General features: G+C 27.5%; 54 protein-coding genes, 1 tRNA gene and 1 pseudogene (1 of these 56 running past the window's edge). 30 read left to right on the top strand and 26 right to left on the bottom strand.

All coding sequences use genetic code 11. From position 1 onward, the window contains the following. The 3 genes in view from Q0K19_RS03305 to Q0K19_RS03295 are tightly spaced (at most 40 nt apart) and all read right to left on the bottom strand, a layout consistent with a single transcriptional unit that may run on beyond the window. A protein-coding gene (locus Q0K19_RS03305) for a hypothetical protein (protein WP_048595222.1) crosses the window boundary here: on the bottom strand, positions 1–542 show its 5' portion. The gene continues 262 nt to the left of window position 1, outside the view; the window shows 542 of its 804 coding nt (coding positions 1–542); its start codon is at positions 540–542; its stop codon lies off the left edge, out of view. Between the two features lie 38 nt (positions 543–580). Then, positions 581–2,977, bottom strand: a complete 2,397-nt coding sequence (locus tag Q0K19_RS03300) for a GAF domain-containing sensor histidine kinase (protein ID WP_297245267.1) — start codon at positions 2,975–2,977, stop codon at positions 581–583. Between the two features lie 40 nt (positions 2,978–3,017). Next, positions 3,018–4,445 (bottom strand): alpha-amylase family glycosyl hydrolase, encoded by a 1,428-nt coding sequence (locus Q0K19_RS03295; RefSeq protein WP_297245265.1) that lies wholly within the window; start codon positions 4,443–4,445, stop codon positions 3,018–3,020. A 235-nt stretch (positions 4,446–4,680) separates the two neighbouring features. Here Q0K19_RS03295 and Q0K19_RS03290 point away from each other — a divergent pair, with 235 nt between their 5' ends. Both Q0K19_RS03290 and thiD read left to right on the top strand, forming a co-directional pair. Beyond that, positions 4,681–5,388, top strand: a complete 708-nt coding sequence (locus Q0K19_RS03290; protein WP_297245262.1) for a response regulator — start codon at positions 4,681–4,683, stop codon at positions 5,386–5,388. 35 nt (positions 5,389–5,423) lie between these two features. Continuing rightward, the gene (gene thiD / locus Q0K19_RS03285) at positions 5,424–6,233 is read left to right on the top strand and encodes a bifunctional hydroxymethylpyrimidine kinase/phosphomethylpyrimidine kinase (protein ID WP_297245260.1); all 810 of its coding nucleotides are present in this window, start codon (positions 5,424–5,426) and stop codon (positions 6,231–6,233) included. Between the two features lie 760 nt (positions 6,234–6,993). On the opposite strand, the gene Q0K19_RS03280 is transcribed toward thiD, so the two are convergent. The 4 genes from Q0K19_RS03280 to glyS form a co-directional block, all read right to left on the bottom strand. After that, positions 6,994–8,586 carry an alkaline phosphatase gene (locus Q0K19_RS03280; RefSeq protein ID WP_297245258.1) on the bottom strand — a complete coding sequence of 531 codons (1,593 nt, stop codon included), beginning with the start codon at positions 8,584–8,586 and terminating at the stop codon, positions 6,994–6,996. A 245-nt stretch (positions 8,587–8,831) separates the two neighbouring features. Then, complete coding sequence (locus tag Q0K19_RS03275; protein WP_297245256.1) at positions 8,832–9,575, bottom strand: hypothetical protein; 744 nt, start codon at positions 9,573–9,575, stop codon at positions 8,832–8,834. A gap of 1,074 nt (positions 9,576–10,649) precedes the next feature. Next, positions 10,650–11,801, bottom strand: a complete 1,152-nt coding sequence (locus Q0K19_RS03270; RefSeq protein WP_297245254.1) for a PD-(D/E)XK nuclease family protein — start codon at positions 11,799–11,801, stop codon at positions 10,650–10,652. A 178-nt stretch (positions 11,802–11,979) separates the two neighbouring features. Beyond that, the gene (glyS, locus tag Q0K19_RS03265; RefSeq protein WP_297245252.1) at positions 11,980–14,073 is read right to left on the bottom strand and encodes a glycine--tRNA ligase subunit beta; all 2,094 of its coding nucleotides are present in this window, start codon (positions 14,071–14,073) and stop codon (positions 11,980–11,982) included. A 240-nt stretch (positions 14,074–14,313) separates the two neighbouring features. On the opposite strand from glyS, the gene lpxC reads away from it, so the two are divergent. From lpxC to hemW, 3 genes are read left to right on the top strand one after another with little or no spacing between them, the layout of a single operon-like run. Further along, positions 14,314–15,603 carry a UDP-3-O-acyl-N-acetylglucosamine deacetylase gene (lpxC, locus tag Q0K19_RS03260; protein ID WP_297245250.1) on the top strand — a complete coding sequence of 430 codons (1,290 nt, stop codon included), beginning with the start codon at positions 14,314–14,316 and terminating at the stop codon, positions 15,601–15,603. 57 nt (positions 15,604–15,660) lie between these two features. Further along, positions 15,661–16,515 carry an RNA polymerase sigma factor RpoD/SigA gene (locus tag Q0K19_RS03255; protein WP_014487065.1) on the top strand — a complete coding sequence of 285 codons (855 nt, stop codon included), beginning with the start codon at positions 15,661–15,663 and terminating at the stop codon, positions 16,513–16,515. 6 nt (positions 16,516–16,521) lie between these two features. Then, entirely contained in the window at positions 16,522–17,661 is a 1,140-nt protein-coding gene (gene hemW, locus Q0K19_RS03250; RefSeq protein WP_297245247.1) for a radical SAM family heme chaperone HemW, read from the top strand. On the opposite strand, the gene Q0K19_RS03245 is transcribed toward hemW, so the two are convergent. After that, the gene (locus tag Q0K19_RS03245) at positions 17,653–17,952 is read right to left on the bottom strand and encodes a Trp family transcriptional regulator (RefSeq protein ID WP_041177206.1); all 300 of its coding nucleotides are present in this window, start codon (positions 17,950–17,952) and stop codon (positions 17,653–17,655) included. The two genes, hemW and Q0K19_RS03245, sit on opposite strands and share 9 nt — an antisense overlap. A gap of 163 nt (positions 17,953–18,115) precedes the next feature. On the opposite strand from Q0K19_RS03245, the gene Q0K19_RS03240 reads away from it, so the two are divergent. The 5 genes from Q0K19_RS03240 (at position 18,116) to Q0K19_RS03220 (ending at position 21,708) form a co-directional block, all read left to right on the top strand. Then, a complete protein-coding gene (locus Q0K19_RS03240; protein WP_297245244.1) occupies positions 18,116–18,694 on the top strand; it encodes an ankyrin repeat domain-containing protein in 579 nt (192 codons plus the stop codon). 134 nt (positions 18,695–18,828) lie between these two features. Further along, on the top strand, positions 18,829–19,956 hold the full coding sequence (gene dnaN / locus Q0K19_RS03235) for a DNA polymerase III subunit beta (RefSeq protein ID WP_297245243.1): 1,128 nt from the start codon (positions 18,829–18,831) through the stop codon (positions 19,954–19,956). Positions 19,957–19,982: 26 nt separating this feature from the next. Continuing rightward, a complete protein-coding gene (locus Q0K19_RS03230) occupies positions 19,983–20,216 on the top strand; it encodes a hypothetical protein (RefSeq protein WP_297245241.1) in 234 nt (77 codons plus the stop codon). Between the two features lie 77 nt (positions 20,217–20,293). Then, positions 20,294–20,695, top strand: a complete 402-nt coding sequence (locus Q0K19_RS03225; protein WP_335845836.1) for a retropepsin-like aspartic protease — start codon at positions 20,294–20,296, stop codon at positions 20,693–20,695. A 158-nt stretch (positions 20,696–20,853) separates the two neighbouring features. Then, a complete protein-coding gene (locus Q0K19_RS03220) occupies positions 20,854–21,708 on the top strand; it encodes a DUF368 domain-containing protein (RefSeq protein WP_297245238.1) in 855 nt (284 codons plus the stop codon). A 545-nt stretch (positions 21,709–22,253) separates the two neighbouring features. On the opposite strand, the gene Q0K19_RS03215 is transcribed toward Q0K19_RS03220, so the two are convergent. The 7 genes and pseudogenes from Q0K19_RS03215 to Q0K19_RS03185 all read right to left on the bottom strand — a co-directional run bounded on the left by Q0K19_RS03215 (position 22,254) and on the right by Q0K19_RS03185 (position 27,255). Further along, entirely contained in the window at positions 22,254–22,877 is a 624-nt protein-coding gene (locus Q0K19_RS03215; RefSeq protein WP_297245236.1) for a hypothetical protein, read from the bottom strand. Between the two features lie 18 nt (positions 22,878–22,895). Beyond that, complete coding sequence (locus Q0K19_RS03210; protein ID WP_297245234.1) at positions 22,896–23,411, bottom strand: YfbM family protein; 516 nt, start codon at positions 23,409–23,411, stop codon at positions 22,896–22,898. Between the two features lie 63 nt (positions 23,412–23,474). Further along, a pseudogene (locus Q0K19_RS03205) lies at positions 23,475–24,334 on the bottom strand (Rpn family recombination-promoting nuclease/putative transposase). Positions 24,335–24,412: 78 nt separating this feature from the next. After that, positions 24,413–24,676: a hypothetical protein gene (locus tag Q0K19_RS03200; RefSeq protein WP_297245232.1), complete on the bottom strand. Its 264-nt coding sequence runs from the start codon at positions 24,674–24,676 to the stop codon at positions 24,413–24,415. 62 nt (positions 24,677–24,738) lie between these two features. Next, complete coding sequence (ftsA, locus tag Q0K19_RS03195) at positions 24,739–25,986, bottom strand: cell division protein FtsA (protein ID WP_014487076.1); 1,248 nt, start codon at positions 25,984–25,986, stop codon at positions 24,739–24,741. Between the two features lie 108 nt (positions 25,987–26,094). Then, entirely contained in the window at positions 26,095–26,589 is a 495-nt protein-coding gene (locus tag Q0K19_RS03190; protein WP_297245229.1) for a hypothetical protein, read from the bottom strand. 3 nt (positions 26,590–26,592) lie between these two features. After that, on the bottom strand, positions 26,593–27,255 hold the full coding sequence (locus Q0K19_RS03185) for a hypothetical protein (RefSeq protein WP_297245227.1): 663 nt from the start codon (positions 27,253–27,255) through the stop codon (positions 26,593–26,595). 213 nt (positions 27,256–27,468) lie between these two features. On the opposite strand from Q0K19_RS03185, the gene Q0K19_RS03180 reads away from it, so the two are divergent. From Q0K19_RS03180 to Q0K19_RS03170, 3 genes are read left to right on the top strand one after another with little or no spacing between them, the layout of a single operon-like run. After that, on the top strand, positions 27,469–28,143 hold the full coding sequence (locus tag Q0K19_RS03180) for an ATP/GTP-binding protein (RefSeq protein ID WP_297245225.1): 675 nt from the start codon (positions 27,469–27,471) through the stop codon (positions 28,141–28,143). 21 nt (positions 28,144–28,164) lie between these two features. Then, positions 28,165–28,929: a hypothetical protein gene (locus tag Q0K19_RS03175; protein WP_297245223.1), complete on the top strand. Its 765-nt coding sequence runs from the start codon at positions 28,165–28,167 to the stop codon at positions 28,927–28,929. Between the two features lie 29 nt (positions 28,930–28,958). Next, positions 28,959–29,939 carry a glycosyltransferase family 9 protein gene (locus tag Q0K19_RS03170; protein WP_297245221.1) on the top strand — a complete coding sequence of 327 codons (981 nt, stop codon included), beginning with the start codon at positions 28,959–28,961 and terminating at the stop codon, positions 29,937–29,939. A 6-nt stretch (positions 29,940–29,945) separates the two neighbouring features. Here the strand turns inward: Q0K19_RS03170 and Q0K19_RS03165 are convergent, their stop codons facing one another. Then, entirely contained in the window at positions 29,946–30,956 is a 1,011-nt protein-coding gene (locus Q0K19_RS03165; RefSeq protein ID WP_297245219.1) for a hypothetical protein, read from the bottom strand. Between the two features lie 180 nt (positions 30,957–31,136). Here Q0K19_RS03165 and Q0K19_RS03160 point away from each other — a divergent pair, with 180 nt between their 5' ends. The 5 genes from Q0K19_RS03160 (at position 31,137) to nth (ending at position 35,478) form a co-directional block, all read left to right on the top strand. Continuing rightward, on the top strand, positions 31,137–32,090 hold the full coding sequence (locus Q0K19_RS03160; protein ID WP_297245217.1) for a flagellar filament outer layer protein FlaA: 954 nt from the start codon (positions 31,137–31,139) through the stop codon (positions 32,088–32,090). A gap of 130 nt (positions 32,091–32,220) precedes the next feature. After that, positions 32,221–32,784: an isochorismatase family protein gene (locus tag Q0K19_RS03155; RefSeq protein ID WP_297245215.1), complete on the top strand. Its 564-nt coding sequence runs from the start codon at positions 32,221–32,223 to the stop codon at positions 32,782–32,784. A 21-nt stretch (positions 32,785–32,805) separates the two neighbouring features. Further along, a complete protein-coding gene (tpiA, locus tag Q0K19_RS03150; protein ID WP_048595196.1) occupies positions 32,806–33,567 on the top strand; it encodes a triose-phosphate isomerase in 762 nt (253 codons plus the stop codon). A gap of 246 nt (positions 33,568–33,813) precedes the next feature. Further along, positions 33,814–34,737 carry a DUF4163 domain-containing protein gene (locus Q0K19_RS03145; protein ID WP_297245210.1) on the top strand — a complete coding sequence of 308 codons (924 nt, stop codon included), beginning with the start codon at positions 33,814–33,816 and terminating at the stop codon, positions 34,735–34,737. A gap of 39 nt (positions 34,738–34,776) precedes the next feature. Then, positions 34,777–35,478 (top strand): endonuclease III, encoded by a 702-nt coding sequence (nth, locus tag Q0K19_RS03140; protein WP_297245208.1) that lies wholly within the window; start codon positions 34,777–34,779, stop codon positions 35,476–35,478. 3 nt (positions 35,479–35,481) lie between these two features. Here the strand turns inward: nth and Q0K19_RS03135 are convergent, their stop codons facing one another. Together Q0K19_RS03135 and Q0K19_RS03130 are read right to left on the bottom strand one after the other, a co-directional pair. Continuing rightward, positions 35,482–36,411, bottom strand: coding sequence for a DMT family transporter (locus Q0K19_RS03135; RefSeq protein WP_297245206.1), 930 nt, complete (start codon positions 36,409–36,411; stop codon positions 35,482–35,484). A 12-nt stretch (positions 36,412–36,423) separates the two neighbouring features. Further along, positions 36,424–36,570 (bottom strand): hypothetical protein, encoded by a 147-nt coding sequence (locus Q0K19_RS03130; protein ID WP_297245204.1) that lies wholly within the window; start codon positions 36,568–36,570, stop codon positions 36,424–36,426. A 161-nt stretch (positions 36,571–36,731) separates the two neighbouring features. On the opposite strand from Q0K19_RS03130, the gene Q0K19_RS03125 reads away from it, so the two are divergent. Then, positions 36,732–37,124 (top strand): rhodanese-like domain-containing protein, encoded by a 393-nt coding sequence (locus tag Q0K19_RS03125; RefSeq protein WP_297245203.1) that lies wholly within the window; start codon positions 36,732–36,734, stop codon positions 37,122–37,124. A gap of 78 nt (positions 37,125–37,202) precedes the next feature. Here Q0K19_RS03125 and Q0K19_RS03120 read toward each other — a convergent pair whose 3' ends face one another. Both Q0K19_RS03120 and Q0K19_RS03115 read right to left on the bottom strand, forming a co-directional pair. Further along, on the bottom strand, positions 37,203–37,574 hold the full coding sequence (locus tag Q0K19_RS03120; RefSeq protein WP_297245201.1) for an STAS domain-containing protein: 372 nt from the start codon (positions 37,572–37,574) through the stop codon (positions 37,203–37,205). Between the two features lie 21 nt (positions 37,575–37,595). After that, positions 37,596–37,832 carry a DUF3467 domain-containing protein gene (locus tag Q0K19_RS03115; protein ID WP_297245199.1) on the bottom strand — a complete coding sequence of 79 codons (237 nt, stop codon included), beginning with the start codon at positions 37,830–37,832 and terminating at the stop codon, positions 37,596–37,598. 318 nt (positions 37,833–38,150) lie between these two features. On the opposite strand from Q0K19_RS03115, the gene Q0K19_RS03110 reads away from it, so the two are divergent. The 7 genes from Q0K19_RS03110 (at position 38,151) to Q0K19_RS03080 (ending at position 47,156) form a co-directional block, all read left to right on the top strand. Then, positions 38,151–38,873 (top strand): outer membrane lipoprotein carrier protein LolA, encoded by a 723-nt coding sequence (locus tag Q0K19_RS03110; protein ID WP_297245197.1) that lies wholly within the window; start codon positions 38,151–38,153, stop codon positions 38,871–38,873. A 14-nt stretch (positions 38,874–38,887) separates the two neighbouring features. Then, on the top strand, positions 38,888–40,270 hold the full coding sequence (locus Q0K19_RS03105) for a helix-turn-helix domain-containing protein (protein WP_297245195.1): 1,383 nt from the start codon (positions 38,888–38,890) through the stop codon (positions 40,268–40,270). A gap of 69 nt (positions 40,271–40,339) precedes the next feature. Then, positions 40,340–41,662, top strand: a complete 1,323-nt coding sequence (gene rimO / locus Q0K19_RS03100; protein WP_297245192.1) for a 30S ribosomal protein S12 methylthiotransferase RimO — start codon at positions 40,340–40,342, stop codon at positions 41,660–41,662. A 17-nt stretch (positions 41,663–41,679) separates the two neighbouring features. After that, positions 41,680–43,518, top strand: coding sequence for an ATP-dependent Clp protease ATP-binding subunit ClpX (gene clpX, locus Q0K19_RS03095; RefSeq protein ID WP_297245190.1), 1,839 nt, complete (start codon positions 41,680–41,682; stop codon positions 43,516–43,518). 83 nt (positions 43,519–43,601) lie between these two features. Next, on the top strand, positions 43,602–44,174 hold the full coding sequence (locus tag Q0K19_RS03090; protein WP_297245188.1) for an RNA polymerase sigma factor: 573 nt from the start codon (positions 43,602–43,604) through the stop codon (positions 44,172–44,174). Next, positions 44,171–44,500, top strand: a complete 330-nt coding sequence (locus Q0K19_RS03085) for a hypothetical protein (protein WP_297245185.1) — start codon at positions 44,171–44,173, stop codon at positions 44,498–44,500. The genes Q0K19_RS03090 and Q0K19_RS03085 overlap by 4 nt, the downstream gene beginning before the upstream one ends. A 169-nt stretch (positions 44,501–44,669) precedes the next feature. After that, on the top strand, positions 44,670–47,156 hold the full coding sequence (locus tag Q0K19_RS03080; protein ID WP_297245184.1) for an ATP-dependent Clp protease ATP-binding subunit: 2,487 nt from the start codon (positions 44,670–44,672) through the stop codon (positions 47,154–47,156). A gap of 92 nt (positions 47,157–47,248) precedes the next feature. Here the strand turns inward: Q0K19_RS03080 and Q0K19_RS03075 are convergent, their stop codons facing one another. The 5 genes from Q0K19_RS03075 to Q0K19_RS03055 form a co-directional block, all read right to left on the bottom strand. After that, on the bottom strand, positions 47,249–47,812 hold the full coding sequence (locus tag Q0K19_RS03075) for a DNA/RNA non-specific endonuclease (protein WP_297245181.1): 564 nt from the start codon (positions 47,810–47,812) through the stop codon (positions 47,249–47,251). A 426-nt stretch (positions 47,813–48,238) separates the two neighbouring features. Continuing rightward, positions 48,239–50,098, bottom strand: a complete 1,860-nt coding sequence (locus Q0K19_RS03070) for a hypothetical protein (RefSeq protein ID WP_297245179.1) — start codon at positions 50,096–50,098, stop codon at positions 48,239–48,241. 16 nt (positions 50,099–50,114) lie between these two features. Further along, positions 50,115–50,735 carry a hypothetical protein gene (locus tag Q0K19_RS03065; RefSeq protein ID WP_041177213.1) on the bottom strand — a complete coding sequence of 207 codons (621 nt, stop codon included), beginning with the start codon at positions 50,733–50,735 and terminating at the stop codon, positions 50,115–50,117. A 277-nt stretch (positions 50,736–51,012) separates the two neighbouring features. Then, positions 51,013–52,413, bottom strand: coding sequence for an NADPH-dependent glutamate synthase (gene gltA, locus Q0K19_RS03060; protein ID WP_041177214.1), 1,401 nt, complete (start codon positions 52,411–52,413; stop codon positions 51,013–51,015). Between the two features lie 266 nt (positions 52,414–52,679). Continuing rightward, positions 52,680–53,594, bottom strand: a complete 915-nt coding sequence (locus tag Q0K19_RS03055; protein WP_297245174.1) for a dihydrodipicolinate synthase family protein — start codon at positions 53,592–53,594, stop codon at positions 52,680–52,682. A gap of 417 nt (positions 53,595–54,011) precedes the next feature. On the opposite strand from Q0K19_RS03055, the gene rpmB reads away from it, so the two are divergent. Both rpmB and ispH read left to right on the top strand, forming a co-directional pair. After that, positions 54,012–54,203, top strand: a complete 192-nt coding sequence (gene rpmB, locus Q0K19_RS03050) for a 50S ribosomal protein L28 (protein WP_008727936.1) — start codon at positions 54,012–54,014, stop codon at positions 54,201–54,203. Positions 54,204–54,233: 30 nt separating this feature from the next. Next, positions 54,234–55,979: a 4-hydroxy-3-methylbut-2-enyl diphosphate reductase gene (ispH, locus tag Q0K19_RS03045; RefSeq protein WP_297245169.1), complete on the top strand. Its 1,746-nt coding sequence runs from the start codon at positions 54,234–54,236 to the stop codon at positions 55,977–55,979. 77 nt (positions 55,980–56,056) lie between these two features. Here ispH and Q0K19_RS03040 read toward each other — a convergent pair whose 3' ends face one another. Continuing rightward, positions 56,057–56,833 carry a DUF4912 domain-containing protein gene (locus Q0K19_RS03040; RefSeq protein WP_297245167.1) on the bottom strand — a complete coding sequence of 259 codons (777 nt, stop codon included), beginning with the start codon at positions 56,831–56,833 and terminating at the stop codon, positions 56,057–56,059. A 161-nt stretch (positions 56,834–56,994) separates the two neighbouring features. Between Q0K19_RS03040 and Q0K19_RS03035 the strand changes: the two genes are divergently transcribed. Both Q0K19_RS03035 and Q0K19_RS03030 read left to right on the top strand, forming a co-directional pair. After that, a complete protein-coding gene (locus Q0K19_RS03035; protein ID WP_297245165.1) occupies positions 56,995–57,528 on the top strand; it encodes a hypothetical protein in 534 nt (177 codons plus the stop codon). Positions 57,529–57,594: 66 nt separating this feature from the next. Further along, positions 57,595–57,667: transfer RNA gene (locus Q0K19_RS03030), tRNA-Asn, on the top strand. Positions 57,668–57,671 lie beyond the last annotated feature (4 nt).

Below are 57,671 nucleotides of genomic sequence, written 5' to 3'. Positions count from 1 at the left end.
CTTAATTCTTTAATATAAGTTTTGAAGTCTATCATATTTTTGCCTATAGTAGCAAATCTAGCTTCTATTTCTATGAAATTTTGAAGCCATTTAGAATTCTCACCGTAACAATATTTGAAATAGTCTATAACATATCCGAATGAGCAGATAAATTTATATTTCCATTCATCAGATAATTTTCCTTTGAAATATTCATGTATTTCTTCGTTTAAAGAGAGAGAATCATCTGTATGGTTTCCGAACACTTCTTCTAAAAGCATAATAGCCTTGTTAATGTATCTTCTTCCATCATTAAGCTGATTATCAGAACGAACATCTATGAATTCTATAGCTATATAACAAGTGGTTGCAATATAAGAAGATGCCTGAATATATAATACAGCCGCTTCTATTTTTTTAGCAGCTATTTCAAAACTATCTTCCAAAGTAAGCAAATCTTTTTCTACTTTTACTAGTTTTGATTCTATTCCTGCCAGCAAATTTTTATATTTATTTTGCATCCTAGTGCAATCAGCTTTTGCAGCTTCACTTATTTTAGCCATATTTTCATCTCCACTGAATTATTATCGGAAAATGATTTTTAATTATTTAAATTAACAGGTATGGAAACAAAAAAAGTTGTTATTTTAGACGGACTATTAACACTTTTTATTACCATACTTCCGCCATGTGCTTCCACTATTCTCTTAGAAATAGCAAGCCCTATACCAACTCCATGACTCTTTGTCGTAAAGAATGGAGTAAATACTTTTTCAGCTAATTCAGGTTCTATATATGAATTAGTATTTTCTACTATGATGTCTATGATAGATTCTCTGTATGCATTATCATCAAATATCACACTTATAATTGAATCTTCATCGCCTTCGTTTATAGCATCTATAGCATTGATTATGAGATTGAATATAACTTCATTCATTCTATCATAATCCCATTTTACAACATCTTCTTTAGTGATTTTTACAGCATAGAATTTAATATTTTTTCCGCTTTTCTTGATATATTCATTTGATAAAATAGTGAGATATTTAATCATATCGTCTATTTTTATATTGTCCACTTCCAGATTAATACTTTTTGCAAATGATAAATTTCTTCTCAAATAATTCTCTAAATTTTCAACCTCATTAGCTATTATTTGAGCATAGTTTTTTATATTTTCTTCTTTACTAACCTTTACAAGCCTATTAGCAAATCCTGCAATAGGTACTATGAAGTTTCTAAGGTTATGTGCCATAGAAGAACTCATCTCTCCTATAATAGCTAAACTTTTTAAATCTAATAAACTTTTTTCAGCAGCTTTTAAAGCATTGTTATTTTTTTCTATTTCATTATAAAGATATGAATACTCTAAAGCTACAGCAGCCTGCCTTCCGAACATTTTTAAATAATCTAAATCGTCTTCAGGTATAGGCTTTCCATTATAAGAATTATCAACTACTACCATACCTATACAATTTGTAGCATTCATTATAGGTATTATAGCAAAAGGACAGTATCCGAATATATCAGTATATTGTTTTATTTGTTCAACTTCAGGCTTATCAGTATTTGTTATATTTATACTGTTCTTATTATTAAATACATCAAAGAATAATTTACAGTTTTCATTATTTGGTATAACAGTATTTAAAAATTTCTGATTTAAATCCCAAGAATCTTCCATGCTTCTTTTGTCAAAAGAAAGCATTAATTTTTCTCTAAGGGCATATTTATCTAGTTTTTGCATATTGCTCCAAATCATAGCAGCTTCCTGAGCATTAGTAGGGGCAACGCACATTCTTCCTCTAAATACATTGAATTCTTTATCATAAAGAAAAGCAAATGCTCTGTTAAAAGCAAATACATCTCCTATTGTAGCTATTGTTAAAAGTAGGAATAATATATCCTCTGTTTTTGAGCGTTCCAATAAAATATTGCTTATATCATATAATGTATTCAAACGAGACATATGTTTCATATTTTTTTCGTTTGCTTTGCTTAATTCTACAATGTTATAATGTTCTGAAATCCTACTTGCTATATTAGCTAGAAGCGGATTAAATAAGTTAACATCATTTGAATCAAAATCTCCAAGAGGATTAACAGCATCCGGTATTTTATCTATAACAACTATATAGCCTATACAATTATTTTTAACAGGTATTCTATTGAATAGTACAGATCTATTTATAACACCTTTGAATCTTTCATAGTATTTATTGTTTGCCGCGTTATTTATAAAGAATACGCCTTTATCCCAAAATTCACTTATATAATCATCATTCTCGAATATTGAATAATCAAAATTCTCAGGAAATCCATAACTTGATCTTGTATATAAATCCCCATTTTCTCTTCTGAGTCTTATAAATGCTTTATTAGCTGTGAAAATATTTGCAATATCATTTGCTAATTGATTTAAATTATTTTCAAAATCATCAACATCGCTTAATTTCAAATATAATTCTCTAAGCAGCTTTAACTGTTTATCTCTTTCTTTATATGTTACACTTTGAAGTACATTATTAGCATATACAGCAAAGTGTCCTATAACATTTTTTATTTCATCAATTATAGAGTTGTAGAATTCTATTTTATTTTCTCTGTTTCTAAAAACCACAACTCCAATAGGATTTGCATAGAAAAATATCGGAAGTACGAACATAGATGAATAATTTGAAAATACTTCCATATTTGTATGATTGATATTTTCACCTACATAAATTTTTTGTTCATATAATACATCTTTACAATGATTGGCAGATATTGGAAAATCAACTTTACATACATAGTATCTGTCCATTCCATATACGCCTCTAAGTATAAGATAATCTCCTTTAGGAAAATACACTTCTCCGCAATCAAAACCGTAGTACTGACAAGTTTTTTCTAAGAATAAATCTACAACTCTATCTATTTCATTAGTGTTTTCAGCATAAAGCAGTCCCATAGATAAATCTGAAAAAAAACTGTCTATAGATTTTCTCTCTTCCATAAAATAAACTTCCTATAATTTTATACCAAATACATTTTCCTTATAAAGCGAATATTTTTAATTGATACGGTAATATATCAATAGTTTCTGTAATATTTTCTATTTTATTTTCAAATGATATATCTTCTTTTATTCCGTATTCTTTTGTATCTAATTGTCTAGTTTTAGAAGTTATATTAACTATAATTAAGAGCTTATCATTTTCATCTAAACTATATTTATAAAACTTTCTAAAAGGATCTTTTTCTTTTTTTTCTTTATAATTTCTTTCTTGCTCTTCATAATATTCATGATGCTCATGATATTCATAATGAGTATCGGTTTCTTTTTTTAATTTTTCTAGTTTCTTTTTTTCTTCTATATCAATAGAAACTATTTTACCGCAATTAGCAAGTATAGGATTGTTTTTTATATAATTAGTGATATCTTTTATGTATTCACTCAAATCATAATTTATATTTTCATAATCTTTTTCATTTCCGCCCACAACATTGCATCTTTTTAAGAATCCGAACTCATCACCTAAAGTTATCATCCACATATCGCATACTATTGCTGTAAACAAGAAAGTTTGTTTTACTTTCCAAATATTTCCATCATATTCTTCGATAAGTCTTCTAGTGTCATGATTACTTGGGAATGCTATTTGTTTGCATTTCTCTCTTGCTAAATCATATTGTTCTATAAACCATTCTCCTTCATAATCCCACCATTTAGCACTGCTGGCTACATAATCAAAACCTGCATTTATAAGTTTTTTAGTGTCTTCCATAGAGCAGCCTAAACTTTCAGCAAAAAATATAACTTCATTATTTATTTTTTTAGCATTATCTATTAAATATTTCCATAATTCTTTAGGAACTTTATACGCAGCATCGCATCTGAATCCGCTGAATCCTAAATCAAGATTATGTTTTATTAAATCATTCCAGTAATACCATATAGGATTTAATATTTCATTATTGATTATATCCTGATTATTTTCTTCTTCAGTATTATCTTTATTATCAGCGTTTTCTTCCTCATCTTTTTCATTGGGATCTCTTTTGTTATTGAACATAGCTAAATCGCCCCATTCAACCCATTTCCCATTATCCCAAGCTCCGGGAGATTGTAAAGCTCCATCTTTAGTTTTATACCATTCAAAATGTTCATTAGTCAAATTACAGTCTTTTGATGAATGATTAATAACCAAATCTATCATTACTTTTATATTTTTATTATTACAATAGGCAAGGAAATCTTTAATCTCTTTTTCAGCAATTTCTTGTTCAAAACTAGTAAAAAAAGCAGGGTTATATTGATAATAATATTTTGTAGCGTACAGACTTCCGCTGAATCCGGGATATGTTATAGGATTAATATACACCCATTCAAATCCCATATTTTTAATCCTATCAATATGGCTATACCAATTTTTTATATGCCCTAGAAGCGGCGGAAATAAATTATATCCCGATGTTTTCATCTCTTTATTATATATAATAAATAAAAAAAAACAACTTTTTACTATATTTTTGTTAATGAAATATAATAATATATTTTTATTAAATGTATAATATACTAAATGTAATATATTAATAACTACATTATAAAAATTATTTACTTATTAGAGTTTATGATTAAGTTTATATATATTATTGATTTTAATTTTTTCTATTATATAATGTAAAAACAATATAATTAATTTTCAGGTATATATTATGAGAGTATTAGTTTATGATTCATCTTTACAAATAAGGGACAGTTTTATCAGTATTCTTATTACGGCAGGATATGAAGTTGTTGCTGTGAAGGATAAAAACAACATTTTAAGTATGTTCGGTAAACTTCCTTTTTCTATTGCTATTATAGAGGTTGAGGAAAATGACACTGAAATGGAGAGTATACTTGAAAAAATTTATTTAGATGACAGATATCATGGAGTTCATGTTATAGTTCATGTTGCTGATCCTACCAGAGAGTTTTTCACTAAGATGATGAGAATTGGGGTTTCAGGATTTTTATTAAAGCCATTCAATGAAAAAGATTTTTTGAATAGATTTAATGTTTTAATAGATAAGGCTGGAGTTAAGCCTAAAAAACTAAAACATATAGTAATAAACAATTTGGATAATTTTAAATTGGTATTTAGACATGATGGTGTAAGGCAGATTCTTCATGGTATGATAATAGAAATGTCGCCTGTAGGCTTAAAATTTATTATGCCTCCTGAGGAAGCTAGTTTAGAAGTAGGGCATGTTATAAAAAATGCTTCTATGTCAATTAGTTCTTATAAAATAAGTTTTTCTATTAATATACTTGAGAAAATAGGAAATGAATATATAGGAGAGTTTGTTGATTTATCAGTATTTAATTCTAAATTAATATGTAAATTTATATATGATAAATATATAGAAAAATTAAAATAATCTTAATTCATAATAATTTATAGGAGTTTTTGATAATGGTAAAGGCTTTAACAATAGCAGGATTTGATGGTTCCGGAGGTGCCGGCATACAGGCAGATTTGAAAACTTTTTCTGCTTTGGGATGTTATGGAATGTGCGTGCTTACTGCATTACCTGTGCAGAATACTCAAGGTGTAAGAAGCTGTTATGAAATAGAATTAAAAGCTATAAAAGAGCAATTGGAATGCATATTTGATGATATTATACCTGATGCTATAAAGATAGGAATGCTTTTTAATAGCGATATAATAAAATTAGTTGCCGATTTTTTGAGTAATAATGCTAAGAATATACCTATAATAGTTGATCCTGTAATGGTGGCAAAGAGCGGAGACAGACTTCTTCTTGAAGAGGCTGTAGAGAGCTTAAAAAAATATATACTTCCTATTTCTACTGTTGTAACTCCGAATATACCTGAAGCTGAGGATTTAACTTCAAAAAAAATAAAAACCGATGATGATATGATAGATGCCGCTAATGATATACTCAATATGGGGGCAAAAAATGTTATGCTTAAAGGCGGACATTTAGAAGGCGAATTGTCAAGGGATTTATTTATTAATAAAGAGAGCAAAGAGTTTTTAGATGCTTTAAGAATAGATACTAAAAATACACATGGTACAGGATGCACACTTTCAGCAGCAATATGCAGTTATATAGCACATGGCAAAACTCCTCTTGAGGCTTCAAAATTAGGAAAACAGTATTTATTCAATGCATTACAGGCTGCCAAAGTTGACAGTGTAGGTAAAGGTCATGGCCCTGTTCATCATTTTTATGAGGCATGGAAACATCTTAGTATATAATTTTTTATTGTATATTGTACAATATAATGCTTTTTTAATAAAAATTGCTAGCATCTATTAAGTTTATTTAACATAGATATTTTGCGAGCAATTTTTATTTATGATAATTAAAATTATTTAAATATATAATTTATTTAATTAAATACTTAAACAATTATATTTTGTCAATTTTTACTTTTTTGTAAATGTAATTTTTGTTTATTAATAGTATAAAATATTATTAAGTTTTATTTGAAAAATAAGGTAAAACCAAGATTTGTGTCAAAAATGCAGTCCTTTTGCTTCTTTGGGTCACCACCGAGTAGGTGCCTAATCGGCAAGAGAAGTAGGGGTTTGGGGACTAGTCCCCGAAAATAATAACAATATAAAAACAAATTTTGACAAACTTAAAAATTTTCAGTATATACCTAAACAAATACAGTTTGTCAAAAATATAAATTTATTTTTGTTTTTATATCTGGGGCTTTGCCCCATACCCCAGTTCTTTTATTGGTATAAAAGAACCAAAAGAACTGCATTTTTAGTATAAATATAGTTATACCATACATTTAATACATATATTTTTAATATAAAGTTCTAGTAATTGCGTTTTTTGCAACTTTTTTATGCGGCAAAAAAGTTGATAATAATTATATAATGTGCAGTGGTCGTCAAAATGAAATCATTTCAGTATATACTAGAATGCCTTTTAATAAAAATTGTTAAAAATAAAAAGCGAAGCTGCAAAAAACAGCTCCGCTTATAAATATAAAAAATAAAATTACTTATTTAATATATCTAATACCTCAGCAGGGAAATACCATTTAGACTCATTATAAACTACAACTCCCTCTAAAGTTTTTTTCTCTCCGTCTACAGTAATTATATTTCTGTTTTTCATCATTTGAGCAGTTTTATCTTTCATACGTATAGTAAGAATTTGACCATCAGATGTTAGCTCAGCACCTGCTTTTTTTATTTCATCTTCACTCATAAATAATTTTTTGGAAGCTTCATCTAAATTTATTCCCATAGCTTTAGCAATATTTTTAGCTATATCAGTATTATCTATAAGACCTATAATTCTTTTATTATTAGGTAAATAGGTATATAGAGGAACATCTTCTCCAGTATGTCCATGAGAAGTGAATCCTAAATATGCTCTTTTTGCTAATATTGGTCCTATAGCATAATGTAAATCATCACCTGTTTTTCCTGTAAGAGAATTTACTTCTGCTGCTGTCATATCATTAATAGAATAATATTTAGACATAGTTTCTCTTATATCTTCACCAGCTTCTATTTTTCTTGCTATATATTCAGAAGAACGTGAAGCTTTTTTTATAGGATCTATAAAGCTTTCTAATTGTATTTGTTGATAATTTGAAGAGGTATCATAATTTCCCATAGAAAAACCATTGTTTCCATGATCTGTTACAGCTATAACCATAGTATTATTATCTTTTTTAGCAAAATCCAATGCAACTTTTACAGCAGCATCATAAGCTAAAGTATCAGATACTAATCCCACAGGATCATTAGCATGAGCAGCCCAATCCACTTTTGAAGCTTCTACCATCAAAAAGAATCCATTTTTATTTTTAGAAAGTATCTCTATAGCCTTTGAAGTCATTTGAGCCAATGAAGGCTGAGATGTTTCCTTTCTGTCTATATCATACGCCAAATCTGCATCTGCAAAAAGTCCTACAACTCTATCGCCTGTAAAAGAATTTAATTCATCAGAAGTTCTGATTATAGAATAACCTAAATTAGTAATTTCAGATATTAAATCCTTTCCGTCTTTTCTTTCTTCTTTAGTAAAAAACTTATATCCGCCTCCAAGTATAACATCTATGTCCTGAAATATTTGCTGTTCGCTTAAATCATCATAGTCTTTTCTAGTGATATCATGAGCCGAAAATGCTGCTGGAGTTGCATGCATAATTTCTGCAGTAGCGATAATTCCTGTAGCTTTATCAAGAAGCTGTGCCGCCTCTAATACATTTGCTATAGGACTTCTGGCTTCTGTAGGTATTGATGAATTAGGAAGTATAGCCTCATCTGGAAGAAGACCTATAAACTGCTTATAAGATGTTTTATATCCAGTAGCTATAGCTGTACCAGCAGGTGCGGAATCAGCTATAGGAGAATCAGCATTATAAGTTCTTACTGCTCCGCTTAACATTTCATCTATGGCTAATGATCCTCCGCCATTAATCCATCTTGAATATGTAATTACATCAGCACTCTGTCCATCAGCAATTAAAATTATAACATTTTTTGCTTTTATAGAATTTTCTGAATTAGTGGAATCTGGCTGACCGCATCCTATAAAAAATGCAGCTAAAAGAATAATAGGTAATAATCGAATCATAGATTTTTCTCCAATCTTTATAATTTGGTAAAAATCTGATATCAAATTTTTCCAAACTACATAGTATAATAAAATAAAAATCAACTATAAAAAATATTTTATATATTTTTATTAAAAATTAAAAAATTATATATTATCATTTTAAACTATATAATTTTTTAATTCAATACCGCAATAATTTTAAATTATATTTTTATAAAAAAAGAGGCTTATAATAAAGCCTCTTATAAATACATATTTAATTTTTATTTAACTTCTTTTAAAGTACCTTTCAAAGTTAAAGTATCATTTTCAAAAGTACCCTGCAAATCACCCTGCCAATAAGGTATGCCGTCTTTAGCTTTATCAGTAACCATTTGAATATCAGCAAAATTCATATCATTAGAAATTTGAGAAGTACTTACTTTGTTATTATCTGAACCATAACCTATTTTGAATATTCCATTAGTATCAGATTTTAATTCATAAACCCAAGGATAAACAGTAGGGCCTCCTGCATGAGCATATCTTATAGTTATTACTCCTGTTTCATCTTTAGTAACGCCTGTTCCTGTGATGATAGGGCCGTTAGTTCCATTCAATACTTTTTGAGATGTTCCTGTTCCAGTCATACCGTCAAAATTATAAGTTTTAGCAGGTGAAACTCCGTAAAGTACGAAGAATCCGAATCCTCTTTCTATTTTATTATTTGCATATTGCTTATTCTCGTATCTGTATGAATCCCAAGATTTAGTAGCTCCTGCAGGTGTTGAAGCTCCTGTAGCAGCATCCACTTTAGCATCAATATTGCCGTAAGTTCCTGAAACTTTTAAATATGAGTTTTGCATTAAATTATTATCATCATTAGCTTTTTCACCGAATACAGCCTGAAAGTCTATATCCATAGTTCCTGCTTCAGATGTTACGGTTTGATTTGATATTGTATCTGTTTTAGAACATGAAAATATTAAAACAGATATAAATAATACTATAAGTATAATTTTTTTCATTTTTTCTCCTTTTTTGTGTTAATCATATAATAAAATATATATAGAATATTACAATATTATATATATACTAAAATGTAAATTTTTTTTATATATTTACCCATGATATGTACGTCAAAAAAGGTTTTATAATACTATTAATACGAATTATGTTGTTTTATATGTAAGAAAAATAGACTATTGTAATTTTATATTGATGATATTATTCTACAATATATTTTAATGATACTATTCTATATACTTTGAAACGAGCTAGTTATTTTTTATTAACAGATATTGATGAACGATATTATTATGTGCAGCTAAATTTGTGTATGAGAAATTAGTATATACCTAAACAAATACAGTTTGTCAAAAATATAAATTTATTTTTGTTTTTATATCTGGGGCTTTGCCCCATACCCCAGTTCTTTTATTGGTATAAAAGAACCAAAAGAACTGCATTTTTAGTATAAATTTAGGCTATATCCTATATTTAATAGGCATGTTTTTAATATAAAGTTCTAGCAATTGCGTTTTTTGCAACTTTTTTGTGCGGCAAAAAAGTTGATAATAATTATATAATGTGCAGTGGTCGGCAAAATGAAATCATTTCAGTATATACCAAAACAAATATATTTTGTCAAAAATAATTTTTTTAAATTTTAAATATTTGCAGGGCTTTGACCTGCACCCCACTTCTTTTGCCGACGCTCTGCGTGCCGTAGGTAAGGCACCTACTCGGTGTTGCCACAGGCGAATCCCGCTCCAAGCGAGAAGCTATATCCTCGACAGGCTCGGATACGCTTCTCGAAAGGCTATATTTTAGCTTAAATTAATAATCTATCTTACATACAAAACAATTTTAGTATGATTTAGTACTAATTTTATACTTGCATTTTTTGCAACTTTGACGAAGTCCGCAGAGCGTATGCGGCGGGAAAAAGTTGAATAAAAAAATGACAAACTTAAAAATTTTTAGTATTTATTAAAATAAAAATTAATATCTTGTTTTGATATATTTTATAAAAATATAAAATAAAAAGCACTCTCATATTGAAATGAAAGTGCTTTTATAAATATTAAATATTATTAATTTTAATTATTATTAGCAAAATCAGTGAATTCTTGTTTTAGCTTCTTCACTAAATCAAATAATTTATTTTCATCATCTGCTATATTATATGTTAAACATCTGTCTTTATGTTTTTTTATTTCTTCTTCATTTAAATATTTTGATAATATATTATATATGATATCTGCACATTTATTTTTATCGTCATATACAGACAAATATATCTCTCCAGATACATAAGTATATATAACTATAGAAAAAGCGTTATTTCTTTTTAATTCAATATAATGAGCACAACTATAGTAGCCTCCATTTTTATCATAACCCCAATCATCCATACCTGTTTTTGATATTATATAATCATTTTTTATTTTAGCTAAATTATTATACATTTCTCCTATATAATTAATTTTCTGAAATATTTGATTGTCTTCTTTGTATTTATTTAATATTTCATTAAAAAAATTTAATTCTGTTTCTGACATATCTCCTTCTCCTGTTCTTTTTAAAATTTCTATATAATGATTCATAAAAAATAATTTATCATCTTTTAAATTATCTCTTGATTTTTCAAAACAAGTTACCAAATCTTTATCTGTAGCATCAAAACTTATTATTTTTATATATTTGTCTTTTACTTTATTTTTTATTTCATCATCAAATCCAAAAGTATGTTCTTCTGGTTCTTTATATTTTGACGGTGCAATATAAACTATTTTTTCAACTTCATATTCTCCGCATACTTTTTTATAATAATTTGCTAATTGTTCTTGCTGATCTTTAGCCCAATTAATTTTATTTTCTATAATTATTATTTTTTTATTACCAATTATTGAAATATCTATATAATTTTTTTCATATTCAGGAATTTCAGCATTTGAATAATCATCTTTATTTTCTATACCAATCAAATCAAGAAAATTATAGAAAAAATCTTCATAATTATTTAAAAAGAATTTTAGTAATTCTGAATGTAATTTTTCTTTATTCCATTTATCAGTTATTACATCAAATAAATTAAATTCTAATTGATTATTTCTTTTATTTAAAACATCGTAATATTTATTTATATTTTTTACATCAAGATTAGATATTATATCAATAACATTTTTATTATAATAGTTCATCAGCGAATAAAAATGATCTATAGTATTTATTAATTCTTTATTATTCAATTAATAATTTCCATTGTGATATTACTTAATTTTTTATAATCATATTTAATTATTATGTATTTATTATACAATATAAAAATATATATATCAATAATAGATTAATGGAAACAGACATTTTATATATAAAAAGGGGATTTTTTTATCAATGAACCCCCTTTATTTATAGTAATTATTTTTATTATTTTACCAAACTAGAGAAATCAAGCATATTCTTGAAAATCTTATCTACTGAAGAAAGTAAAGCTATACGGTTATTTTTGATTTTTTCATCATCTACATTTACCATAATATCTTTAAAGAATTTATCTAATGGTTCATAAAGACTAGCTAATAAAGCAAATGTTTTTTCATATTCTCTATTTTCCATAAGTTTATTAACTTCATTTAATTTTTCTTTATATGTATTGTATAGAGATTTTTCAGCTTCTTCTTTTAATAATGATTCATCTAAATTAACATCTTTAGCTGATTTAATCATATTCTTAATTCTTTTAAATACCAATAAAAGATTTGAGAATAACTCTTCATTTTTCTTTCTGAATGCATCAATAGCTTCTATTTTTAAGTAAGCATCATACATATCATCTATACCAGTAGAAAGAACGCCTGCAACAGAGTCTTTAGCAAAATCAATATCATTTTCAAAACGAGATTTAAAGAATTCAAATATATCTTTTACTAAATCTTCGCTCTTATTATTTTTAGCATCTTTAGGCATAGAGTTGATAGAATCCTCTATTAACTTTTTAAGATTAACATGCTTTTTAGATTTTGTAAGTATATTAATAATACCTAAAGCCTGTCTTCTTAAAGCATTAGGGTCTTGAGAACCTGTTGGTATATCTCCTACATAGAAACCAGCTGCTATATTATCCATTTTATCAAGTATAGCTATAGCCTTACCTGTATCATTAGAAGGTATTTCATCAGCAGCAAATAAAGGTCTATATTGTTCATTAATAGCTAAAGCAACATCATCATTAAGATTCATAGATTTAGCAAAATATCCGCCCATTATACCTTGAAGCTCTGGGAAATTGTATACCATATTACTTACTAAATCTGATTTCATGTATTTAATAGCTTTAACTATATTTTCTTTATCTTTTTCATAGCCTAAAAGTTTTATTAAAAGTTCTGAGTTTTTCTCAAGTCTTTTTACTTTATCAGCAACGCTTCCAAGCTCTTTTCTAAACATTAGCATTTCGAGTCTTTCATTCATCTCGTCCATGCCTTTTTTGATATCTTCTTGGTATAAGAATCTTCCGTCTGAAAGTCTTGCTGTTAATACTCTTATATTTCCTGCTATTATCTGTGGAGTTTTAGGCTGATTTGCTGTTATTACAAATAAATTAGTTAAAGTACCGTCTTTTTTGCATAATGGGAAGTATTTTTGATGTTCAATCATTTCACTAGTTAAAACTTCTTTAGGAACTTCTAAGAATTTAGAATCGAATTCGGCAGTGAGTAAGTAAGGCTCTTCTACCAAATCCACAACTATTTCAGATACTTTTTTCTTTGAAACAGCTTCATATCCATGTTCTTTTTCAATATTTTCTAATTGATTTATAATGTTTTCTAATCTTTTTTCTCTTGAAACTATAACATGCTTTTCAGCTAATGTTTTTTCATAATCTTTAGGATTATTAATTTCTTTAAATTCAGGTGAAAGAAGTCTATGACCTGTTACTTTATTATTAGTTTCTATTCCTGCAACTGAAGTTTTAATGATTTCATTTCCGAATAAGGCAAGTACATTTCTTATAGGGCGTACAAAAGCAAAATCTTTGTTTCCCCATCTCATTTTCTTTTTAAAATCTATACTTGAAATAATGCTTTCTAGTTTTTCTTCAAATAGTTTTTTAGTTTCTATACCTTTTTTCTCTTTTTTTACAAATATATATTTTTTTCCATTTACTTCTTTTATATATGGCTTATCAAATGATTCATTTTCATCTATATTTTTTATTGAATTAGCATCTATATTATGAGATTTTAAAAATCCTTCTCCTGCTTTTGTAGGAGCTCCGTCTTTAAAAGCACTTTCAAATAAAGGGCCTCTAAACTCTATAACTTCATCTTTTGATTTTTCTTCTATATTTTCTGCTAAAATTGCCAATCTTCTTGGGGTAGTGTATGAATTAACAGAACTGAAATTAATACCATTATTTTTTAATGTATTTTCTATTATTTTTTTAAAACTTACACTGGCAGGATAGGCAAAATCTGCAGGTATTTCTTCTACTAATATTTCAATAAGCAAATCTTTCACTTTAATATTCCTTAAAATAATAATTATTAATGTCCTATATTGTACATTTATAGTATAAAAAAAACAATATTTTTTGCATATTAATTTTCAATTTTGTTAACTAATTGTTTATTTGTAAGGTTATATTAATAAAGAATTAGAATATTTAAAGAAAATAACCATTATTTTACGATAATATTATAATAAGATATTGATTTTATATCATTAATTTACTATATTTATAAATTGGAAGACTTTAATATGCAAACAGTAACAACTAAACAAAATATATTAATAATAGACGATGAAGAAGACATACTGACTACCTGTCAGAATATTTTAGAAGATGAAGGCTATGGAGTAGATATAGCTAAGAATTATAAAGAAGCAGAAGATATACTTAATAGTAAGAATGTAAATTTAGTATTTTTAGATGTATGGCTGCCTGATGTAGACGGACTTGACATACTTGCTAATATAAAAGAGAAATACACTAATACTACTGTTATAATGATGAGCGGGCATGCTGGTGTTGAAACAGCAGTAAGAGCTACTAAGATGGGAGCTTATGACTTTTTAGAAAAGCCAATAAGCATATCAAAACTTCTTTCAAGCTGCGAAGAGGTGTTCAAAGAAACTACAAATAAAACAGAATTTATAAATAATGAAGAAACTGAATCTCATTATCATAATAATGTAGGATATAAGGTTAAACAGAGAACTATAGCTAAAAGTATTGTTGTAAGCGGTTTTGCTTTAATGGAAGGAAGAAAAACAGCTTTAACATTAGTTCCTGCAGAAGTTAATACAGGTATAGTTTTTATTGATATTAATACAAATACTCATATAAAACTATCCCATAATAATATACTTTCTAAAGATAAATCAGGAGCGGTTAATTCTACAGCATTAATATCCGGAAACAGATATATAAAGACTACAGAGCATTTTTTAGCGGCTCTTCATATGATGGGCATTACTAATTTAATAGTAAAATGCGATGGAGAAGTACCTAATGTAGACGGTTCTGCTTTAGTATTCTGCGATGCTTTGAAAGAGGCTGGTTTTGTAGAGCAGGATGATTATATAGAGCCTATAGTTATAGATCAGACTTTGACTTATGGTACTGTTAATGATAATGAAACTTATATAATACTTTCACCTTATGACGGTCTTGAAGTTAGCCTTCGTATAGATTTTGCAGGCAGTATAGGCGTACAGGAATATACATATAAATTTGAAAATTTTGATCAGTTTACCGAAGAAGTTGGAAGAGCTAGATCATTTAATACTATAGATAATATTGATTATGCACAAAAAATGGGAATGGCTGGAAGCGGTATGATAGGAAGTCATATACTCCTTTGTGACGGAAAAGTAATAAATACTAAACTTCATTTTGATAATGAGTTTGTAAGACATAAAATTTTGGACATAATTGGGGATTTATATATCTTAGGAAGACCTATAAGAGGCAAAGTTGTAGCTAATAAGTCTTCGCATTCTTTCAATCATTCCGTTGTACATGATCTTGCAAATAGATATTTATGAATTTGATTTAATGATTAAAAATGATATAATTAATAACTAATTTAAGAGTATGAGAATATGTCAGAAAGCAGGTTAAGAACTAATACGGAAGAACAGAATAACATATCATTATATTTTGCAGATGCTAAAAAAGAAAAGCTTTTAACTAGAGAAGAAGAAATAGAACTCACAAAAAGATTAAAAGAAGGAGATGCAGAGGCAAGATCCAAACTGATTAGAAGCAATTTGAGATTTGTTATTACAATAGCAAAACAATATAAAAACAGCGGACTTTTATTAGAAGATTTAATAAGTGAGGGAAATTTAGGGCTTATAATAGCAGCTGATAGATTTGATCCGGATAAAGGCTATCACTTTATATCCTATGCTGTATATTGGATAAGACAAAGTATTTTAAGGGCCATAAATGAGAAATCGAGACTCATAAGACTGCCTTTGAATAAAGCTATGGACTTAGTAGATTTAGAGAGAGCTGTGCATCAATACTATTATAAAAGCGGTTATACTCCGGATGTTAATGAACTTGCCGCAATATTAAATAAAGATCCTAATGATATACTTCATATTATGTCTATGAGTACAGAACATGTTTCTCTTGAAGGCGAATATAATTATGACGGTATGAAAGATAGGCTCATTGATACTATAGAAGATAAAACTTCAAAAAATGTTGAAGAAACTGCTATAAATAAAGAGCTTATGGAAGAATTAAAAACTGCTATTGAAAGTTTATCAGATATAGAAAAACAGATTATCAATGCAAGATATGGAATAGATCAGGAGAGAAAAACTCTTAAAGAAGTAGGGGAGATGTTTTCTTTCACTAAAGAGCGTATAAGGCAGATAGAGAAAAAAGCATTAAGAAAAATGCATTCTCAGAAATACAGTTCATTAAAAGATTTCTTAAAATAATAAAAAATGTCAGGGCTTTATATACATATCCCTTTTTGTACATATAAATGCAGTTACTGTAATTTCTATTCTATAGTCAATAAGAATTATATAGAAATATATAAAAAATATACAGAAAGCTTAATATCTGAATTAAAATTAAGAATATCAGACTATAAATCAGAAATAGAAACTATATATTTCGGAGGAGGTACTCCTTCTGTATTGGGTTCTGATTTATTAAAATATTTATTAGATAATATATTAAATATTGTATACATCCATAATAAATATTTAACAAATACTGACTTAATCAGAGAAATAACTATTGAATCTAATATAAATGATATAAATGCTGAATATATTAAATTCTTAGAGAATATACCAAATATAAGACTTTCTTTAGGTATACAGACATTCAATGAAAAAAGCTTAGCCATTATAAATAGGCATACCGATAAAAAAGATATTATAAATGCTCTTAAACTAATAAATAAATCATCTTTAGAAAACATATCTCTTGATTTTATATGCGGACTTCCTCTAAATGGTGAAAATCAAATAAGAGATGATATATTATTTTCATTAGATTTGCTTCCTAAAACTAAACATTTTTCACTTTATTATTTAGAATTAACTGATTCACTTCAAAGAAAATGGGAAGATTTACTGCCTAATGAAGAAGAATCTGTCATATATTATAAAAAAGCTTCTGATACATTGGAAGGACTTGGATTTAAAAGGTATGAAGTTTCAAATTATTCGCTTACAAATTATAATTCTATTCACAATAGTAATTATTGGCTTTTGAAAGATTATATAGGTATAGGTGTATCAGCTGTAGGGTGCTATAATGATAATAGATACAGTAATATTAAAATACTTAAAGATTATTTTGATTTTATTGATAAGAATCATCTTCCTATAAAAGAAAATGAATATTTATACATAGATACTAGAAAAAAAGAATTTATATTCCTTTCACTAAGAACAGTAAAAGGAATAAATATTCATAAATATAAGAATTACTTTAATGAAGAATTTTATGATAAATATTATCATATTATAAATAATAATAATAAATATTTTAACATATCTAATAATTATTTATCTATAAAAAAGTCCTATTTTGATTATGTTGATGAGATTAGTTTATTGTTACTTTGATTTACTTAATGATTCTTGAAAGTTTTTATCGTTTATAAGATATTTATCGACTATTATTGCTAAAGCACTGTCTTCTTTTTTTAATTCCTTTGCTCCTCTTGTTATTGAACAAAGACTTGCATTTAAATGTTTGGCTATTTCATATTGAGGCATTTTCTTTCTTAATAGGGTGACTATCCTCAATCTTTGCTGTATCATGTCTTGTTCATCTTTAGTGAAGAGTTCTGTGAGAAGCTTCTTAATAAATTCTTCATTGTTTTCAGTTGCTAGAATATGTGCTAATAGTTCCATTTTATGTCTCCTTAAAATTATTACTATTTAGAATACTACTATATTAAGTATAGGATAAATATTAATTTTTTCAAGTAAATTTATTATTATATATAATAATATATTTTATTTATTACAAGTATATATAAATTACTGTTTATTAATTAACAATTAAGGCAGATTTATGAAAAAGTCTAATAAGAATAATAAAAAAAATAATAAAAATACTAAAAAGATTTCTACTAGAGAAAATACTAAAAATAATTTGTTTATTATTTTATTTGCCATATTTGTTTTATTTGCTGTATTTATATACAATTATTATAATAAAAGAATTAATCCGGTATCAAATATAAATGAAGTTGATTCTCAAGGGCTTACAATAGTAATGAAAGCATTACTTAATGAGAATAATCAATTAAATATTAATGATATAAAAAGACTTATAAGAGATAATAGGAAAAATATAGATTATAGAATTAGAGATGCTGAGAGTAAAACTCTTTTAATGTATGCTGTATTTAACGGAGATACTGAAATAATAAAAGATATAGCTAAATACGGCAATCAATTAGATGAAATAGATAATAATGGAAGAACGGCATTGCATTGGGCAGTTTATTATAATAAATATGATGCTGTTGTTGCTTTGATAGAGCTTGGGGCAAAAGATTATATAAAAGATGATTATTCTCTTACTCCTATAGATATAGCACAGTATGAGGGGTATGAGGATATATATCAATATTTATCAAATTTATAATTTGTGTTATTAGATTAAAATATATTGTAAAAAATATTTTTTAATGTTAGAATTAGTTATCAATATTATGGTTTTTAGAAGTTAGTAAAATAAAAATAAATAAATAAATAAAAATAAAAAATAAAGAGGAAGCAATGAGATTTAGATGTTTAAAAAAAGATATAGTAAAATCTATTGGTGTTACTGAAAATGTTGTTGAAGGCAAAGTAATTTATAATATAGAAAGCAATGTGCTTTTTCATCTAGCAGGCAATATGCTTACATTAACTGCTACTGACGGTTCTGTTTGGGCTAGAAGCAGAATAATACTTGATGACTGTGAAGGTGAAGGAGCTGTGGCAGTATATGCTAAGAAAATCAGTTCTATATTAAAAGAGATGCCTGACGGACTTATTACTATAAATGTTGAAGAGAATGAAAAAATAAACATAGAATCTGAAAACGGAAAAACTAAACACTTAATCATAGGTATGAAAACAGATGATTTCCCTGCTTATCCTGAAAGCAATGGAGATATCAGCTATATTATGCTTCCTACAAAAGAATTAGTTACTATGATTAATAAGACTATATCATCAATAGCTAAAGAGCCTTTTAAACCTGCTTTAAGAGGTATATGCTTTGAGAAAACTGATTCTAAATTTCTTGCTGTTGCTACTGACGGAAGAAGAATGGCTGTAATTGAAAGAGAATTTGAAGGTGTAGAAAATGGTTCTTTCTCAATAATAATAGAGCCTAAAGTTTTAAATGAAATACTTGTAACTGCAAATTATGATGAAGTAGAACAAGTAAAAATGGGAGTAGACGGACAGCAGGTTTATTTCCAAGTTGGTAAATATGATTTCGTATCAAGCCTTATAGAAGGAAAATATCCTAATTTCAGACAGGTTATACCAAAAGAGTTTGCTTATAGTTTCAGAGTAAATAAAAATGATCTTCTTGATGCTATAAGACGTATCGTTCCTATGATTAATGATGTTCGTTCAAAGAGAATGATATTAACAGTTTCAGAAGAATCTCTAAAAGTAAAAGGTATAAACCAAGAGATGGGAGAATCTTTAGAAGAGATTGATATAAAATATTCAGGCGAAGAACATTCAGTTGCTTATAATTATACTTATATTCAAGATGTTATAAAACAAATTGATTCTGAAATAGTTACTTTTATGGTTAATAAAGACTCTAGTCCTACTATGGTAAAAGAAATAGAAAGAGAAGACTATTATTATATAATCATGCCTATGAGTATAGGTGAGGAGTAATCAATCACTTATTATATGGGGGAAATATGTTTGAAGTAGAAAATAAATTTTATGAAGAACATATAAAAGAATTTAGAGAAAAGTATCTAGGCAAACATATAGTAATAAAAGGTAATGAATTAAAAGGCATATATAATAGTGATGAAGAAGCTATTAATGAATCAATAAAAACTATGGAACTAGGCACTTTTGCGGTAAAAATAGTATCTGGTAATGATGAAGATACTAATTGGAGATTCTATTCCCGTGTCAATCTTTAATAAAAATAAGCAATACCATTTTGCATTTAGAGTAGAATATAATCATATACCTGTAGAATTAAAAAACAAAAGTATTAATCAAAAATAAATTCGGAATAGAAAAAGAATATGATGCTATATGGGATACAGGAGCAACTAATACAGCTATTACTCATAAAGTATATAAAGAACTTAATTTAAAACCTATAGACAGCTGCAAGGTTAGAGGTGTTAATAGCGGAATCCATACAGTTGATATAGTATTAATAGATATATCATTATCAAATAAAGTTAATATAAAAAATGTTAGGGCTGGTGTTTGTGATATCGGCGGCTGTGATATGCTTATTGGAATGGATATTATTAAATTTGGAGATTTAGCAATATCTAATAAAAATAATAAAACAATATTTAGTTTTGCAATACCACCTTTTGATAATCCTACAGATTTATTAGAAAAAGCAAATAAAGTTAATAAAAATAATGGATATTATAAATAATTATATTAATTACATTTTTATGTGTATTTAAATTGTTTGTAAAAAAATAGTAAAATAATTGTAAAAAATACTTGCTTAAAATTCTTATATAATATATCATCATTTTTCAAATAATTGGTAATTTTTTAAGTTTTTTATTAAGAGGTTTATTGAAAATTATGAAAATTTTAGGCAATTATATTTACACAATAATAAAAGGTTTTATAATAGGAGCTTCAATGCTTGTACCGGGATTCAGCGGCGGCACTATGGCTATGATACTCGGCATATATGATAAATTAATTGCTTCTTTAAGCGGTGTTCTAACATTCTCAAAAAATGAAAATTATTTTATAAAAAACAAACTTAACTTTTTATTTTTAATATTTTTCTGTGTAGGCTCTGTTTTGGGTATGGTAATAATTTCAAAGCCATTATCAAATTTGATAGAAAAATATTATACTGTTTCTTCTTTCTTTTTTATGGGGGCTGCACTTGGCGGATTTAATACAGTTTATAATAAAACTAAATCTTATAAATTCGATTTTTTAAGCATTATATATATTCTTTTGGGGGCAGGCATAGTATATTTAATATCCATAATACCTGAAGGATTTTTCAGCAGCACAGGAAACAGAAGCGAAATGTTTATGTATTTTATACTTATAGTGGCAGGTTTAATTGTGGCAATTGCCATGATACTTCCGGGTATAAGTGTTTCATACATGTTTTTGCTTTTAGGTATTTATCAGGAAACCATTGATGCCGTGCATGATTTATATATTCCATATTTAGCACCTTTAGCTATAGGTTCTATTTTAGGAGTTGTTCTTACTACAAAAATTTTGGAATATTGGATGGAGCATTATGTGAAATCATCTTATTTGATAATATCAGGTTTTGTATTAGGCTCTATTATACAGGTTTTTCCAGGACTTCCAAAAGGCATAGAATGGGCTTTATGTCCTATAATGTTTTTGGCAGCTTATTTCCTTATAAGGCTTTTACAGAGATTCGATCCTGATAATAGATAATTTTTATAATATTATTAGTATATACCTAAACAAATATATTTTGTCAAATATTAGCCATATGGGCTTTCCGCACGGTACTGCAAATTATTATGGATAGTCAACTATACGTGCGGCTGATTACTTATTAATATACAAAAGTTAATAATTTATATTACATATAAAACAAAGTTAGTATTATTTAGTACTAATTTTACACTTGCACTTTCGCGAAGCGTGCCGACGAAGTCCACCTGTGGCGTGCGGCGGGAAAAAGTTGAATAAAAAAATGATAAACTTAAAAATTTTCAGTATATACTAAAACAAATATATTTTGTCAATTTTTATATTTTGTAAATGTAAATTATAATTTTTGATAATATCAAATATTATCTAATATTAGTTAAATATTTTTATCTGTAAGATAAATTATTGATTTTTGTGCAATAATAAGTAATTAGCCGCACATATAGTAGGCGTTTAATAATATGAAATAGTACCGTGCGGGAAGGTGCCGCAGCTCGCGGTTGACAAAGTTAAAAATTTTCAGTATATATTAGAATATAATATTAATCATAAATTACTTTGATATTATAAACATTAAAATAGTATGGATATCTGCTGAAAAGTTCTATATCAAAATTTTTTGTATTGTTATTTATTTCTTTAAAATTTTTTATTTTTTTACTGCCATTTAAATATAAATCCATTTTTAAAAATGAATTTATATTTCTTTCATTTATCTCATCAAAAAGATTTTTATTTATTTTGATTGTGAATAATTTATTTTCTTTTACAGATTTATAATTATTGTATCCATCTGTAATTTCTAAATTAAATAGGGCAGGGTATACATTAATTTTGTATGTGTTTAATATACGTCCAAATTTAATTATATTTATTTCTAAAATTTTTATATTATATTTTTGATTTTGTTTTGTATTGATTTTTAACTGTATATTCGCATCTCTATCGAATGTTTGTATAAATAACTTATTAGTATCAAAATTATTATTTTCTAAAAATAAATCATAATTGTATTCATCTTTATGAAAACCGATTATATGAGATTTTTCTCTTTGTATATCATAACCATTATATTTTAAATCGTTTAGTTTATAAATATCGTCTTGCATAATAGGATAGGCATTTAAACAAAAAATGAATATTATAAAAATGAAATGCTTTATCATTACTTTATTATTGCTTTATTATTGATCAACTGTGAATATAACGGCTCTGTTTGAATCAGCAGCATTTTTCCAAAATTCTATGCTTCTATAAAAATAATCCCAAGTATATTCAAAGTCCTCATCGCTTAAAGGATATTCATAATCTTTTTCATCAATTTTAAAATATTTTTCTTTGAACTTTTCTTTTGTTATAGTTTCTATTTTGGAAGCTATATCTTTAACTACATTTTCTTTTTTTAATGTGATAATATAATCTTCCTCATCATCGCCATTTCCGTATAAAATGTCTCCTCCCATTATTATAGAGCCAAAAGGATAATTATCATCACCGAATACTAAAAGCCCATCATTAGAAAGACATCTATGCATAGCGTCCCAAGATTTATCAAGCTCATAAATATATTTTGTATGCTTTTCAAAATAAATTTCTTCCAAATTTTCAGAAATAAAATCAGGTCTTTCAAACCTTGAAGTTTTTAATAATTTATTTAAATCTCTATCGCTTAAAGCAAAGAATACACCCAAACAACCCATACAACACCTCCAAGTAATCAATTATATTAAATAATACATATTATTTTTATGAATAATATACATTCACAAGTTTTTTACTTCCTCTAAACTTAAACCTGTAATTTTACTTATATCTTCATTACTCATATTCATATTTTTTAAATTTAATGCTATGTCTTTTGCTTTGTTTATTTCGCCTTGTTCTATACCTTCTTTTATACCTTCTTCTTTTCCTAATCTCCTTTCTTCATCAAGCATTATTTGATTACCATATAGATATGCTTCTTTCTTCTCATATTCCATCATCATCAATTTACTTTTTACAAAATTATTATATTTCTTTTGTACTTCTTCCATTATAGGTTTTTCTTCTACTATTTCAGACATAATTTCCTCCCTACTAGCTGTAGCACCGACCCGCACCGTATTTCAAAATATTATAGATAGTCTTCTATAGGTGCGGCTGAATACATTTCATTACACCATAAATTTATTTTATTACTAATTATACTATAAGTATTATCTAAATTGAAATTTAATAGATTAATACTTATTACAGGAGTAAGTTCATCATATCTTTCACCATGCTTTAATAACTTACTATAATTAGCTGCCCAATAATAAAGTATTCTTTCAGGAAATCTTGAATTGCCTTGCAATTGTATTTCTATTATAACTACTGAACCATTCTGTGTTATACACTTCACGTCGACTATGGTTTCTTTTAAATTTCTATTCTTTTTCAAATTGAGGCGACTGCCCGCCTTCGGCGAAGGCGTTAAAATTTCAACAGATCGGAAAGTCTTCATATTAGCATTAATCATTATAGAATTGATAAAATCCAAAAGTATAGATTCACTGCTTCCTTTATCTGTGAAAAGATACCTTATAAAATAATCGTTCAAAGGATTAAAATTTTTTATAGTATTGAATTTTTTACTCATATACATATTATACTAATAAAGAATGTATTTGTCAAAATTCATAGTTATATGCAATTGTTTTATTTGAGTATAAAATATTTATAAAAAGTAATTAGCTGCAAATATTATTACAGCTAGAATAATACTATATATTAAAGACATTTTTATTTTTATAGACTTAAGAAAATATATCACTAAAAATAAAGCGAAAATTAATGCAGCAATGAAATAATATCTTTTTATACCTTCATTAATCACAATTAAGCTTATAGAAGCTACAAGATTGCTAATCATAATTATTCTTGCTAATATAAGCTGCATTGTTATAGCAAGTATGTCATCATTATCCGGTTTTTGATTCATATTCCTCTGCCTCGTATAATGATTTCATTATTACATATAAAAGTATAAAAATCAATATTGTATTATTTAAAAAACTCAGAGAAAGGATTTTTAAAGTTGAATTTAAATCTTCCTTTTTCAGAAGTTTTTTTATGAGGTATATTAACTTGAGTAGCCTCATCTAAACTCATCATAAGTATTCCTATAACAGCAGAATATGCAGGGTTATTTGCTATATCTCTTATGCCTTCAATTTTATCAGGCACACCTATTCTGGCACTAATAGGAGCAGCACCTTTTACTGCTGTTTGATAAGCCTTAGCAAGTTCTACCAAACCGGGAAGCAATGCACCTCCTCCTGTAAATACCATTCCTGCAGATAGTGAATCAATATATTTCATTCTATTTAATTCTTTTCCGCATAAGCTGAAAATTTCTTCTACTCTAGGCTGTATTATTTCAGTTAATACTCTTTTAGGTATAGTACGCATTTGTCCGCTTGCAGTAGGTACTTCAATGATTTCTTTTTCTCCTACCATATCTATAAATGCAAAACCATGATCTCTTTTTAATTTTTCTGCAGAAGGTATTGTAATTCTTAAACCTTCGGCTATATCATTAGTTATATGCTGACTTCCTACAGGTATAACAGCAGTATGCCAAACTGATCCTTCCAAATATACCATAAGAGAAGTAGTTGAATGTCCTATATCGAATACTACTACACCAAGTTCTTTTTCATCATCAGTAAGACAAGCTTCAGAACTTCCTCTTATATTAACTATAAAGTCTTTTCCAGAGAAACGCATTTTATTTAAAGTCTTTCTTAAATGCTCGCTTACATGTTTAAGTCCTGTTATGATATGCACTTTAGTTTCAAGTCTAGTTCCTGACATACCCACAGGATTTTTTATTTCATCTTGTCCGTCTAAAGAATATTCTTGTTCTATAGCTTCAATAATTTCTCTGTCGGCAGGTATCAATATATTTTTTGCACTTTCTAAAACTCTTTCTATTTCAGCAGGAGTAACTTCTTTGTCTTTTGTATTAACGCCTATTACACCTTTACTGTTTAATCCTTTTATATGATCTCCGCCTATTGTTGCAATTATATCAGGAGCTTGTAATCCGGCCATATGTTCTGCTTCATTGATAGATTTTTCTATAGCATTAGCAGCGGCATCTATATTGATGATAACTCCTTTTTTGATGCCTTCACTTTCACTTTCGCCTATACCTATAACATCTAATTTGTCATTATTAACACGGGCAATGACAGTTTTTATTGATGCACTTCCTACATCTAATCCTGCTAAGATTGGCTCTTTCAAGGTAAACTCCTAAATAATAATATTATGTTAATATTCTCGGTAAAAATAAAAGTATGATTAATGATTATTTTTTATGATAATTATTATAGGTTAATCAATACAATTAAATTATAAAATAACCCATTTATTATTTTCATAAGACATTACAAATGTTTGTCTAGCTTTTGAAGTAGTATCTTCTACTCTATCATAAACGGATGAATCAGCATCTATATAAGCCTTTTGTCCTTCCAATTTTATATCATAAACTTTTTCTATTGTAGTTTCAAATTCAAAATCTAATGAAGGATCGCTTTGTACATACTCATCAGCATTTTTTATATTTCTGCTTTTTCTTAAAACTTCTTTATAATTTGTAGAATAGAATTTTTCATAAGCTATTCTTACACTATCTTGATTATAAGGCAAAGAATAAAATTCTTTTAAAGATGATAATGCTAGATTTTTTAATTTATCTTCATCGTACTTTTTTACTTCAACATTTTCTTTAAAATCTTCATCGCTAAGAATTATTTCCACTCTTTTAATAGTTTCTTTATCATCATTATTGTTACTGCATGATACTAACAGAGCGAATGATATTAATAATATATATTTAAACATTTATTAAAGTCCTTCCAATATAGATTTTCTTGTATTTTGCGGAGGTAGAGCTTCTTTCTCTTTTATTCTAGTTTCTGAAGTTGTTGTAACATTATTCATATCTATATATTTAACAACGCTTGGTCTTTCTAATATTATTCTTATATCTCCATTCTGCCAAGCTACAGTATTTGCATTCAAAAATGATCCTTTAGTATATTTAGCATTTAAAGCAGATAATAGTTCAAGGAAATCAACTTGATTAGGCTGAAAATTTATAGTGATAGAATATAAAGCATCATTTTTAAATATAAAATATCCGCTTTTATAAAATTTATTTTCTTCTAAAGCAAGAAATGTTGCACTTTCTTCAGCATTCAAATCAACAGTACCTGTCATATATTGCTTAGGCAAAGTCATAGTATTATCGCTTAATATGGCATTTATTGTATCTTGTCTTGTAGCACCTAAAGTAATATTTTTAAATCCTGTTATAGGTGTATTTATTACTGCAGGCTGTCTGCCCATTATAGCATCATTAGTTATATATTCATTATTATTTTGATTATTTTCTTCTGTTTGTGTATTATTATTGTTATTTGGCGGAATATAAGCATCATTTGTTGCATATTGAGAAAATAAACTGCATCCAAATAAAAACATCAAAATAACTATATATTTTTTCATTTTTTATCCCAAATTTATTATTTTATTTTTAAAAACCTTGTAAATACAATCTTGTTATATAGTATCGGTTATATTTTATTTCAAAATAGTAAATTTATTTTGTATTGTACTTGCAAATTATATAATTTAGCTTTATTTATTTAATTAAAAAAATTTGAAAAAATTATGAAATATATTATATTTTAGATATGAAAGGGTTTTAGGAAAATAATTATGAATAAATTTAATAGAGTTACAATAGTGTGCGGTCATTATGGAGTCGGGAAAACTACTTTTTCTATTAATTATAGTATGTATGTTAGAAACCACACATCTAAAGATATTTATATTGCAGATTTAGATGTTGTAAACCCTTATTTCAGATCCAGAGAGCATTCCTCATATTTAGAAGAAAAAAACATAAAAGTTATAGGAAGCTACCTTCCTCAATCAGGTGCAGATATACCAGCGGTGTCAGCTGAAGTATATTCTATCTTTGAAAGAAAAGATATTATAGGCATAATTGATATGGGCGGAAATTCAGTTGGCAGTTTATCATTTGCTTCTTTCCGTGATAATGTTGATACTAATGAGACAGATGTTTTTTTTGTATTCAATGCCAATAGAAAAGAAAATTCTACTTTCGAATTGGCATTAGCTTATTTGATTGATATAGAGGCAGTTCTTGGTTTAAAAGTTACTGGTATAATAAATAATACTCATTTAATGGATTATACTTCTCTTGATGATATAGAAAAGGGTGAAATTATAGCGTATAATTTATCTAAAGAGAAAAATATTCCGATAAAATATACTTGTGTCGATAGGAAATTTTATCAGAATAATTCTAAAATATTGACTAAATATGATTTATTTATAATTGATTATGATATAAAAAATAAAATATAGGAAATATTATATAGTTTATTTATGGATTATAGTAATGTCAGATTATATGAGATAGCTTCTATGTTATCGCCTAGTGTATATGAAACTATATTTTATAGTCAGTATCAAGGACGTTCAGATAAAGATGCCATTATTTTAGATGATGAGACATTTGAAAGGTGCCATGTATCTGATAATGTTTATAAAAATTTTCTGTTTTCTAATGCTATGAGACTTGGAAAGAGTATTGATTATATAGGTCTTAATCAAATGCATAGTTCTATAATAGAAGATATGAAAATAACTGAAAATGATGTATCTATGAAATTAAATGATATAGTTTTAACTAATTTGGCAGCTACTTTAATAGATATAAAATCTATGAATGTAAAATTAGAGCCTTTATATATTACTTTAGTATTTAAAGGTATAAATTATTATGCTAATAATTATATAGATGAAAATGAAAAATTAATACCTACTGATGAAAGCCCTATAAATTCCACATATTGTCAGGATCAATTATCCTTTGTTAATGATAAACATATAGATATGGTTATTTCCACACAGTATAATAATACTAATAAATTAAAGTATATGATAATAAATTGTAACCATATTGAAGTTGTTGAAACTGCTAAAGATGTGTGGAAAAATATATTTAAAAATGACTTTTCTATGCTTTATGAATATTTTCAAAATATTAGGAAGTCTAGCAATTTAATAATTGAAGGAACTATTTATAAAAGTATAATATCAGGTTATGAAAAGTTTATGGACGATTTCATTGATTTAGATGATTTTTAATTATATTTTTATAATTGTATTATTTATTTATGGAAAATATTAGAAACTTACTTATACATTCTCCTAATTGGCTTGGAGATATAATTATGTCAATGCCTGCAATTCATTTAATAAAAGAAAAATATGAAGGCATAAAAATTACTGTAATGGCAAAAAAATCTATGTTAGGTATTTTTACTGTTACTGATTTAATTGATGACTATATAGAATTGAAAAGATTTCCAAAATTAAGAAAATACAATTTTGATGCCGCTTTGATTTTTCCTAATTCATTTGAAAGTGCTTTTAGAGTATTCGGACATGGTATAAAAATGCGTATAGGTTATAAAGCTGATTATAGAAATTTTATGCTTACAAAAGCCGTTGCTAGAAAAGAGGTAAGATGGATTCATACTTCAGATTATTATGTTAATTTACTTAAAGCTATTGGAATAAATGAAGAAAGACCTAATATTACATTAAAGATAAAAGATGAGGTATTAAATAAGGCAAAAGATTATTTAAAAACTGTGAACCCAGAGAATAAAAAAATATTTGCTTATGGAATAGGTGCTACTAACAGTATTGGAAAAATTTGGAGAGAAGAATATTTTGCAGAAGTTGCTAATTATTTATCAAACCAGTATGATGCTTTAACTTTATTTATTACCACTCCCAATGAAAAAGAGATATCCGATAAAATATCAGTAATGCTTTTAAAAGAGCCTATAATACCTTATATGTCTTTAGATATGATAGCAGCAATATTGAGTTTATGCGATGGTTTTATAGGCAATGATTCAGGGGCTATGCATATTGCTTCTATAGTTGGAATACCTACTTTAGCATTATATTTTGCAACACCGGCATATCAGAATTCTCCAATCGGTATTAATAGTCACATTATAGAAAAAAAGCCGGATAATCCTGCTTGTATATGCGGCGGAAAAAAATGTAAATTAGAAACATTTGAATGCCGTGAAGTAATAAAACCTAAGGAAGTTATAAGTAAATTTGAATCAATGATTTAATCCATATCATCTAATATGAAATTTACTTCTGTTTTGCTTTCCGTTTATTAAACTATTTTTTATCCAAGAACTATTGTCATTCATAGGTATCCATCTTCTTTCTTCAACTCTATAATGCCAATCTTTATCCTCTTGATAATATATTTGTATTCCGCTTCCTTCATGTATATTTAATATTTCATTGTCATGATAGTTTATCTCATCATAATCAGTACATGATTTCTGACCCATTTCTGAATAATATTCATTTAATGACATTAATGATTCATTTAATTTATCATCCATCTCTTTTACATTAAGACCTAATTTTTTAGCCTCTCTTATAGTGATAGGGTAATTATGTGAAGGATAAGCTGAATTAAGAGAATTTGATATTTCATCTATTAATTTTTGATCTTTCATATGATACGATAAAATGTCTTTGCATAGCTTTATTGATAGACTTGAAGCTCTGTCAACAGCACCTAAAACTAAAGGGTGTATATATTTGTATATATGCTCATAAGGATTATTATCATTGTTATTTGACTGTTCTTTCCATAGCTTTATAACCCTAGCTAACTCGTCCTGACTTACATATACAAGGCTATTATCCTTATTTACAGGGGATAATTCATGCTGAAGAGAGGTATCTACAGCTGTTATAAATGCTAAAGGTCCCATTTGTATTTCATCAGCACCTAAACAAAGCATAGTAGCTGCACTTGCCGCTTCTAAAGGCAGTAATGCTATGACTTTTTTGCAAGACTGTCTAAGCAAATGTACTATTCTTAAAGATGCCTGTCCGCTTCCGCCTGAACTTTTTATAAAAAAGTATATTTTATCACATTTTCCTATATGTTTAAGAATATCAGAAAGTACAATTACATCATTCTGACATACGCTTCCGCCATTGGAATTCCAATAAGCAAGTAAAGGAGCATCTAATTGTTTTTTTATTTTATTAATAATTTCCTGAGTTTTAGAAAATAATATAGGCGGTTTTATAGTTTTAGTTTGCGATTTCTTGTCAGCCATAGTATAAACCTCTTTTTTAATTTACATAATTACATTTTTTCATTAGATTCTACATTAATAACAGATAATGTCAAATAATGATTTATTTTTTTGATTAAATTTGCTTGACAAATTAAGAAATTTAGTGTATAAAAGTTGTATTATTATGCTTATTAATTAGTACAAGGAGTGCAATAAATTATGAAAAAGTTATTCGTAGTATTAACTTCCATTTTTATCGCTGCATCTGCTTACGGTTTAACAAACTCAACTTTGATTGATTTTGCTTTAACAGGTAATGCTGATAACTTACAAGCTGGAGAAGGTGATACAAATGAAGTAGTTCCAGTTGCAGAAAATCTTTATAATGATAACTGGGTAGTATGGTTGAATGAATCTGCTAGATTAACAGAGAATCGCAGAAATTCTTATGTTACTAACGTAGACAGTAAAGGTAACAATGGTGCTTGGGAAGCAGGTAAAGTTCTTGGTATAAGAGTACATTTCCCATTAGCAGCTTGGAACAGTTATGCTTTAGTAAAACCAGTATTTGAACTTGAAATGTATGGCGGCAACGACGGTACAAAATATACAGAAGGTAAAGGTGTTATACATAACGTTGGCGAAATTAAATCTATAAGTTCTTGGGTTTATGGCCGCAACTATTTAGTTAGCTACTTTGTAAACTTACAAAATGAATTTGGTGCTTTAAAATCTTATCCAATGGGTACTGTTTACTTCAATGGTTGGAGACAAGTAAGATGGGAAAACAGAGAATACTTACCTAATGTTCGCGACAGAGTATTAGTAAGAGAACCTCTTTATCCTAGAATGATCCCTTCTGTTAAATTAGATTCTTTAGGTTTCTATAGAACTAAAGATACTAAAGGCGGAGATTTCATCACTTACGTTAAAGACGTAACAATTGAGTACGATGTAGTAGTTGTTGATTTCGAAGAAGATATCGATGATGAAGCTACTTGGCAGTTATTAAAAACAGAAAACGATAGAAAACAAGCTATCGAAGCTGCTAGAATACGTGAGCAAGCTGAATTAAGAGAGCTTGAACAAAGACGTATAGGTGACGGTGCTGCTGCTGATCAAGGCGCTGCTGCTGATACAGGTGCTGGTGCTGCTCAAGAACAAGCTCAATAATTAAATTAGTTTGGAAATAAAAGACTAATTAATAGATTAAGGGGAAACTTTAAGAGTTTCCCCTTTTTTTATTGTATTTTTTTTTATTTTACAATATAATTTGTATTAAAATTATATTAAGGAGTTATTTATGAGATTAATGAAACAACCTCTAATCAATAAAGATGATACTTTGTATATATGTATAGATGAGCAGGGTAAATTAACAACTGCTGTTTATGATGCAGAATCTGTTATCAAAAATACTAATATGCTTTTTAGAGTTGCTGATATGCATAATATACCTGTTCTAGCTACAGAACAATATCCTAAAGGTCTTGGTCATACTGATGAAAGAATTGTTTTTCCTAAAAATTGCAAATTATTTGCTAAGGAATATTTTAGCATATTTGGGGCAGAAGATTTTGTAGAAGAATTTAATAAATTAAATAAAAAGAATATAGTTATTTTTGGTATAGAAACTCATGTATGTGTATATTATAGTGTTGTGCATTTGCTTGAAAATGGTTATAATGTATATGTAGTTGCTGATGCTTGTACTTCTAGAACAAAAGAAAATAAAGAAATAGCTTTAGAACAAATGAGAAAACTTGGTGCAAATATTGTAAATACTGAGATGGTAATATTCGGTCATATAGAACATTGTAAAGTTCCTTGTTTTAAAGAAGTTAGCAAATTATTAAAAGATAATTAATATAAATTTAGGAGAATTAAAATGGCTAGAAAAAAACTTATAGCAGGTAATTGGAAAATGAATAATTCCAATAAAGAAGCCTTAGAATTAGTTAATAGTTTGAAAGGTTTAGTTAAAGATGTTAAAGACAGAGATATTATGATAGCTCCTACATTTACTTGTTTAAGTGATGTTCATAATGCTATTAAAGGAACTAATATCAAATTAGGTGCTCAGAATTTATATTTTGAGGAAAAAGGTGCTTTCACAGGACAGATTTCTGCTGATATGCTTTTAGCTGTAGGATGTGAATATGTTATTATAGGACACTCTGAATGCCGTGATATATTCGGTGAGAAAGATGAACTTATTAATAAAAAGGTAAAAAGAGCTTTAGATAAAAATCTTATACCTGTTTTATGTGTAGGAGAACATTTAGAAGAAAGAGAAAAAGGCATCACTTCTGATATAGTAAGCACTCAAACTAAAGAAGCATTCAAAGGTTTGAGCGAAGCTGAAGCTAAAAAAGTTGTTATAGCTTATGAGCCTGTTTGGGCTATTGGTACAGGAAAAACTGCTACTCCTCAAGATGCAGATGATGTACATAAAACTATTAGAGAAACTTTAAAATCTCTTTATAATGACTCTGTTGCTGAAGGTATGATTATACTTTACGGCGGAAGTGTTAATGAGAAAAATGCTGATGATTTGCTTAATATGCCTAATATAGATGGTGCTTTGGTTGGCGGTGCATCTTTAGTTGCTGATAAATTTGCTAGAATAGTTAATTATGTAGCTAAGTAAATTTAATTATATATTATATTTTATATTCAATACTATATTAGTATTGTTCTTGTTTTATTTTTTCAAAAAATATATAATAATTTATTATTAAATAATTTAAAAGAGCATAATGATTTGAAGATATTTAAACTTTTTTATATATTACTATTTGTTTTTTATTCAAATATTTTATTTTCTCAGCAGCCTAAAATTTCTCTTATAAATTTTTATATGTGTAAGGGAAGTATTGGAGATTCAGAGATAACTATGTATTTCAATATAATGAATGAAACAAATGTGTTTGGAAGATATCATTATAAAACTATAAATCAATTCATAGATATAAAAGGACATATCGATCAAAATAAATTATATATTGAAGAAAAAGTTAATAACCGTATAACAGGATATTTTAATGGAATAGTTTCTAATGATGTATTTTTTTCAGGGGAATGGACATCTTATGACAGAGAAAATAAATATGATTTTTCATTTTATAAAGATGAATCTTATCCTTTAAATACTTTAGATATTATCAATTCATCATTAAAATTTAGTTTAGATAATGGCAGAAAATTTGAATCAAGTAAGGATGCTATTATAATAAAAAATGAAAAAAATCTTAATAATTTAGATAGAATTTCTTTAGATGTTGATGGTATAAAATCATTAAATACAAATAGAATAGCATATATACTTAATAATGCTATTATTGATGAATATAATGTTTGGAAAAAATCACATCAAAATGATGAAGATTTTAATGTAATAAAAGAAATAAATGTTGCTTATTTAGATGAAAGACTAATATCCTTTACCGTATATAACTATTCTTATACAGGCGGAATGCATGGTATATATAATGCTGTGCCTGCTATGTATTTAATTTCAACAGGTGAAAGAGTAGGTTTAAGTTTATCAGAGCTAGTAAAAAATAAAAATGATAGAGAATTAATTAATTTGATGAGAACTAAGCTGCTTAGGAATTTTACAGAAAAAGATTTTTTTGATTTTTATTCTATTGAACTTAGCGAAGTTTATGATGTAACTCCATCCGGAATATCATTTATTTGGCCTTTATATAAGATTGCTGATTATGCTCATGGTATTATAGAAATTGAATTTACATATTTAGAGCTTAAGCCTTTTATTAAAGAGGATTCTAAATTTTGGTATTTGTTTAATAAATAATTATATGATATTGATAGAATTGCATAGAGGATATATTTTATGAATGATAATGATATTCATCCAATAATGAAAGAGCTTACTAAAGTTACAAAAGAAATGCCTATGCCTGTTGTAACTGAAATAAAAATATTAACAAACAGAGATGCTTATAAAATTTTAATATCAACAATGCTTTCCCTTAGAACAAAAGACCCTACAACTAGAGATGCTTCTATGAGATTATTTGAGAAAGCTGGAAATCCTAAAGATATGCTTAAACTTAGTGAAGAAGAAATAGCAAAGTTAATATATCCTGTCGGCTTTTATAAAGTGAAGGCTAAAAATATATTAGAAGTTTCTCAAATGATAATAGATGATTTTAAAGGACAAGTACCTGATGAAATAGATGAGCTTTTGAAGCTTAAAGGTGTTGGAAGAAAGGTTGCTAATTTGGTAGTAACAGAAGCCTTTGATAAAGATGGTATATGTGTTGATACTCATGTGCATAGAATATCAAATAGATTCGGTTATGTAAGTACAAAAACTCCTGAAGAAACAGAGTTTGCATTAAGAGATAAACTTCCTAAAGAATACTGGAGAGTTTATAATGATACTTTAGTTGTTTACGGACAAAATTTATGCAAGCCTATTTCTCCATTATGCTCAAAATGCACAGTATCTCAGTACTGCGATTATTTCAAAAATGAATATAAAGACAATAAAGAAAAGAGTAAAGAAAAAAAATCTGCTAAGAAAAAATAAATATCATTGATTATTCATTATCTTTTTTGTATTTATTTTATTCATCTTTTTAAATGAAATATTTGCCTGAGATATTATAACTCCTAATAATATAAAAATTATTCCTATAATAGCAAATAGAGTAATATTTTCATCTAAAACTATTTTTGAAGTTATTAAAGTTATTATTGGTATGAAGTATATATATGTGTTAGTTTTTACAGCTCCTAATATTTTTGTTGCATAAGCCCAAGTTATAAAGCATAAAGTGCATGCTATGAAAGATAAAAATAAAAAGTTAATCAAGTTTACGGGCTTTAAATAATCATTTATATTTACATCAAATCCCATAAATAACATAACAGGCAGCATAAATATTATTCCATACATAAAAGTCTTTTTAGTTATTAAAACTGAATTATGACCTAAATCTGCAATTTTTTTTACTAATACAGAATATATGCCCCACATAACTGCAGCTAATATAGCAAATATATCTCCTATAGGATTTATTTTTAATATAAACTTTCCATTAAATGTTATTACAGCTATTCCAATTATTGCAAATATGAATCCTACAAAGAAATTGATTTTTAATTTTTCTTTTAAAAATATTGAAGCGAATATTCCTGTAAATAATGGCCCTATAGCAACTAAAATACCAACGTTTGATGCCAAAGAATAATTCAATGCTATATTTTCAAATAAATAATAAAGTGTTATTCCGCTTAATCCTGTAACAGCAAATAACATTTCTTCTTTCTTTGAATATATTTTATTATTTTTAGGATATATTATAAATAATAAAGCAAATCCTAATAAGAATCTGCTGAAAAGTATCTCTATAGGTGAGAAATCTCTTAATAATATTTTTGTTGAAATAAAAGTGATACCCCACATTAATATACTGAAAAATGTGCATAGGTATGCTTTAATATTTTGATTTATAAACATGGTTTTTTCCAATTATTTGGAAGAATCCTTCATAACATTTTTTATATATTCATCATCTTCCATAACTTTTATAGAATTTTTATTATCTGTTTCTTTTTTATCAGCACAAGATAATAATAACATAATTAAAACTAATAAACAATAGATTTTTTTTATCATTACATTATCCGCAAAACAAATTATACTATATTATATAAACAGTAATAGTAATTAAAAAATAAAAAATAATTACTTTATCAATAAAATTGTTTGACAAAATGTTTAAATATAATATTATAGTTATTAACATAATATTCGGATAATTTAAAGGAACTATGAATATGAAAAAACAATTATTATATTTTATTATTTCACTATCATTGTTATTTATATTTTCATGCTCTAAAAAACCTTATGATAATATCAATTTGAAAAAAGCATTGGATTTAATGAGTAAATCAACTAATTTAGTTTTATTAGATGTAAGAACTCCTGAGGAATATATGGGAGGAAGTGCTCCTAATTCTATAAATATTGATGTTCTTAATACTGATTTCAAAAGTAAAATAGATCTTTTAGATAAAAATAAAGAATATATAGTATACTGCAGAAGCGGAAACAGATCTTCTATAGCTTCAAGTATAATGGCTACTAATGGCTTTTTACATGTTTATAATTTGCAGAATATAAACTATACTGATTTTGTAAATGCTATATTAACAAATAGAAAGTAATCTCTTTAATATATTAATTTATATAAAATAAGCAAGGATATTAAAAATCCCTGCTTATTTTTTTATTGTATTATGATTTTATGATGCTTTTATTTCTTTTATAGCATTTTGTATATCATCATGTATTTTCACTTTTTCATGAGCTTCTAATGATTTTAAAGACCATTTTGAATATTCATTTAAACCGGTTAATATTAGATTTCCTCCCCTGAATTCCAATACCTTTTGAACTTCAAGCATTAAATATATGGCATTTGATATTATATATTTAGTATTGTTTCTTAAATGTATAATGATATTTTTGGCATGATTTTCTAAAACCCTATTTAATACATTATAAAGTTCATTATATACGCTTGCATTAATATCTTTTTCTATTACCAGTATTATATTTTTATCATTATTTATATAGTATTCTTTTATACTGTTTTTTATAATATTTTTTTCCATAAATTACTCCTTTTTATTAATTTATATTAGATTTCCTCCTTCTCTAAATTTATCAACCTTTTCTTTGAGTGTATCATATAGCCTTAGAAAACTCGGCAGAGATAAATATACAGCAGTATCAACATCTACAGTATTTTCTTTTCTCATTTCATTTCCAAGTAAAAGCACTATCTCTTCATCGTTTTGTATTACGGCACTTCTATTGCTATATATACTTCTTGATTTTTTCATATTGTATATTGTATTGTTTATTTTCATATATCTCCCTTTGTAATTCACATATATAATTTTATAATGTGAATGTATTTAATAATTTTTCATGTATTTAAAATATACTTTTTATTTTAAATAAGTCATTAATGTGAAGTAATATATAGTTCCTATAAATATTAAAAAGTATATATTTTATAAAAAAAATTAAAATTTATACGCATTTTTTATAAAAAACGAGTGTGAATTTATTTGTTTTAAATAAAAAAATAAAATACTTGTTTTTTATAGATTTTTATTATATCATATAATATTAGTAAAAAATTAAGCTAAAGTTTAACATTTTTAAGGAAAGAAAATTAATTTATGAAAAAAATTGTATTGTTTATTATATTGCTAAGCGTTCAAGCCTATTCACAGATAATGACTCCTGAAAAAGTTGTTAGTATGATATCTAATAGATTTTCAACTATAAAAGGTTTTTCAGCTAGTTTTGTAGAGAGAAATGGCGAGAGAATTTCTTATGGTAGAGTTATAACTAAAAATCCTAATTTGTTTAGAATGGAATATTCAAGCGGGGGAAACGGACAGTCTATATACTGTAATGGTGAAACTTTATGGATAATATTTCCAAAAAATAATGTTGTAGCAGAGCAGAAATTAAATTATGGTGATTCTGGTGCTATATATACTCCTGAAGGAATTATGAGACTTACAACTAAATTTAATATAGATTTTTATAATGAGAGAGAATTGGTATCTTTAAATAGTTTCAAGGATTCCGAACTAGGTATAGCTAAATATAACAGTTCTTATGCAGCAAATGATACCAGAAGGGCTTATCATATGCTTTTAACTTCAAAACAGGCTAGTGTAGACAGAACAGGATTTACAAAGATACATTTATGGGTTGATAATACAGGAATGATTATAAGAATATTAGGAATAACAACTACTAATGTTCCGGTTGAGTATTTATTTACATCTATCAGATACAATCCTAAATATGAAGATAATAATAAGGATTTTGAACCGGAAATATCAGAAAATATGCAGGTGCTTAAAGATGGTTTAGTGCCTAACAATTAATTTTAAGGATTTATATGGAAACTATAGGTCAAATATTAAAAAATGCTAGAGAAAAGAAAGGGCTTACTATAGAAGAACTTGAGGCTACTACTCATATAGTTGCTAAATTTATAAAGGCTTTAGAAAATGAGGAGTTTGATGTTCTTCCTGGGGAAATATATGTAAAAGGCTTTATAAAGAATTTAAGTGATAAATTGTCATTAGATGCTGATATGGTGCTTGAAAGATATAACTTGCAGAAAAACGGCATCAAATCTGAACAGGATTTATTGAAAAGCGGTAAAGCTATTAAAAATATTAAGAAAAATAAAGAGCCTGTAAAAGAAGTTAAAGACAATAAAGATATTAATGATGGTAAAGATAATAAAGAACAAGAAATTAATAAGGAACCAGTAAAAGAAACTAATACAAAAGAATCTCTTAAAGATGTTATAAATACAGAGAAGCATGAAGAAAAAACTATAAAAGAAACAAATAAAAAAAATAAAAATACTAATACTAATAATCGTGCTGAAGCTGATTTGTTATTTATGGCAAGGAGAGATTTATATAAATTAAGAAATAAAAATAAATCTATAATACCTACAGTCATCATTATACTTGCTATTATAGTTGTTATAGCAGTTATAGTATTTAATTGGAAGAATATAACAGGATTTATATTCCCTTCAAACAATAAAAGACAAAACAGAAATGAAGTTGAAATATCAAAAAATATAGTTGACAGTAAGGCTAAGCAAAGTGTTAAATCAGGGGATATTATATATTTTAAGCCTCTTGGAATATCAGCTACAATCAAATTTAATACTATAGGTAATGTGCTTCATATTAATATTAACGGACAGGATTTATCTTTCTCTAAAAGCAGTCCTATAATATTGGATTTAAATGGCAATGGAATAAATGATTTTAAGATAAGTGTTATAGAAGTTTATGATAATTCAGCTACTGTAGAAATGGAAAAACTTGAAGAAAATCAGATGGTTAATACAGGTTATACCAATGATATAGAATCTGCTGCTATGAATACTACAAATTATAATGACACTGTATCTACAAATTTACTTGTGATAAATGGAGAAACTTATATAGAACAAGATACTGAAAAAGTAGATATAAGAATAGAGATAACTGCTAAGCATTTTGTATATATAAGATATTTTATAGATTCAAACAGACCAGCTACTACTAACCTTTTAAGCGGTAAAACATTATATTTGGAAGCTAAAGATGTTGTTATGCTTACTATAGGTAATGCGGGCGAGGTTGTAGTAAAAGTTAATGGAAAAATCATTAATGTAGGTGCTGCAGGAGAAACTGTTAATAAGACTATAAAATGGGTTAAGAATTTGAATGATTCTACTAGATATAATCTTATTATGTCAGATACTAAGTAATTATTTATTTAATATTTGAATATTTTTGCAGTATAGTATCATAATTTAATATTAAAAAGGAAATTTAATTTGCAAAATATATATTTACATAGTTTAGGATGCGAGAAGAATACGGTTGATGGAGAGCATATATTAGCCATATTACAGAAAAAAGGCTTTAATATTACCAATAATCCGGAAGATGCAGATATTATAGTTATAAATACTTGTGCTTTTATAGAGGATTCAAAGAAAGAATCTATTGATGCTATATTCGATCATTCTATGTATAAAAAATACGGAAAATGTAAGAGATTGATAGTATCAGGCTGTATGAGTGAGAGATATAAAGAAAATTTTCTTGAGATGTTCAAAGAAGTTGATTCGGCTATAGGCATATATGATTTAGAAAATATATTAAAAGCCGTAGAAGAAGATGGTTTTCATGATGCTAAAGAAAATACTGAATATAAAGAGTATGGAGATAGAGTAAATACAGGTACTAAGTATAGCGTTTATATAAGAATAAGCGATGGATGTCATGCAAACTGCAGTTTTTGTGCTATACCGGGAATAAGGGGAGATCATAGAAGCAGAAAGATTGAGGATATAGTAAAAGAGGCTGAGAATTATGCTAAAAACGGAGCTAAAGAAATCAATTTAATAGCTCAGGAAACAACTTTTTACGGATATGATATATACAATAAATTAGCCTTACCAGATTTGCTTAAAGCCCTTTCAAAAGTCGAAGGCATTCAATGGATAAGAGTATTATATCAGAATCCTGTTGTTTTGAATGATGAGATAATAGAATCATTTTTTAATACTGATAAAGTTGTTCCTTATTTTGATATACCTTTGCAGCATGTTGATAAAGATATATTAAAAGATATGAACAGAGGCACGAGAAGCTATAAATTTTATAGAGAAATGATAGATAAAATAAGAAGCTATAATAATGATGCTGTTATAAGAACTTCTTTGATAGTAGGATTTCCCGGAGAGACACCTGAATCATTTAAAAAGTTAATAAAGTTTGTAAGAAATGCTAAGCTTGATAGAGTAGGGGTATTCACTTATTCAGAAGAGGAGAATACTAAGGCTTTGCTTATAGATAAACCTAAATTGAGCAGAAACAGAAAATTAATGCTTAGAGAAAAACTTATGAGAGCAGCTATAGAGGTGTCCGAAAAAAGATTAGAGAGATTTATAGGAAGAACTATAGATGTATTGATAGAGAAAAAAGAAGATGATAATAAATTTATAGGCAGAAGCATATACGATGCTCCTGAAGTTGATGGATATGTTGAAGTTTATAATGAAAATACTAATAATAATATAAATATTGGCGATATAGTGCAAGTTACTGTTACTCATAATACAGAATATGATTTAATAGGTAATGTTATTTAATTAGGAGAGCTTTTGCTATGAAGAAAAAAAAGCAGGAAAATGAACCTAGCAGTATAGAAAAAGAAGAAAAAAAATCATCTTATGCTAACAGAGAAGATGCTTTTAGGGCATATTTTGAAATAGTTACAAAGATAGTTTATACATTGAATTTAATATCAGACAGAAATGACATGACTAGAAGACTTTCAAGCAATATTGATAGGGCTTTAGGTTATGATGATGAAATGATGTCTAATAATGAGAAAATAGCCAATAACAGCAATGAAGTTGAAATACTTATAAATTCTCTTAAAACAGATGTAAGAAAAATATCCACTTTCAAAAAGTATAATTTTAATATAGAAAGATTTATTTCAGATAAAAATTTAGATTTAGATGAGAGATTTATTTTATATTCCGTATTGGTTTATACTATTTACGGCGATTCTATGTCTGCAATATCTGTTAGAAGAATATTAGAGCTTATTACATTAAATAATGATATATATATAAATAAGTACCATTATTTTGATAATAATAGTAAATTGATATCAAGCGGTATATTCAATTTATCTCATGAACCTTATCCAAGCAGCGGCATACTTGAAATCACAAATACATTAATAACATTTATAAATTCTAAAGTGATATTCGCATTTTTAGAAAAAGATAATTATAATGTGATAGAAAGTATAATGAGCAGCGGAGAGGCTATAAAGAAGATTTCATTAGAAAACAAAATAGGAGGTAAACGAAAATCTTCCGAATCATATATTTTAACTCCTAAGGAAATAGTAGCTCAATTAGATAAAACAGTTATAGGTCAGGACGAGGCAAAAAAAGCATTAGCTGTGCATGCTTATTTGCATTGTTTGAGAATAAATGGCAATAAAGATATACCATTCAGATCAAATATTCTTATGATAGGGCCTACAGGAGTTGGAAAAACTTATTTAGTAAAAACATTGGCAGATATATTGGGACTTCCTTTTGCCCGTGCAGATGTTACCACACTTACAGAAACAGGTTATGTGGGTGATGATGTAGAGGTAGTTCTTTATAATCTTTATAGAAAAGCTAATGGAGATTTGGAGAAAGCCCAGCATGGTATAGTATTTTTAGATGAGGTTGATAAGATAGCAAAGGCAGATGCTCATCAATCAACTACAGGTAATCCTTCAGATAAAGCCGTACAGGAAGCTCTTCTTTCTATGATGAATGGTGAGGATATAAGAGTACCTGAATTCGGCGACAGAAGAATGATGCATTCAAGCGATGGAATACTAATGAATACTAAAAATATATTGTTTATATTCGGAGGTGCTTTTGTAGGTCTTGATGATATCATTAAGATGCGTTTGAAGGGTGAAAGCAGTTTAGGTTTCGGTTCTAATGCTGTTATAAATAAACTGCAGAAAAATAGGATATTAAGTCAGGTTGATGTTAAAGATATAGAGAAATACGGTATGATACCTGAGTTTATAGGAAGAATACCTATAATAGTAACATTAAATGATCTTACTAAAGAAAATTTGAAAGATATCTTGACAAAAACTTCAGAATCTCCTATTATAAAATATACTGAATTTTTCAAAAGTATAGGTAAGAAGCTAGTAGTAACTGCAGAAGCAATTAACTTTATAGTTGATAAGGCTTCCAGCATGAATATGGGTGCAAGATCTTTAAAAAGTATAGTAGAAACAGCAATGGTTAATATACTTTTCAATTTAGACGGAGTAAAAGGCAATACATTAACTCTTACTAAATATGATATAGAGAATGCATTCAGTGAGAAAGAGTTTGTAAATTCAGACAATGAAGATAAAAAAACAGATAATTCTAATAAGAATTTTTCTAAAGAATCCTTCATGGCTTGATTTTACTTTATGTTTGTTTATTTGTTATAAATAATGTATATATAAATTATTTAAGAACAGGTAATATATTGGAGTTTGTAGAGATGACAGTAACTAAAGAAAAAGAATTATTAAAAGATTATGAATTAATAGAAGCACATAAAAAAGGTGATAGCGAAGCATTAGATATATTATTAACAAGATATAAAAACTATATATTTAATTTATCATATCGTTTTATGCATAATTATGAAGATGCTATGGATTTAACACAAGATGTATTGATACGTGTATATAAAGCTATAGACAGATATGAAGAACGCAATTATTTTAAAGGTTGGTTATATCGTATAATAAGCAATACAGCTATAAACATGTATTCTAAAGCTTATAGGCGAGAATCACCTTATTTAGAAAAACTAGAAATAGTTGATGATAAAAGGTATAATACAGAAAAAGAATATGAAAGAATATACCTTCAGGAAAAAATTTACAATGCTTCTACTAAATTAAAGGGAAAACAGAGAGATGTCTTTATATTGAGATATTATGAGAATTACTCATATAAAGAAATATCAGATATTTTAAATATATCAAGCGATTCAGCTAAGAGTAATTATTCTTATGCTCTTAAGAAAATGAAATCGCTTCTAGAAAAAGAAAGGACTCTTTTATGAAACTACATGATATGATGCAATTTAAAAGCAAAATCGAAAAGAAACGACATCATTTTGATTTGCCAAGTTTGCCTGATAGAGAATGGCAGTACATGTTGCAAAGGGCTAAAATGGAAAGTATAAAAGAAAATGATATTAGCCCATTGTATGCTTTTATGAGTTCTGTCAGACTTTCTATAGCTCTATCTACAGCAATAGTTTTGGTATTGGCTTTATCTTTGTTTTATGGAAATACTAATAAAGATGATTCTCTCAAAACTAATACTGCATCATCCACTAAAACTAACGTAAATGTTGTTAATGTAGCTAATAGTAGTTTTATTTAAAAAATTAAAACCTATAATAGAAATTCTAAATTATACATTAACATTTCTTATATGTTAATGTATAATTTTATTTTATTTATAATAAATAGTATTTCTATTATATCCGATAATAATTATTAAAAAATATTTTTTTATAATATGAAAAATTATATATATACAGGACTGTAATATGTTTCAATTTCATTTAACAAGTAAAGCAAAAAAGGTAATAGAATTATATGCTCAGGAAGAGGCTAAAAGATTAAATCATGATATGGTTACTCCTGAACATATACTTTTGGGGCTTCTTCATGAATCAGAGGCTTTGGCTACACGTGTTTTATTGAGATTGAAAATTGATTTAGACAGACTTAAATTAGAATTAGAATCAGCTATGGTAAAATCTTCAACTACAAAAGTATTTGGGACTTTACCTACTGCTCCAAGAGTACAGAAACTTATAAGCAGATCTGCTGAAGAGGCAAGGGCCTTAAGCCATAATTATATAGGCACTGAACATTTGCTTCTTGGACTTTTAAGAGAAGAAAGCGGTACAGCTTATAATGTACTTACAAGTATGGGGCTTGAGCTTACTATATTAAGACAAGAAATATTAAAAATGCTTGGTGTTGCAGGAAGCAATATTTCTTCTATGGAGCAGACTACTCAGGAGGATAATGTTAAAAAGGTTAAAACTCCTACTTTAGATCAATTTGCCAGAGATTTAACTAAAATGGCTAGAGATAAGGCTTTAGACAGAGTTATAGGCAGAGAAAATGAAGTTATGAGAGTAGTTCAGATTCTATCAAGAAGAAAGAAGAATAATCCTATACTTCTTGGCGAGCCTGGAGTAGGTAAAACAGCTATAGTTGAAGGACTTGCTGAAAAGATAGTGGCTGCCGATGTGCCTGATATACTTCTTAAAAAACGCGTATTAACTTTGGATTTATCTTCTGTAGTTGCTGGTACAAAATACAGAGGAGAATTTGAAGAGAGAATAAAAAATATAGTTTTAGAAATAAAAAAAGCTAGTAATATTATTATATTCATAGATGAGCTTCATACATTAATAGGAGCAGGCGGTGCTGAAGGTGCTTTAGATGCTGCTAATATGTTAAAACCGGCACTTTCAAGAGGCGAGATTCAATGTATTGGTGCTACTACTATAAATGAGTATAAAAAATACATAGAAAAAGACGGTGCTTTGGTTAGAAGATTCCAGCCTATAAATGTGGAAGAGCCTAGCATTGAAGATACTATAGAAATATTGAATGGTATAAAAGGTAAATACGAAGAACATCATAAAGTAAAATATACAGATGAAGCTATAAATGCAGCTGCTGTATTGAGTAAAAGATATATTTTTGAAAGACATTTACCTGATAAAGCTATAGATTTGATAGATGAGGCAGGTTCAAGAGCAAGACTTCTCAATATGACAAGACCTCAGGAGTTTAAAGATTTAGAAAAGAAAATTGAAGAACTTAATCAGCAGAAGAAAAATGCCGTTGATAATCAGAATTTTGAAGATGCTGCTAAAATAAGAGATGAAATTAGTTCTATACAGGAAGAGCTTGCTAAAAAAGAAGAAAAATGGCGTGAAGAAAGAGAAAAGATAGAAACATTTATTGAAGAAGATGATATAAGACATGTTATATCTGAAATAACTAATATACCTATAAAAAGATTATTAAATTCAGAAAGCAAAAGATTAATAGGTATGGAAGAAGAACTTCATCAGAAAGTTGTAGGACAGAAAGAGGCTATAGCTTCTATATCTAAGGCTATTAGAAGAAGCAGAGCAGGACTTAAAACATCAAAAAGACCTCTTGGAAGTTTTATATTCTTAGGCCCTACTGGCGTTGGTAAAACTGCTTTGGCTAAAGTGCTTTCAGAGTTTATGTTTGGAGACAGTGATGCTCTTATCAGAATAGATATGAGTGAATTTATGGAAAAGTTTGCGGTAAGCAGACTTATAGGAGCTCCTCCTGGATATGTTGGTTATGAAGAGGGAGGCGGACTTACTGAAAAGGTGAGAAGAAAGCCTTATTCTCTTATACTTTTCGATGAGATAGAAAAAGCTCACCCTGATGTTACTAATATACTTTTACAGGTACTTGAAGAAGGTCAGCTTACTGATAATTTTGGAAGAAAAGTTGATTTCTCAAATACTATTATCATTATAACAAGTAACTTAGGTGCTAGAGATATTATTAAAGGAAGTTCTTTAGGATTTAATGCTGTTGGAAGCGAAAAAGATGCTAATGACATTAAAAATTTCGCTTTGGAAGAATTAAAACAGAATTTCAATCCTGAATTTTTAAATAGAATTGATGATATTATAGTGTTCCATACTCTTAGCAAAGAGGATTTGAAAGATATAATCAATATAATGCTTAAAGAGCTTAATGAGGCTATTAAAGAAAGAAATATCGTTATCAATTTAAGCGAAGAAGCTAAGAATTATATTATTGATAAGGGATTTGATAAGAAGTATGGTGCTAGAAGTTTAAGAAGGGCTATACAGAAAGAGATAGAAGATTATGTGAGTACCGAAATATTATTTGGTAATATTGAAGATGGTGATACTATTAACGTTGATGCTAATGATGGCTCTTTGATATTTTCTTATGAGAAGTCTGTTAAGACTGAAAATAAGGAATTATCTAAAAGTTAGTTAACATACTCCTATAAATATTTGTGATGCTTCCAAAATTATTTTTATGATTTTGGGGCGTCTTTTTATTTTTTATATTTTATATATCAAAATTAGTCATTTGTGAATACTTTTTTTATTCTATAATTTGTGAAATCATTTTCTACATTATAATCAATAGTAATTAAATATGGTCTATTATTAGTGTATATATAACTTATATCTATAATAATATCATTTATTTCATATCCATTTATAATTCTTTCTCTCCATTCCATTTCAGTATTTTTCATTTCGCCTATATTTAATTTTTTATTTATTGGTATAAGATTATCAATATTAGGAGATCCGCCAAATTGCCTTCCTATTATATGTCCGCCTTGATCATGATCTTTTATGCCGTAAAGTTCTACAATTTTTCTTTGGGCATAATTATTTCTTTTAGCATTTGAGAGTATGAGATTATCTTTTCTTATTACTTTATATATTCTTGATTGTTTGTCTGTGCTGTATAGAGTGTCATTTATATTGTATTTTATATTAGGTTTAAGATATTCTGTTCTATTTATTTTTACAAAATGAGATTTATCATCATAATTTTTTATATTGTATACCTGATTGGTTTGGCATGATATTATAAAAGTTATAGATATAATAAAACAAATATATATTCTCATACATTAATGGATTATATTTTTTATTTGTTTACTTACAACCTTTTAAAAGATGTATTTTAAAATTTTTACTATGAAAATACATTTTATATACGGTATTTATATATGGAACTTTATATAAATAATATAGTTGTTTAAAAATTGTTGTATAATGCTAAATATAATTTTATTTGGAATTAATATTTCATATATGTGGTAAAATCTAAGTTTTTATAATAATTAGTATAATATGTAGACTTATAGATTTCTAGTTGGTTTAGTGTAAAGTAGGGTAAATCTAGAATTATAAAAATATATGATCAAAAACAGTAAATATATATTAATTTATTTTCGAAATAGGTACAATCATTAATTTATAAAGACTAATAAAAAAGCTATGTATGAATAATTATATCCATACATAGCTATTATTTTTAATAACTGTTATTTTTAGTTATTTGTTTGAGCAGTATTATTTTCTTCATATCCTGCATTTGCTTGATCAGCAGTGATATTATTTTGCTGTTGATTTTTCAATATCATAGCTTCATCATAAGTTATGTATTCCATATTAGGATCATAAGTACCAGCTCTTTGTTCACCATTCATGCTAGGTATAGTTAATACCTGTCCTGGTAATATTAAGTCTGGGTTATTAGGGTCTCTTAATACGTTTCTATTAGCTTGATATAATCTATACCATTGTATAGGATCATTATATATGAATGAATAACCAGCTATTCTCCATAAAGCATCAGTTAAAGGAGTTCTTTGTACTACAGTGTAATACATAGGAAGTACAGTAACTTTACCTTCAGTATTAACTGTCTGACCAGTAGTAGCGTCTATTATTTGACCAGTTTCATTGTTATTGTTATCTGTATCAACTAAATCACCGTCTACAGGTCTCTTAGGTCCCATTTCATATATAGCATTCATAGTTCTATTAGCTTCTTCTAATTTTTCTTTAGCTAAAGTATTATCATTATTAGTTAAAGCATCCTCAGCATCTTTTAACATTTGAGAAAGATTTTGATCCTCTTCACTATCTGGGATTATATAACCTTCATCAACTAATTGCTGATATCTAGCTTTAAGATCATCTAATTGTCTTTGATTTTCCTCTCTTGCTATAGTATTATCACGATTATTAATTAATTCGTCCATAGCTTGAGAAGCCTCTAATGCCTTTTGGCTAGCAGCTGCAGGATCTGTTTCTACAACATTATTAGCATCAGCTAAAAGAGTAGATATATTCTGATCAACTTCATCACCTCTTGTTATAGTGTTGTCATTAACAAGACCATCGTATTTTTGCTGAGCATTTGCAATATCCTGTTTAGCTTTAGCGATAGCATCAGCTTTTTCTTTTGCAAGTGCTTCTTGTTCAGCTTTTTTTCTAGCCTCTTCTTCAGCTTTTTTCTTAGCTTCAGCTTCTGCTTTTGCTTTTGCCTCTGCCTCAGCTTTTCTCTTAGCTTCAGCTTCTGCTTTTGCCTTAGCCTCTGCAGCAGCCTTAGCTTTTGCTTCAGCAGCAGCTTTAGCCTTAGCTTCTGCCTCAGCTTTTGCTTTAGCAGCAGCGGCAGCTCTTTCAGCAGCAGCTTTTGCATCTGCTTCAGCTTTAGTTATACCAGCAAGAGCAGCAGCAACATTCTGCTGAACACTTGCAAAATTATCAGCTTTTAAAGCTTCATCTGCTTTTGTTAAAGCACCTGAAACTGTTTTATCATTGTTATCACCTGCTTTTATACTTTTACCTAAAGCAGCATTATATTTGCCTCTAGCATCAGCTATTGCTTTAGAAGCAGTGTCTCTTTCTCTTCCTAAATAACCTTCTTTAACTGAATTAGCAGAAGATAATGCATTATTATAATATTCTAAAACAGTATTGAAAGTATTAGAAGCAGTATTAAACTCTTCATCGTTTTGAGCTACTGTATCAGGACCAGGTATGCTTCCTATATTAGCATTACCTTCTTCAAAATATTTAACAGCCTCTTCATACTGAGCTTTGAATTGATTATCAGTAGCAGCACCCATTTGATTTATTTCAGTTATTGCATTATTAGCATCATTTTTAGTTTTATTGATTCTGGCATTCATAAGTCTGTAGAATAATGCCATTTGAGCCTTATCTATACTTAAAGAAGCCTCTTGAGACTTATCATAAGATTGCTGATATTGACCTTGATTCTGAAGATCGTCAGCTTCTTGAGTTATTCTAGCAGCATCTTCATAAGTCTGTGCCGGTAAAATAGACCATGTGAAAGATAATAAAGCTATAGTAGCCATTATTTTTTTTATTTTCATCATTTACTCCTTAAAAATATTAGTTCTGTTCCTGTTCAAAGGCTTCTATTTCCTGCATCATCTTTTCTAATTGAGCTAAGCGTTCTTTAACTAATTTCAAAGCCTCATCACTTTTATCAAATTGTTCTTTGGTTTTATTATATAAATCTGTATAAGCTACTTTGGCTTGATAAAGTTTATCTACCATCACTCTGTAGTCTTTAGTTTCAGCTGTATACATTGCATTAGCTTCCTGATATACAGTATCAGCTTTAGCAAATTCATCAGCGTACATTACACCAGCTTTAATATCAATAGCATTAGTTGCACTTTCATCAGTCTGTTTTTTAAGTATTTCAGAATATGGCGGCAAACCTTTGTCTAAAACCAAATTATAATTAGTTTCAGCAGCTAATAGTAATTCTTTAGCTTTTTCAGCTTCATCTTTGTTTTCCTCTTTCATTATGATATCAGCTTCAGCATAGCCTTTTTCTGCTATATCAAAATCTTCCTGAGCAAATGTTTGTATCTCTGGATATTTGTTTACTACAGTATCTCTTAGAGCGGTTACCCTTTCATATTCCTTTGTAGGCAAGCCGCCGCATGAAATAAGCATAAAAGCTATTAAGGTGATAAAACCTATTTGCAACTTCAATTTCATAATCAGATTAATCCTCCAGTATTTATAAATATATTTTATGGCTTTTAATTAAGTAAAACCATAATTATTAAAATAAGAAAAAAATATAATTACATTTTATGTAAAAAAAATGAAATTATGTTAACTATGTTATTATTAACGGTATAAAAGTCAAGGGCTTTTATAGTTTTTTACTTTATTTATGTGTGAGATTATTTATTTTTTATAAAAAAAAGAGACTTTTTTAAAATAAAGTCTCTTTTTTTAAAAATATTTGTTATATTTACTGCCCAAATTATTATTTATTAGACAAGTATTTATCTATTCCTGCAGCTGCTCTTTTACCGTCTCCAATAGCTAAAATAACAGTAGCAGCACCTCTAGCAGCATCTCCTCCAGCAAATACTCCTTCCATAGAAGTAGCACCTGTTTCCTCATTTATAACATAAGTACCTTTTTTAGTAGTTTCTAATTCAGGAACTTTTCTAGCTATAAGCGGGTTAGGAGTAGTACCTATTGCTACTATAACAGCATCAACTTCTATATCTTCTGTTTGTCCTTCAACAGCAACAGGTTTTCTTCTTCCGTCAGCATCAGCTTCACCAAGCTCCATAACTTGAGTTCTAACGCCTATAACATTATCATTTTCATCACCTAATATTTCTAAAGGAGCTCTTAAGAATCTAAAATCAACACCTTCTTCCATAGCATGGTGAATTTCTTCTAATCTTGCAGGAAGTTCTTTTTCAGTTCTTCTATATATGATGTATACTTTTTCAGCACCTAATCTAACAGCAGTTCTGCAAGCATCCATAGCAACGTTACCGCCGCCTAATACAGCTACTCTTTTATGTTTTATAATAGGAGTATCTACTTCAGGGAATTTATAAGCTCCCATTAAATTAACTCTTGTTAAATATTCATTAGCAGAGTAAACACCGCATAAATGTTCACCAGGCACATTCAAAAATGCAGGAAGTCCGGCACCTGTTCCTAAAAATATAGCATCATATTCTTTTCTTAATTCATTGAAATCTAATGATATACCAGCAACTTCATTAATTCTAAAGTTTACACCATCTTTTTTAAGGTTTTCTACCTCATGTGCTACCAATTCTTTAGGAAGACGGAACTCAGGAATACCGTACATTAATACACCGCCTATTGTGTGTAGTGCTTCTAATACAGTAACATCATATCCTAATTTTATTAAGTCTCCTGCACAAGCTAAACCTGCAGGTCCGGCACCAATTATACATACCTTTTTACCATTTTTTTCTACTTTTAGATCTTCATGCTGAGCATGTTTTCTTTCATAGTCAGCAACAAACATTTCTAATTTACCAATAGCAACAGGTTCGAATTTTTTACCTACTACACATCTTTGTTCGCATTGCTCTTCCTGAGGGCATACTCTTCCGCATGCTGCAGGTAAAGCATTAGTTTCTTTAATTTTTTTAGCTGCTTCTAAGAATTTTTTTTCTGCTATAAGTCCTATAAATTCAGGAATTTTTACTTTAGCAGGGCAGCCTTCCATACAATGTGGAACTTTACAATCTAAACATCTTAAAGATTCTTGATATGCTTGCTCTTCAGTATATCCTAGAGGTACTTCTTTAAAGTCTTTTCTTCTTTCCTCAGGACTCCTAGCAGGCATTTCTTGTCTAGGTATTTCGCCTAATTTTGATCTTGGTGGCATATATATCTCTCCTATTTTATATTTTAGGTATTTTGGCTTTTATTTTATTTAGCAAAGATTATACTATAATTTTAAATATAATCAATGTTAATATTATTTTTTATTTTTAAGTTTTTTATTATTGGATTATATACTGAATTTAAATAAATATTATCGTTTTTATTTTGTGATTTTAATTTTATTTTGTAAAATAAAATAACCAGTCATTTACTTTAATATGAATAAATGACTGGTTATATATTATAATAATTTTTATAATATAAATATTATTTTATACTGCTTATAGCATCATCTATCATTTTTGCACATTTTTCTATTTTTGCTTTATCAGCATCTATTATATTGCTTAATGGTTTTCTTACTCCGCCCAATTCTAAGCCTTTTAATTTAAGAATTGCTTTCATTACAGCATATAAATTACCATGACATTCACACATAGCGTATATAATTCTGTCTATTTTGTACTGTATATCTCTTGCTTTATCAAACTGGCATTTATTAACAGCATCGTTAGCAGCTAAGAATAATTCAGGCATTACAGCATAAGTACCGCCTATTCCAGCATCAGCACCTATTAATCTTCCAGCTACAAATTGTTCATCTGGTCCATTGAATATAATACTGTCATCACCGCCAACATCTTTAAACATTTGAATATCTTGTACAGGCATAGATGAGTTTTTTACCCCTATAACTCTTGGATTTTCTCTCATTTTTTTATAAAGATTAACATTTAAAGCAACACCGGCAAGCTGAGGTATATTATAGATAATAAAGTCTGTATTAGGAGCAGCAACACTTATATCATTCCAATAATCTGCTATAGCATAGTCAGGAAGGTGGAAATATATTGGAGGTATAGAAGCTATAGCATCTACTCCCAATTTTTCAGCATGAGCAGCTAATTCAGCACTGTCAGCTGTGTTATTGCATCCTACATGTGCTATAATAGTGATTTTGCCTTTTGCTACTTCCATAACATTTTCTAATACTAATTTTCTTTCTTCTTTACTATGGTAAATACATTCTCCTGAAGATCCGCCTACATATAAGCCGTTTACACCTTTGTCTATTAAATGCTGTGTAAACTTTTTAACTCTTTCAGGGCTTATTTCTCCTTTTTCATCATAACAAGCATAAAATGCAGGAATAATTCCTTTGTACTTATCTAGGTTTCTCATGTTTTATCTCCTATAGTTTATTTTTTATTAAAATTTTATCTTATTTCTATTTATCAAAAATATATTAAATAATTTTAATTTAACCTTATATTAACTTTTGCATCCGTGTGCATTACTTATATTATACATCATTAATAGTTTTTTTGTAAACTAATTTCATAAAAAAAATAGTAATATGCTATAAAATTAGTATATTTTTTATAAAAAGTATGAATTGTTTTATAAATTTGATTTTTATATGATTTTTTTATTTGTGAATTTTAAGTAAATATAAATAGTAAAGTTATCAGCTCCTAATTTATATATTTAAAAAATTTAATATTTTATATCATATCATTGACTAAAAAGCTTTTTTAATATATAATTAATCAATCATAATTCTAAACTAAATTATATTATTTTTCTTGGAGGAAAAAAATGGCAAGAGTATGTGAAATATGCGGTAAAGGCAAACAAAATGGCCACAGTGTAAGCCATTCTAATATAAAAACTAAGCGTTCTTTTAATGCTAATTTACAAAATGTAAAAATAGAAGTAAATGGTTCTGTAAAAAAAGCATTAGTTTGCACTAAATGTATTAAAGGTAATAAAATATCTAAAGCTAAATAATATTATTACTCATTTAAAATTCTAAATATAATGAATGTAGATATAGGTAAATTTGCTGGTTTTTGCGATGGTGTGAAGTATGCTGTAGAAAATACTTTTTCTCAGGCTTCTAAAAAAAATAGTGAAATATATATAGATGGACATTTGATACATAATCCTCAAACTCTTGATATGTTGGAAAATGTAGGTGTTAAAACTTATGAAGATGATGAGGATATGTCTGTCTTGGATGGAAAAACTGTTATTGTAAGGGCTCATGGAATATCTCCTAAAAGAAGAGAAGCCCTTTCTAGTCATGCCAAAAAAATAGTGAATCTTACCTGTAAATATGTTGCTAAAATTCAAGGACTAGTAAAAAAATATAGTTCTTTAGGATACAGAGTTATTGTAATAGGGAATCCAGTTCACCCTGAAATTGTAGGCGTATGCGGATATGCCAATGATGTTTATGTAGTATATAAAGACGAAGATTTAAATAAACTTCCTAATGATTCTAAGAAAGCTCTAATAGTAGCTCAAACCACTTTGCAGAAATCTACTTTTGATAAGTATGTAAATCAAATACAAGATAAATATAAAGATACAGAAATAATTATTAAAAATACTATATGTGCCGCTACAGAACAAAGACAAAATGAGGTATTAGAAATAGCAAAAAGAAATGATGTTGTTCTTGTAATAGGCGGTTCTGAAAGTTCAAATACAAGAAATTTATATAATATAGCAGCTGCTATCAAGCCGGCTTTTTATGTTGAATATAAAGAAGATTTGGATAATATAGATTTATCAAACTATAAAAATGTTGGTATAATGGCTGGAGCATCCACCCCGGATTGGCTTATAGAGGATATAGCACAAACTATAAAGGATAAATATGCTAGTAATTTTGTAAGATTTATGTCTAGAATATTTGACTTTCTAAATTATGGTTATATATTCTTTTCTGTAGGTGCTTTTTTGATGTCTTATGCCATATATGATATATTATCGCAGCCTTTTCAATATCAAATAGGTATTATAATATCTTTATACTATTTGTACATGAGTTTAGAAAATGGATATAGTAATTATACTATAAGGATAAGCGATAAAAGAAGATATTTATTTTATCAAGAGTATAAAATATTTTTTAGATTTTTAATACTTATGAGTGCTATACTTATGTTTTATTTTGCATACAAAATTAATGTAGGTATATTAATGCTGTCAATCCTTTCAAGTTTGCTTGGAATGGGATATAATATTAGCTTTGAAAATAAATCAAGATTTGAAAGTTCGTTTTTCTTTAGATTATTTAAAAAACTTATACCGTTTAAAGCTATAGTAATATCTGTTGCTGTTACAGTATTATTAAATGGTTCAATATTTATTATGCATAGAGATGTATTGAAAGAAAAGCCGTTTTTATATTTCTTTTCTACTTGTATAGTATTTTTATTTATGTTTATAAGACAGGCTTTAATTGAAATAAAATTCTCTCAAAGCGATAAAATAGCAGGGGCTGTAACTTTAACTACTTATATAGATTCTAATAAACTAGCATTTATAACAGGTATAATACCGATTATTTTAGCTTTGTTTATGTTAGTTGGTATTATTATAGGGAAGTTTCCGTTAGAGATTAATAAATTGAAGTATTGTGTGCCTATTATATACAGCAGTATAATTTCGTTTGTAGTGATGAAGAAGAAAATAATAACAAGCAGACATTTATTTTCTATATTAATAGATTCTCCGCTTTATATATTATTTTTAGCGGCATTAATCAATATTTAATTTATAGAGTCCAATAATTACAAAAACAGAAAAATCAATATTATTATTATTTATCAATTAATACCGCTAATAATTTTTTAATTTTTTTTCATAAAAAGTGAAGATGATGAAGCTGCTAAATGATTTCTTCTTAAATCTATAAGTTCAAATATTGTAGCAGATGATAAACTTTCTCTTAAAGCTTTAGGAGATTTTAAAAGTTTTATAATTTCTTCATTAACCATCCATTCTTCATCATAAACATTGCTCATAGAATCTCTAGGAGCATAGATCATATTGCTTCTAGCTAATACTATAAATCTATTATTTTCATCATAGTATCCTAACTCGCCTATAAAATAAGCATGAGGCATAGCTAAATTAACATATCTATCACCATAAATATAGTTAACTTCTATTTCTTTATGAATTTCTCCATTAGTAATATCATATCCAAATACATGGAATATTCTTACAGATATTCTTTTTCCTTTCAAAGAATGATAATTTATATCTTCATCAGATATGTCCCAATAGAAAAAGCACCATTCAGGGTCACGCATCATAAGTACTAATTTTGTTTCTTTATATCTGTCAGGCAATTCTCTTACTATATCAACTTCATCAGGTATATATTCATCTTTTTTTGCTTCTTCTTTTATTTCTTCTATCTCTTCTTCTATTTCTTTTTCAGATTTTTTCTTTGTCTGTGCTTTTTTGGCAGTAGTCTTCTTAGCGGCAGCAGTAGTAGTTTTTTTAGCGGCAGCTGATTTTACAGCAGCTTTTTTTGGTGTACTTTCTTCTTTTTCTTCAGCAGCTTTTTTGGTGGTTGCTGATTTTTTAGCAGTTGTTTTTTCTGTTTTTTTAGTAGCCATAAAATATCTCCATAAATTTATATTTTTCACAAATATTATAGAACAAATACTTTTATTGTCAACAATTAAATTTACTTTTTTACTTTTTTACTTTACAGTAGATTTTAATTATTACGATAATAAATAAATACCATACAGCTTATAAAAACGGAGAAAAATTGATGAAGAAAATAATTATATGTTTATTATTTATATGTAATGTTATTGCATTTTCTCAGCAGGATTTTACTGTACCTATAACTCCTAGTAAAGATCAGGAATTGGATAGGATAGCAGGGTATTCCGGTACATTATCTGAATTTGATGGAAGCATGAATGCATATACAAAATTAAAAGCATATATCAATGTATTAGATTCTAAAGGAATGGCAGCTTTGAAGCAGCATCCTTCATATCCAAAATTGGGTGATGTATATATGTACGGTGCTATATATTTAACTAAAGAGTTTAAAGAAGATAAGATTATTGAATTATATAAAAAAGCATTGAATTTGAGAGCAGATCCTAATTCTAATTATCAATTAGCAACTATATATAAGAAAAAATTTGATGATGCTGTAAAGAAAAATGATACTCAAAAAGAACAAGAGTATGGTAAAAATGTATATGAATATTTAAATAAGTATCTTGTATTATCAGGAGATAAATCCCAAAAATATAAAGAAATTTTAGAATATTTTAGTGCTTATAAATAAAAAAATATGTTTTAGGTGTTGACATTTTTTTGCTTTGTGCTATAATACTTAAACATTAAATAACAATCCGAGATAGCTCAGTCGGTAGAGCAGGTGACTGTTAATCACCGGGTCGCAGGTTCGAGCCCTGTTCTCGGAGCATT

The organism is uncultured Brachyspira sp. (assembly GCF_944393015.1).
Taxonomy (GTDB): domain Bacteria; phylum Spirochaetota; class Brachyspiria; order Brachyspirales; family Brachyspiraceae; genus Brachyspira.
This window is presented reverse-complemented; position numbering and strand designations above follow the sequence as displayed.

Excerpts from the sequence above, each read along its gene's own strand:
- Q0K19_RS03115 (WP_297245199.1), bottom strand. The coding sequence starts at position 37,832 with ATGAAAATAAACAATACAATATACAATATGAAAAAATCAAGAAGTATA.
- gltA (WP_041177214.1), bottom strand. The coding sequence starts at position 52,413 with ATGCCACCAAGATCAAAATTAGGCGAAATACCTAGACAAGAAATGCCT.
- Q0K19_RS03035 (WP_297245165.1), top strand. The coding sequence starts at position 56,995 with ATGAAGAAAATAATTATATGTTTATTATTTATATGTAATGTTATTGCA.
- Q0K19_RS03135 (WP_297245206.1), bottom strand. The coding sequence starts at position 36,411 with ATGTTTATAAATCAAAATATTAAAGCATACCTATGCACATTTTTCAGT.
- Q0K19_RS03080 (WP_297245184.1), top strand. The coding sequence starts at position 44,670 with ATGTTTCAATTTCATTTAACAAGTAAAGCAAAAAAGGTAATAGAATTA.
- hemW (WP_297245247.1), top strand. The coding sequence starts at position 16,522 with ATGTCAGGGCTTTATATACATATCCCTTTTTGTACATATAAATGCAGT.
- Q0K19_RS03215 (WP_297245236.1), bottom strand. The coding sequence starts at position 22,877 with ATGATAAAGCATTTCATTTTTATAATATTCATTTTTTGTTTAAATGCC.
- Q0K19_RS03075 (WP_297245181.1), bottom strand. The coding sequence starts at position 47,812 with ATGAGAATATATATTTGTTTTATTATATCTATAACTTTTATAATATCA.
- Q0K19_RS03185 (WP_297245227.1), bottom strand. The coding sequence starts at position 27,255 with ATGAAAAAATATATAGTTATTTTGATGTTTTTATTTGGATGCAGTTTA.
- thiD (WP_297245260.1), top strand. The coding sequence starts at position 5,424 with ATGGTAAAGGCTTTAACAATAGCAGGATTTGATGGTTCCGGAGGTGCC.
- Q0K19_RS03155 (WP_297245215.1), top strand. The coding sequence starts at position 32,221 with ATGAGATTAATGAAACAACCTCTAATCAATAAAGATGATACTTTGTAT.
- Q0K19_RS03255 (WP_014487065.1), top strand. The coding sequence starts at position 15,661 with ATGTCAGAAAGCAGGTTAAGAACTAATACGGAAGAACAGAATAACATA.
- Q0K19_RS03160 (WP_297245217.1), top strand. The coding sequence starts at position 31,137 with ATGAAAAAGTTATTCGTAGTATTAACTTCCATTTTTATCGCTGCATCT.
- Q0K19_RS03190 (WP_297245229.1), bottom strand. The coding sequence starts at position 26,589 with ATGTTTAAATATATATTATTAATATCATTCGCTCTGTTAGTATCATGC.
- Q0K19_RS03280 (WP_297245258.1), bottom strand. The coding sequence starts at position 8,586 with ATGATTCGATTATTACCTATTATTCTTTTAGCTGCATTTTTTATAGGA.
- Q0K19_RS03180 (WP_297245225.1), top strand. The coding sequence starts at position 27,469 with ATGAATAAATTTAATAGAGTTACAATAGTGTGCGGTCATTATGGAGTC.
- Q0K19_RS03175 (WP_297245223.1), top strand. The coding sequence starts at position 28,165 with ATGGATTATAGTAATGTCAGATTATATGAGATAGCTTCTATGTTATCG.
- lpxC (WP_297245250.1), top strand. The coding sequence starts at position 14,314 with ATGCAAACAGTAACAACTAAACAAAATATATTAATAATAGACGATGAA.
- Q0K19_RS03070 (WP_297245179.1), bottom strand. The coding sequence starts at position 50,098 with ATGATGAAAATAAAAAAAATAATGGCTACTATAGCTTTATTATCTTTC.
- Q0K19_RS03090 (WP_297245188.1), top strand. The coding sequence starts at position 43,602 with ATGACAGTAACTAAAGAAAAAGAATTATTAAAAGATTATGAATTAATA.
- Q0K19_RS03040 (WP_297245167.1), bottom strand. The coding sequence starts at position 56,833 with ATGGCTACTAAAAAAACAGAAAAAACAACTGCTAAAAAATCAGCAACC.
- Q0K19_RS03110 (WP_297245197.1), top strand. The coding sequence starts at position 38,151 with ATGAAAAAAATTGTATTGTTTATTATATTGCTAAGCGTTCAAGCCTAT.
- tpiA (WP_048595196.1), top strand. The coding sequence starts at position 32,806 with ATGGCTAGAAAAAAACTTATAGCAGGTAATTGGAAAATGAATAATTCC.
- Q0K19_RS03200 (WP_297245232.1), bottom strand. The coding sequence starts at position 24,676 with ATGAATCAAAAACCGGATAATGATGACATACTTGCTATAACAATGCAG.
- Q0K19_RS03065 (WP_041177213.1), bottom strand. The coding sequence starts at position 50,735 with ATGAAATTGAAGTTGCAAATAGGTTTTATCACCTTAATAGCTTTTATG.
- Q0K19_RS03240 (WP_297245244.1), top strand. The coding sequence starts at position 18,116 with ATGAAAAAGTCTAATAAGAATAATAAAAAAAATAATAAAAATACTAAA.
- Q0K19_RS03120 (WP_297245201.1), bottom strand. The coding sequence starts at position 37,574 with ATGGAAAAAAATATTATAAAAAACAGTATAAAAGAATACTATATAAAT.
- Q0K19_RS03105 (WP_297245195.1), top strand. The coding sequence starts at position 38,888 with ATGGAAACTATAGGTCAAATATTAAAAAATGCTAGAGAAAAGAAAGGG.
- ispH (WP_297245169.1), top strand. The coding sequence starts at position 54,234 with ATGAATGTAGATATAGGTAAATTTGCTGGTTTTTGCGATGGTGTGAAG.
- Q0K19_RS03295 (WP_297245265.1), bottom strand. The coding sequence starts at position 4,445 with ATGAAAACATCGGGATATAATTTATTTCCGCCGCTTCTAGGGCATATA.
- Q0K19_RS03165 (WP_297245219.1), bottom strand. The coding sequence starts at position 30,956 with ATGGCTGACAAGAAATCGCAAACTAAAACTATAAAACCGCCTATATTA.
- rpmB (WP_008727936.1), top strand. The coding sequence starts at position 54,012 with ATGGCAAGAGTATGTGAAATATGCGGTAAAGGCAAACAAAATGGCCAC.
- Q0K19_RS03145 (WP_297245210.1), top strand. The coding sequence starts at position 33,814 with ATGTATTTCAATATAATGAATGAAACAAATGTGTTTGGAAGATATCAT.
- nth (WP_297245208.1), top strand. The coding sequence starts at position 34,777 with ATGAATGATAATGATATTCATCCAATAATGAAAGAGCTTACTAAAGTT.
- Q0K19_RS03275 (WP_297245256.1), bottom strand. The coding sequence starts at position 9,575 with ATGAAAAAAATTATACTTATAGTATTATTTATATCTGTTTTAATATTT.
- Q0K19_RS03230 (WP_297245241.1), top strand. The coding sequence starts at position 19,983 with ATGTTTGAAGTAGAAAATAAATTTTATGAAGAACATATAAAAGAATTT.
- clpX (WP_297245190.1), top strand. The coding sequence starts at position 41,680 with ATGAAGAAAAAAAAGCAGGAAAATGAACCTAGCAGTATAGAAAAAGAA.
- dnaN (WP_297245243.1), top strand. The coding sequence starts at position 18,829 with ATGAGATTTAGATGTTTAAAAAAAGATATAGTAAAATCTATTGGTGTT.
- Q0K19_RS03170 (WP_297245221.1), top strand. The coding sequence starts at position 28,959 with ATGGAAAATATTAGAAACTTACTTATACATTCTCCTAATTGGCTTGGA.
- Q0K19_RS03300 (WP_297245267.1), bottom strand. The coding sequence starts at position 2,977 with ATGGAAGAGAGAAAATCTATAGACAGTTTTTTTTCAGATTTATCTATG.
- Q0K19_RS03290 (WP_297245262.1), top strand. The coding sequence starts at position 4,681 with ATGAGAGTATTAGTTTATGATTCATCTTTACAAATAAGGGACAGTTTT.
- Q0K19_RS03055 (WP_297245174.1), bottom strand. The coding sequence starts at position 53,594 with ATGAGAAACCTAGATAAGTACAAAGGAATTATTCCTGCATTTTATGCT.
- Q0K19_RS03245 (WP_041177206.1), bottom strand. The coding sequence starts at position 17,952 with ATGGAACTATTAGCACATATTCTAGCAACTGAAAACAATGAAGAATTT.
- Q0K19_RS03210 (WP_297245234.1), bottom strand. The coding sequence starts at position 23,411 with ATGGGTTGTTTGGGTGTATTCTTTGCTTTAAGCGATAGAGATTTAAAT.
- Q0K19_RS03125 (WP_297245203.1), top strand. The coding sequence starts at position 36,732 with ATGAAAAAACAATTATTATATTTTATTATTTCACTATCATTGTTATTT.
- Q0K19_RS03085 (WP_297245185.1), top strand. The coding sequence starts at position 44,171 with ATGAAACTACATGATATGATGCAATTTAAAAGCAAAATCGAAAAGAAA.
- Q0K19_RS03220 (WP_297245238.1), top strand. The coding sequence starts at position 20,854 with ATGAAAATTTTAGGCAATTATATTTACACAATAATAAAAGGTTTTATA.
- Q0K19_RS03130 (WP_297245204.1), bottom strand. The coding sequence starts at position 36,570 with ATGATAAAAAAAATCTATTGTTTATTAGTTTTAATTATGTTATTATTA.